This window comes from Aliivibrio sp. 1S128 (genome assembly GCF_001691065.1).
Classification (GTDB): domain Bacteria; phylum Pseudomonadota; class Gammaproteobacteria; order Enterobacterales; family Vibrionaceae; genus Aliivibrio.
Window position 1 is genome coordinate 1 of the sequence record NZ_MAJV01000101.1, and the last position, 57,671, is coordinate 57,671.

Below are 57,671 nucleotides of genomic sequence, written 5' to 3' on the forward strand. Positions count from 1 at the left end.
CCTTCTGGATCATCACCAGAAAGAGTGAATAAATCAGTGTGACATACGCCAGTAGCAACGATGCGAACTAATACTTCGCCCGCTTTAGGAAGTTGAACATCAACTTCTTCCATTTTAAGAGGTTCGCCAGCAGCCCAAGCTACCATTGCTTTAGATTTGATGTGTGTTTGATCAGGTTTAATATCAAGAGCCATTGGATTTTCCTTATTGGGATAATGTAATCGACGACATAAATAAGCGGTTTCATTTTAAGCGTAGTGCTATTTTTTGTTTGTGCTCGTCGTCTTGTTGTATGCCATTATAAGTATTTCTCCTTATTTGATAATACGCTAGAATGGTAAATAATCTTTACGTATACGTAATAATAGTAATGAGGAACATGTTGTGATTGATTGGGAAGGAGTAACTGAATTTGTTGCAGTTGCTGAAGCGCAAAGTTTTACCGGTGCTGCGAGAGCTCTTGAAACATCAGTGGCACAGATCAGTCGTAAAGTAGCCGCTTTAGAGGACCGTTTATCAATAAAATTATTGATCCGAACAACCAGAAAAGTATCGGTTACAGAGGCGGGTCAAACCTACTACCAACATTGTCGTCATTTGGTTGAAGGATTAAAGCAAGCAGATAGAGCAATCACTGAGCTTAACGCAACGCCTCAAGGTCGTTTAAAGATCACTTCGTCAGTGACTTATGGTGAGCAACTAATCGCGCCACTGCTTAGTGATTTTATGCTGATGTATCCTCAGCTTGAACTTGAACTGATACTATCAAATCAAACGTTCGATTTAATTGAGCAAGATTTTGATCTAGCGATTCGCTTAGGTCGTTTAACCGATTCAACTATGATGGCAAAACGTCTGTCTAGTCGACAAGTTAGAGTGTGTGCTTCCCCCGGTTATATTGAAAAATATGGTGAACCACATACCTTGTCTGAACTCTCTCAGCATAATTGTTTAGTTGGCAGTTTGCCTATTTGGCGATTCATTGAAAATAAAAAAGAAAAAAGTGTAAGAGTAAAGGGATCGGTTCATTGTAATAGTGGCGCAGCCCTAACGAATGCTGCTTTAAAAGGATTAGGCATTGTTCAGCTGCCTGATTTTTATGTTCAAGAATCAATGGATAAAGGGGAATTAGTCGAAATACTGGTTCCATATAGAGAGCCTAAAGAAGGTATTTGGGCGGTATATCCCAACAATCGACACCTTTCAACAAAAGTTCGTTTATTGGTTGAGTTCTTAGCAAAAGAGTTAGCAGAATAGAATGGTAGATTTAGACGAGAATAAGAACGCGACGTTCTATATGCAAAGAGCGATAGAGCTTGCCTCAATCGCAGAAGGTGAAGGTGAAGTTCCTGTTGGTGCCGTTATTGTGCTAGATGGCGAGATAATAGGAGAGGGCTGGAACCGTTCAATTGGAACTCATGATGCTACCGCTCACGCTGAGATGATGGCGATTAAGCAAGCAGGGCAAACCGTTAAGAACTATCGGCTGGTTAACGCGACGTTATATGTCACTCTTGAGCCTTGCCCAATGTGTGCTGGCGCCATCGTACAGAGTCGAATTAAACAGGTTGTTTTTGGTGCAGCGGATTTAAAAACAGGGGCATCAGGCAGTGTCATTAATTTGTTTACAGCAGCCACTGCTTTTCATTTTGTTGAGTGTGAATCAGGAGTAATGGCCGACGAGTGTCGAGAGCAACTGCAAGCTTTTTTTAGGCGTAGAAGAAAAGAGATAAAAGAACAACGAAAGTTACAGCGAGAAGAAGAATTGAAAAACCAATAGAATAAATTGGTTGATATGAAAAAGGCAAATTGAACGTTCATTTGCCTTTTTTAATGTGTGCACATAAAGATTAGCGTAGAAATGATTAACGACAAGAGAATGATTCACCTTCATCAAATAGAGACATAGAATACAGTCGTTGGCGATGAAGCACTTTTTTATGGTTGTTTAATAATTTACGTCGACGTTGAGTGCTTCCTTTTAAAGACGTTTGTGATTTAAGTTTTCTTTTATTAGAGATCATAGATCCTCTTTTTTAGTGTAATAAATAAAAAATAGGGCTAATTGCATTAGCCCTATTTGAAATAATGTTATGAGCGAACTATCTAGCATATTGATTCATTGTTACCGTTATATGAAAGCAATTTACTATTGTTCTACCTCTGTATGATCTCGATATTACTGGTTCGAAACCGCATTACTGATTGCCGGTGTTGCTGAAGATAAAGGGACATCTATTACAGTTAAATCTTCGACGGTAATTTCTTCTTGAATTAACTTGTTTGCCTGTTCTTGTTCGTAACCAATAATACTTTGGTAATAACGACGAATATTCTCAACATAGTTTTGAGCTTCATCACCGCGAGCAAAACCATAACGAAGATATTTGTAATAACGTTTTTGGCGTAATAAAGGTAAGTTATCTTTTACGTCAGTCCATGAGTCAGGGTCACCACCTAAACTTTGTGTTAAACGGCGCGCATCCATCATATGACCAAAACCAATGTTATATGAAGCCAAGGCAAACCAAATTTTTTCGTGTTCTGTAATTGAATCAGGAACACGTTTCACTATACGTCGTAAATATTCAGCCCCGCCGCGAATACTTTGTTCTGGGCTCAAGCGATTTTTAACGCCAACAGATTGAGCTGTTGGAAGCGTTAACATCATCATGCCACGAACCCCTGTCGGTGATTTTGCTAATGGGTTCCAATGCGATTCTTGGTATGACAATGCCGCTAAGAAACGCCAATCAAAGTCACCCGCGTACTTTTTAAATAGGGGTTCCCATTTAGGAAGTTTGCTTTCTAGTGCTCGAATAAAAGCACGAGTGTCAACATAATCAAACGATTCAACATGGCCAAAATACTTTTCTTCTAAAAGGGCCAGTTTGCCACTTTCTTTTAGTTCACCAAAAAATTCAATGACCAGAGCTTGTAAACTATCGTCTTCTGTTTTTTGTAAAAACCAAGCGACAGGCTGATCTTCGGTTAACTCAAAAGCAACCGCTAAATCAGGATGAATTCGTTGAGTTAGCGATAATTCAACAGAATCCGCTAAAGTGTAATGTATTTCGCCATTGGCTACTTTTTTTAATAATTCACTAACGTCAGTATCTGGTTCTGTTTGCCAATCGAGATTTGGGTGCTTCTCTTTTAACTTGATTAATGTTCCTTCAAAGCTCGAGTCTTTTACTATAGTTAAGTTCTCATCAAGCTCGGTAAGATTTTTTATATTACGAGGGCGCCAACTGCCTTTTTTATACACGACTTGTTGACTGACATAATAATACACAGGTCCAGGAATAAATTGCTGTAGACGTTCTGGAGTGATGGTCATATTAGCGGCAACGATATCGACTTCATTGCGATTAAGTGCAGGGAATAAACCAGAGTAAGTATACGCAGGTGTAATTTCTAATTTTACTTCTAGTTTTTCAGCAAAGGCTTTTGCTAGATCATAATCAAGCCCTGTAGGACCATCAGAACCAATATAATAAGACAGTTGGTTATTTAAAGTACTGACTCGTAAAATACCGCGTTCTCTTACTTGTTCTAGTTTATTTTTTGGTTCTGATTCTACTTGGCAGCCCGTTAGGGTAAAAGCCAAAGTAAAAACAACCAAGCAAGATGGTAAAAGGCGATAATATCGGATGCGGCTCAAGTCAGAATGCTCTTGTAAATAATTAAGGCGTAGTTATATCAAATGGGAGAAAAAGAGGCAAAAGCACGGTAACAAATTAGAACAATTTTTAGAGATCGAGACAGAATAAATATGATATCGTCTATTTTTCACTCAAAGCCACAAAAAATTAAGCCCATTTGATATTTTTTTAAAAAAAATACGCAAACGGTTGCTTTTGGTGTTACTTCACAAAACAAAATCCTTTATAATGCGCTCGCAATACCAGAGGTAACATCGGCATGGTTACTATGAGTTATCAATATTTAATAGAGTTAATTATTTATAACTACATGAAGCTATACCAATATTACCTTTAATTCATTGCCGAAGAGACCTAAGTACATGAGAATTTTGCGTGGTTCACCTGCTCTATCTGAATTTCGTGTTAATAAGCTGCTTGAGCTTTGTCGCGAGCTAAAATTACCTGTCACTGGTATTTATGCTGAGTTTGCCCACTTTGCAGACGTAACCTCAGATCTTGATGCATCTGAAATTGTAAAGCTAGAAAAACTACTAACTTACGGTCCAACAATTGAAGAACATAAACCAGAAGGTTTATTACTTCTGTCTTCCCCTCGTCCGGGTACTATCTCTCCTTGGTCTTCTAAATCTACTGATATCGCCCATAATTGTGGTTTAGCTAAAATCGCACGTTTAGAGCGTGGTACGGCTTATTACGTAGAAACGTCAGAAACACTTTCTGAACTTCAATTGGTTGAATTAAAAGCCATTCTTCATGATCGTATGATGGAAGTTGTCTTCACTGATTTTGAATCAGCGGCGGCATTATTTACGGTTGCAGAGCCTGCGCCATACGCAGAGGTCGATCTACTTTTAGGTGGTCGTAAAGCGCTAGAAAACGCAAACGTTACCCTAGGTCTTGCATTGGCAGAAGATGAGATTGATTACCTATTAGAAAGCTTTACTGAAAAGCTAGGTCGCAATCCTACTGATATTGAATTAATGATGTTTGCACAAGCGAACTCAGAGCATTGTCGTCACAAAATCTTCAATGCAGATTGGACTATCGATGGGGTTAAGCAAGATAAATCATTATTCAAAATGATCAAAAACACCTTTGAAGTCACTCCTGAAAACGTGCTGTCTGCTTACAAAGATAACGCCGCAGTAATGACGGGTTCTACCGTTGGCCGTTTCTTCCCTGATCCAGAAACGCGTGGTTATGGTTACCATCAAGAAAAAACACACATCTTGATGAAAGTAGAAACCCATAACCACCCAACGGCTATTTCTCCTTGGCCGGGCGCATCAACAGGTTCTGGCGGTGAAATCCGTGATGAAGGCGCAACAGGTATCGGTGGTAAACCAAAAGCGGGTTTAGTTGGTTTCTCCGTATCTAACTTAAAAATTCCTAATTTTGTTCAACCGTGGGAAACGGATTTTGGTAAGCCAAACCGTATCGTTACTGCGCTTGATATTATGCTTGAAGGCCCTCTAGGCGGCGCGGCATTTAACAATGAATTTGGTCGTCCAAACCTATTAGGTTACTTCCGTACTTATGAAGAAAAAGTAAACTCTCATAATGGTGAAGAAGTACGTGGTTACCACAAGCCAATCATGCTTGCGGGTGGTTTAGGTAATATTCGTGATGATCATGTTCAGAAGAAAGAGATCCCAGTAGGCGCAAGCTTAATCGTACTTGGTGGTCCAGCGATGAACATCGGCCTTGGCGGCGGTGCAGCATCTTCAATGGACTCAGGCTCTTCTTCTGAAGATCTAGATTTCGCTTCAGTACAACGTGAAAACCCAGAAATGGAGCGTCGTTGTCAGGAAGTTATCGACCGTTGTTGGCAGCTTGGTGATGCAAACCCAATCGCATTTATCCACGATGTAGGTGCAGGTGGTATTTCAAACGCATTACCTGAACTTGTTGATGATGGTGAGCGTGGCGGTATCTTTAACTTACGTGATGTACCCAATGATGAGCCGGGCATGAGCCCACTTGAAATTTGGTGTAATGAATCTCAAGAACGCTATGTTATGGCGGTTGCAGATAAAGACTTAGCGACATTTGAAGCGATTTGTAAGCGTGAACGTGCGCCATATGCGGTTGTTGGTAAAGCAACGGAAGAGCGTAACCTTAAGTTAGAAGATTCACATTTCGACAATACACCAATTGATATGCCAATGGACATCCTTCTAGGTAAAACGCCTAAGATGCACCGTGATGCAAAAACGCTAAAAGCGAATAACCCAGCGATTGATCGTTCAGGCATTGAAATGAATGATGCGATTGAGCGTGTTCTTCGTTTACCAACAGTGGCAGAGAAAACATTCTTAATCACGATTGGTGACCGTTCAGTGACTGGTCTTGTGGCTCGTGACCAAATGGTTGGCCCATGGCAGGTTCCTGTTGCTAACTGTGCGGTAACTGCGGCAAGTTATGATACTTACCACGGTGAAGCGATGTCTCTTGGTGAGCGTACACCCGTTGCTCTACTAGACTTTGGTGCATCAGCTCGTTTAGCGGTTGGTGAAGCCATTACCAACATTGCAGCGACAAATATTGGCGATATTAAGAATATTAAATTATCTGCAAACTGGATGTCTCCAGCGGGTCACCCAGGTGAAGATGCGGGTCTTTACGAAGCCGTTAAAGCCGTAGGTGAAGAACTTTGTCCGGCACTTGGTCTTACTATTCCAGTAGGCAAAGATTCAATGTCTATGAAGACTAAGTGGGAAGAGAATGGTGAGCAGAAAGAAGTTACTTCTCCTCTTTCTCTTGTGATTACCGCTTTTGCACGTATTGAAGATATTCGTAAGACAGTGACTCCACAATTACGCACTGACAAAGGTGAAACATCGCTAGTTCTTATTGACCTTGGGAACGGTAAAAACCGTATGGGTGCAACAGCACTAGCGCAAGTTTACAAGCAACTTGGTGATAAACCAGCAGACGTAGACAATGCAGCACAGCTAAAAGGCTTCTACGAAGGCATTCAAACATTAATCGCAAATGATCAAGTCGTGGCTTACCACGATAAAGGCGATGGTGGTTTATTCGTGACGCTTGCTGAAATGGCATTTGCTGGACATTGTGGTGTGAGTGCGAGCATTGAAGCATTAGGCGAAGATACATTAGCTGCATTATTTAACGAAGAGTTAGGTGCGGTAATCCAAGTTCGTAATGACGATTTAGATTCAGTGTTATCAACCTTAGCTGCAAATGAGTTAGGTGAATGTTCACACGTTATTGGTTCTGTTGAAGCGTCTGACGAAGTGGTTATTAAGTCTGGTGAAACCGTTATAGTAGAACGTAACCGTACTGAATTACGTACTATCTGGGCTGAAACTACGCATAAAATGCAAGGTTTACGTGATAATCCTGTATGTGCAGACCAAGAACATGAAGCGAAAAAAGACAACTCAGATCCAGGTCTAAACGTTAGCCTAAGCTTTGATGTAAACGAAGATATTGCCGCGCCTTATATCAACCTAGGTGCTAAACCTAAGATGGCAATTCTACGTGAGCAAGGTGTTAACTCTCACGTTGAAATGGCAGCAGCGTTTGACCGCGCAGGCTTTGAAGCAACAGATATTCACATGAGTGACATCCTTACTGGCTCTGCAGTACTGGAAGAGTACAACGGTCTTGTGGCGTGTGGTGGCTTCTCTTACGGTGACGTACTAGGCGCTGGTGAAGGTTGGGCTAAATCAGTTCTGTTTAATGAAGATGCTCGTAACCAGTTTGAAGGTTTCTTTAAGCGTGAAGATACCTTCTCCCTAGGCGTATGTAATGGCTGTCAAATGTTATCTAACCTACGTGAACTTATCCCTGGTGCAGAATACTGGCCTCGATTCGTGCGCAATGAATCAGAGCGTTTTGAAGCACGCTTTAGCCTAGTTGAAGTGCAGAAATCAGATTCTATTTTCCTTAATGGAATGGAAGGTTCTCGTATGCCAATCGCGGTTTCTCACGGTGAAGGTCGTGTAGAAGTTCGTAATGATGAACATCTAGCAGCGATTGAAAGCTCAGGCACTGTTGCTCTACGTTACGTTGATAATAACGGTAATCAAACGCAGCAATATCCAAATAACCCGAACGGTTCACCAAACGCCATTACCGGGTTAACAACGACGGATGGTCGAGTAACTATCATGATGCCTCACCCAGAGCGTGTTTTCCGTACGGTTGCTAACTCTTGGGCTCCAGAGACGTGGGGCGAGAATGGCGCTTGGATGCGTATGTTCCAAAATGCCCGTAAGAATATTGGCTAATTTAGAGCATATTTTGGTTGAGGCTTATTAAGTGTTAACCAATATCTTTAATTTAATAATCAATTATTTATTATGATTTTTTGAAAATGTGATAAAAATCTGAAAATTGAATTAACAGTCTGTTCTATAATAAATAAAAGAGTTGGGTAAAGACGGCTCTTTTCAAATAAAACCGTTGGAGTTTAGGCTTCAGCGGTTTTTTTGTTAGAATAGCGCTTTAATTTTATCTTTCGGAAAAAACAATGAAAAATACGCACGTCACAATTGGTTTAAGTAACCCTAAAAGCCCTACCAATGTTGGCGCAGTGATGCGTGCTGCTGGTTGTTATCAAGTTGATGATGTTCGTTATACTGGCGAGAGATACGATCGTGCCGTTAAATTTCAAACAGACACAAAGAAAGTAGCGAATAAAATTCCGCTGACCAGCGTAGATTGTTTATTAGATGGACTGCCAGAAGGCATGAAGGTGGTGTGTGTTGAACTTGCTGAGGGAGCAATATCTCTTCCTGAGTTTCAACATCCAGACAAGGCAATTTATGTTTTTGGCCCTGAAGATGGTTCAATTACCCAACAAGTTGCAGATAGAGCAGATTATGTCGTTTATGTTCCAACGGTTGGTTGCATGAATTTAGCAGCTACAGTGAATGTTCTTCTATACGATCGATTAGCAAAATCCGTTGATATTGTGAAAGGTGATGAGTTGATCCGCAGTAGCCGAGACAACCGCAATCATTTAGTTGTAAAAAAATAAGATCAACTTCTCCTTTAAAGCGCTTATAGATTGACATCTTTTTGATGCATTTTTGGCTAGATGTGTTCTAATAGCGGGCATTAAAGGGAATGCAGTTATTGTGCTGCAGTTATAGATGGATTTTTTAGTAATGATCTATCCCTTAACTATCGAATTCTAGGAAATAAAAATGGCAAAATTTGATTACCGTATTGTAGAAAAACGTAACGCTTGGGCTGCTGAAATTACGCGCCAAGTAACTTCTCGCAGAACGGTTGTATCTAAGCGTCAGCTTGGTTTTGAAAGCGAAGCTGAAGCAGTTGAATGGGCTCAAAAAGAGCTTGTTGAATTTGCAAAGACTCAAGCGGTTCGTAATGATCGTAAAGCTGATCAACGTACTGAAAAAGAAGAAATGATCGCTCGTAAGAAAGAGAAGTCAGCAGCACAAAAAGCGGAATATGAAGCCGCTCGTGATGCCGCTAATGAAGAAGACGATTACGATTACGACGAAGAGTAATCTTCTCGAATAATTCGAAATAAAAAAGGCGCTTATTTGAGCGCCTTTTTTTATATTTGATATTATGGATTGTTTTGATGATAGAAAAAGAAGCATTATTAGAATCAATTATCCAAGCGTTGCGTGATGTTCATCAAATGGCGGTTGAAGCAACGCAGCGAGCGATTGATCAAGCGACAGACAAAGAAGCAATAGCACGCAGTAAGTATGAAACCTTTGGTTTAGAGGCGTCTTATCTAGCTCATGGACAGGCATTGCGAGTTGCTGAATGTGAAGCGGATATATTAGCGTATCGAAAGTTACCGCGATTAGAATACACAGAAGACAGTGCGATTAACCAATGTGCTTTAGTGACGGTTGTAAATAAAGATGATGTCGAGAGTGTATTTTTTATAGGCCCATCAGCCGGTGGAGTAAAAGTAACTCATAATAAGATGACATTTTCACTAATAACGCCGTCAGCTCCGCTAGGAAAAGCCATGATAGGGCAACAACTTGGTGATGAATTTGAATTGAATTTAGCGGGTAAGACGCAGCAATACGAAATTATAGACGTGCAGTAATAACAGATAGTTAGATATAAAATAAGAGAGGTGAACCTCTCTTATTTTTAAATTACTTTAATAGAAATACTAAAGTGTAGATGTTGTGATTTGACCGTTAGTTAATTGGTCAGTATCCGCTTCGATAATTTCATCGATATACGTTTCAACCGTTTGACCCACCATCTCATCATCTTCGGTAAAATAAGCAAGATGGAAAATAGCATCTCCCTCATTAACCAAAGGTAAGGTTTGTTGGCCAATAACAATACCGCCTTTATGAGCGCGTAGTTCGATTTCACTGTGACCTAATGGTGCACTGATATAAGCCAAAACTTGGCCTTTATCAACTTGCTCACCAAGCGTTACAACCGTACGTAAAATACCGTCACTTTCTGCTCGTAACCAACTTGTTGATTTGGCTATGATGGCTTCAGGTAAGCGTTTTCTACTTGCCTTTAACATGCCGATGGCTTGCATTACACGTTGTACGCCAACATAACCCGCATTAATCGCGATAGGCTCAAAGCGTAAAGCTTCACCCGCTTCATACGTTAATACTGGAATATTACATTTTTCAGCTTCACTGCGAAGAGAACCATCTCGAAGAGGCGAATCTACAATCACTGGCGTACCGAATGCGTGTGCAATACGTAACGTTTCAGGATTGCTTAGATCAGCACGAATTTGAGGAAGATTCGTTCTGTGAATAGCACCAGTATGTAAGTCAACAATATAATCACAACGTTGCGCTATTTGGGTGAAAAAAGTATTTGCCATACGAGATGCCAAAGAGCCTTTTTCAGAGCCAGGGAAGCAACGGTTTAAATCACGGCGATCCGGAAGATAGCGTGATTTATGGATGAAACCAAAGACATTAACAATAGGTACTGCAATAAGAGTCCCTTTTAATGTCTTAGGATCAACGTTGTTAATTAACTGTCGAACAATTTCAACACCATTAAGTTCATCACCATGAATGGCAGCATTTACCATCAGGATTGGGCCAGCATGCTGGCCGTTAATGATCTCAACAGGGATCGATAGAGGTGAGTGCGTATAAAGCTTAGCGGCTTCAATCTCAATTACCTTTCTTTCACCAGGTGCAACCGAGTGCGTTAGTATTTCAAACGCTTGATTTTTTTTAGCCTTTGCCACGAGTTTTAGTCCTTTTAGTCGCTGCATTTTTCTCAATAAAATCAATAATTAGGCCAGCAACGTCTTTACCTGTCGCTGCTTCAATGCCTTCTAAGCCCGGAGATGAGTTCACTTCCATTACAAGTGGACCACGATCAGAGCGAAGTAAATCTACACCTGCTACATTTAAGCCCATGATATTTGCTGCAGCGACTGCTGTCTTACGCTCTTCAGGAGTTAATTTTACTAGTGACGCTGAGCCACCACGGTGTAAGTTAGAGCGGAATTCGCCTTCTGCACCTTGACGCTTCATTGCTGCGATCACTTTGCCACCAATAACGAAACAACGGATATCAGCACCGCCAGCTTCTTTGATGAACTCTTGAACCATAATGTTAGCTTTTAAGCCCATGAAAGCTTCAACAACACTTTCTGCTGCTTTTCGTGTTTCTGCAAGAACAACACCGATACCTTGAGTGCCTTCTAAGAGCTTGATCACAACTGGCGCACCGCCAACCATGTCTAATAGGTCTTTAACGTCATCAGGCTTGCTTGCAAAGCCCGTAATCGGCATACCAATACCTTTACGAGAAAGTAATTGCATTGAACGCAGTTTGTCACGAGAACGAGTAATCGCAACTGATTCATTTACAGGGTACACATTCATCATTTCAAATTGGCGTAATACCGCAGTACCATAAAAGGTAACTGATGCGCCAATACGAGGGATGATTGCATCGAAATTAATCAGTTCTTCACCTTTAAAGTGAATTTGAGGCTGCTCTGAATTGATATTCATATAACAACGTAATGCATCAATTACTTTCACTTCATGGCCACGACTTTCTGAAGCTTCGATTAAACGGCGAGTAGAGTAAAGGTCTTGGTTACGCGATAAAATACCGATTTTCATTATACATTTTCCTCAAAATCAACTAGGTAAGACGACGATGGATCAACAACAATGCGATCTTGCATTGATGATCTGCCAAGTAACATACGAAACACCATTGTTTCTCTGTTACTTAATGTTATTTCAGCTGGCCACTCTTGGCCTGATAAACGGATCATTGTTTTGATGACATAACGCATCTCTTCTTGACCACTTGAACTTTTTACTGAGCGGCGATCAACGATAGGTGCTTCACAAATTTGCACGAAATCGTTATTACGCTTTTCTGGATGAATCCAGAAACGGACCCAGTCTTCACCATCCTTTGTGAAGGGCTCTACTTTAAATGCATGTAAACAAGAAGTTTGGGCGCCAGTATCAACTTTTGCCTTAATTAATTTAATACCAAGTTCTGGAAGGCTAAGTGATTCGCGCCATCCGACTATGATTTTATCTGTCATTAATTTGTCTCAAATAGAAAAAATCCACAATTAAGTATAGTAAATACTTTGCGGATATCTAACCCATTTGGCTACCATCTAATTGTCTGAGTATATTACTCAGTAGTCTGGAGTTTGGTGGAGTATATAGAGAGGTGTTATAGGATGTGTACACCGTGACTCAATGAGGGCGAATTTATCAGTAGTTTTTAATTTCGTCAAATAAAAAATAGATTATAATTTTGACGCTTTTTGATTAGTTTTTCTAATGGGTGTATATGTTAACGAGTTATGACTACTTATGTATTTTGTTTAAAAAAAGAACACGGTGATAATCATTATTTTGATAATAAATGAATGAATATAATATTGTCGAATCCTTTTAATGTAGAGATAGCTGCTAAGTACTTATTAATTCATAAAATAAATGAATTAATTAGGAATTTATAACTGGTGTTTAATAATGAGTGAAGTTACTATACGTACATTGTACTAGTGTGGTGATACAAAGAATGACCAATAACAGAGAAAGTTTTAGTTCACGTATAGGATTCATTTTGGCAGCAGCAGGTGCGGCTGTTGGATTAGGAAATATTTGGGGATTCCCAACACAAGCCGCTAGTAACGGTGGTGGGGCTTTCTTATTGGTTTATCTTGTCATGATACTGGTGGTGGCTTTTCCAATGCTTGTTGTTGAAATGGCGATTGGTCGTCATGGACAGGCGAACCCAGTTGATAGTATGCGTTCACTAACATCAAACCCATTAGGCAAGCGTATTGGTGCTTTTGTTGGTTGGATAGGCTTGAGTGTTCCTAGTGTTGTTTTAATGTTTTATAGCATTGTGGGTGGCTGGTTAATCTGTTTTTTACTTGGTGCTATGGCGAATGTTATTGGATTACACGATGTTGCAGAATGGTTTAAAGGTTTTAGCATTGAGCGTAATTTACTAGGCACAATATTCTTTTATGTATTAACTATTCTAATCGTACAGGGTGGAATTAAAGACGGTATTGAGAAATGGTCTACTCGTTTAATGCCTGCTTTGTTTGTTTTATTTGGTTTATTGTTTGTTTACATCATGATGCAACATGGAGCCGTTGAGGGATTGAAGCATTATCTTATCCCTGATTTTGAAAAGGTAATGGATAAAAAACTGATCCTGGCTGCGATGGGGCAAGGCTTTTTTTCACTCACAATTGGTGGCTGTTCGATGCTTATTTATGGTTCATATTTAAGTAAAGAAGAGAACTTACCGAAAATGGCAATGAACGTAACTTTGGTTGATACCGCAGTTGCATTTATTGCAGGGCTAGTGGTAATGCCTGCAATGTTTGTAGCGATGGAAAAAGGCGTTCAAATTTATGCAGAAGATGGCTCATTAATCAGTTCTGATACCTTGGTATTTACTGTGTTACCAATGATGTTTGATAGTTTAGGTTTATTTGGTGACTTGTTTGCTATTGTTTTCTTCTTATTGTTAACGATTGCAGCATTAACCTCTTCAATTTCAATGCTTGAGTGTTCAGTTTCTTTAGTGAGCGAGCGATTTAAAACTAAAAGAACGCCAACAAGTTGGGTGCTAGGTGCTCTGATTGCTGTTTTCAGTGTGATAATCGTATTTAATTTTGGTGAGTTATTTGGTTTGGTTGCCATGATTGCGACTCAGTACTTGCAACCTGTTGCGGCATTATTGTTCTGTGTATTTGGTGGTTGGGTGTGGAGCCGTCATTCTAAAATTAAAGAACTTGAGCAAGGTTATCCAGAATTTCAACAAGGGTTCTTTGGTAAGGTTTGGCCTCTGTATGTGAAGTTTGTGTGTCCTATTTTAGTTATTACGGTTCTTTGGGCATCGTTCTAACATTCTCATCGTAAATACAAGGGCAGGACAATAATGATATTGTCCTGCCCTTTTTTATTTTTTAAGTAATCAGATAGTTATCTAAATTGTTTAGCATCGACTAAGTAATCAAAACCGGCATTAGCCAGTTTTGTGATTAGAGTTTCTTTATCTAATTCATAGAATTTTACATAGCTATCTAGATCACCAAATTCATCGCGGATCTTCATGTTAACGATGCTCATGAGCATAACAGGATCCATTGAAGCCATCTTTTCAGGTGTCATTACTCATCCTCAAAATCAGAAATTAATAAGTTTGCAGCGGCAAATGCGGCTCTTTCACGAGTTTCTTTTGGAAGGGCTTCGTCTGCTGCAATATCGTTTAATGATTTAACGGCACACGTAATCGCTTGAGGGATATAACCTTGATCACCACTGCCAATAAGTGAATAAAGTTCACGAACCATGTCACAACAATCATATACTTTCATAATATTTTCCATCTTAAAATGATAACTATTGTGAAGTTTACACTGAGCTATTTTGATTACCAATCATCAAATGTTTTAAATGACTAATTCATTGATTTAGATAAAACAAAGCCTCGATACACACGGTTATGGTGTGTATCGAGGCTTTAAGTTATCGAGGAGAACGTTATTTATGTTAACGAGGATTATTAATTTTCGTTTAACATACCGCGTTCAATAATGAATTCAACGATCTTTTCTAAGCCAACGCTTTTTTTCAAGTTAGCAAATACGTATGGTCGAGTTGGGCGCATACGAGCGGTGTCGGATTCCATCACTTCAAGAGAAGCACCAACATACGGGGCTAAGTCGATTTTGTTGATGATCAATAGATCTGACTTAGTAATGCCAGGTCCGCCTTTACGTGGTATTTTTTCACCTTCAGCAACGTCAATGACATAGATAGTTAAATCCGCTAATTCAGGGCTGAATGTAGCACTTAGGTTGTCACCGCCGCTTTCAATAAAAACAATATCTAGATTTTTATGACGTTGTGCTAATTCTTCAACGGCAGCTAAGTTCATTGATGCGTCTTCACGAATAGCAGTGTGAGGGCAACCGCCAGTTTCAACACCAATGATTCTGTCTGCTGCTAATGCTTCTGCTTGAGTTAGGATTTTTGCATCTTCTTGCGTGTAAATATCATTGGTTACTACTGCAATTTGGTACGTATCACGCAGTGTTTTACACAGGATTTCTAATAGTGCTGTTTTACCTGAGCCAACAGGGCCGCCAACACCAATACGTAAAGGTTGTTTGTAATCTTGCATTTACTTACTCTTATGATCTAAATAGTCGAGTGTATTGGCTCTCGTGTCGAGAGCTTGCCAATACTTGCGCTGGAGTGAAGCTACCAATGAGGTGTTCAGGCCAGTGCTCTGATTTATCTACTGCTTCTAAGATAACGTCTGCCATTTCTAACAGCAGTTGTTGTCCTGCACTTTGTCCTAGTGGAACCAGTTTTATGCCAACAATCGTGGCATTTTCAAGCCATCCCCAAGCATAGGCGACAGCTAACTTTCTTTCAGATAGTTGCCAGTGATTCGCTGCGAGTGCAAAAGCGGCAATTTGGGTTTGTTTTACCATTGGTTGGGTGGTTGAATTTAATTCAATACCTAATTTTGGTAATAACATTGAGAAAGCTAAGCCTTTCTGTCTTTCTTCAAGTCGTAATTCTTTTGTCTCACGATTGGCGATAACAAAATCACACCATTCTTGAGCTTCTTGCCATTGTTCATTTTTGAACAACTGGGTTACTTTCGCTAAAACTGGCAGCTCTAATGTAGCGATACTGTCCATTAATTGATTGCTTAACCAATGCTTTAACTCGGTAACGTTACTAACCCAACCTTTTTCAATCGCCCATTCTAATCCTTGTGAATAGGTGAAAGATCCTACCGGTAAAGAGGGGCTAATTAATTGATAGAGTCGTAGATCCTCTAACACTATGGCCTCGCTTAATGGTGATGACCATCGTATGAGCCAGCACTTGAACCACCATAGGCTCCTGGTTCAGGTTGATATTTGGCTTGTTCTACTTTTACGTTTAACCCTAAACGTTGCACCATGTCATCAAGTACATGATCGTGAAGATAACGACACCACCCAGCTTCAACTTGAAGGGGGACGTGGCGGTTGCCTAAGTGGTAGCACGCTTTTGCTAGTAATAATAAATCATCACTATAAACGGTTGATACAGTTTCTGCTGCTGCGGTAATGATGGCTTGAATGCCATCATCACTTTCTACTATGTCATGCTCTTTTAGTACGGTTCCGCGTGGTAAAAATAAACCCGCATCAGTACCATCACTAAGGGTTACTTTTAAACGACTTTTTGTACGTTCTAACATAGTTAAACATAACGTTAGTTCGACGGCGTTGTGTGAATGAACTTCGCCATGATGGTGGTCATGGTGGTGATGAACAAGGTGAGTAAATTTAATCATGATTATTCACTGTAAAAAGTGCCTCACCAGAAATAAGTACACTGGTAAGGCTAGGTTTAAGTTATTTAAAATAAGAAATAACGTTGTGCCATTGGTAACTCTGTTGCTGGCTCGCAAACAAGAGGGATCCCGTCAGCTTTTACGATGTAAGTTTGGCTGTCTAATTCAATGTGCGGTGTGTAGCTATTATGAATCATCGATTTTTTCGAGATGTTACGACAACCTTTCACTTCACCAATTTGGCTTTGTAAATTCAGTCGCTCAGGTACGCCTGCTTTAATGCCTGCTTGCGACATAAAGATCATTGATGTTTTGTATTTCGCTTTTCCATAACACGCGAACATTGGGCGATAATGAACAGGTTGTGGCGTTGGTATAGCGGCATTGATGTCGCCCATCGGAGCGTAAGCCACTAAACCACTTTTCATAACAAGCGCAGGTTTTACACCAAAGAACGCAGGGTTCCAAACGACTAAATCGGCTAATTTACCGACTTCAACAGAGCCTACTTCATGCGAAATACCATGAGCAATCGCTGGATTGATGGTGTATTTAGCAACATAGCGTTTGATGCGATTGTTATCACTTTCTTCTGTGTCACCTTCTAAGATCCCACGTTGAAGCTTCATTTTATTAGCGCACTGCCAAGTACGAATAATCACTTCACCCACACGGCCCATTGCTTGTGAATCAGATGACATCACAGAGATAGCACCAAGATCATGAAGAATGTCTTCTGCTGCAATCGTTTCACGACGAATACGTGATTCAGCAAAAGCCACGTCTTCAGGAATAGAAGGATCTAAGTGGTGGCATACCATTAACATATCTAAATGCTCATCTACGGTATTGATCGTATATGGCATCGTTGGGTTGGTTGATGCAGGCAGAATGTTTGGTTCACCTACCGATTTTATAACGTCTGGTGCGTGACCGCCGCCAGCGCCTTCGGTGTGAAATACGTGAATAACACGATCACCAATGGCTTTAACGGTTTCTTCGTAAAAACCGCCTTCGTTTAACGTATCTGAATGGATGGCTACTTGGATATCCATTTCATCAGCCACATTTAAACAGTTATGAATCGCGGCAGGAGTAGCGCCCCAGTCTTCATGAATTTTTAACCCAATAGCACCCGCTTCAATTTGTTCACGCAAAGCATCGGGTTTACTTACACAGCCCTTGCCGAATAAGCCAACATTGATAGGTAAATCATCCACCGCTTCTAGCATGCGATGCATATTCCAAATGCCAGGTGTTACAGTGGTTGCATTTGTACCAGCTACTGGGCCTGTACCACCACCGATGAAGGTAGTGACGCCAGAGGTTAAGCCTTCTTCTGCTTGTTGAGGGCAGATAAAGTGAATATGAGTATCGACACCGCCAGCAGTAATAATTTTACCTTCACCAGCAACGACTTCTGTCGCAGGACCAACGACGATATCCACATTGGGTTGAACATCAGGGTTACCTGCTTTACCAATCCCAAAGATACGACCGTCTTTAATGCCAATGTCTGCTTTTACAATACCCCAATGATCGAGAATTAAGGCGTTAGTAATAACGACATCAACACATTCGCTATTAACCACTTGGCTTTGACCCATCCCATCACGGATCACTTTTCCGCCACCGAATTTTATTTCTTCGCCGTAGGTCGTAAAATCATTTTCTATTTCTAAAAACAGCTCAGTATCGGCCAAACGAACGCGGTCACCGGTCGTTGGTCCAAACATGTTGGCATAAGCAGTACGAGAGATATGGGCCATTTAATTTGCCTCTTTTTCGTCAGTAGAGTTATCAATGCTGATCATGTCGTCAATCTTGCCCATGACGGAACCTTGGAAACCGTATATTTCTCGTTTACCGGCAAATTCGACGAGCTCAATAGTGCGACGTTGGCCCGGCTCAAAACGAATAGCCATACCCGCAGGAATGTTTAAACGAAAGCCTTTGGTTGGTTCTCTATCAAATTTTAGAGCCTCATTCACTTCGTAGAAATGATAATGAGAACCTACCTGAATAGGACGGTCACCATAATTTGCGACAGATAAGTTATATGTCTTACGGCCCACATTTAATTCAATTTGACCAAGAGCGTCATTTACTCTTATTTCTCCAGGGATCATCCTTAATTCCTTAAACGATAGGATCGTGAATTGATACTAACTTGGTGCCGTCGGGGAATGTACATTCAACCTGAACATCTGGGATCATTTCAGGAATACCTTCCATAACATCATCAGCCGTTAAAATGGTGCGGCCGTAGTTCATTAAATCAGCCACGGTTCGTCCATCACGAGCCCCTTCCATTATTTCAAAACAAATTAAGGCGATGGCTTCAGGGTAATTCAGTTTTAATCCACGCGCTTTACGTCTTTCAGCAATCATGCCCGCAGAAGCAAGCAGCAGTTTGTCTTTTTCTCTTGGTGTTAATTCCATTACTATTCCAACTAATTATGTTGCCCAGATGCGTGGGACTTCGGGTAATGTTCCTAACCAATGTTGGCGAGTGTGTTGCCATAGCGTACTAAAACACGCCATCATGGGTTCTGTTTGATAACCTAAATAACGGATAACCAATAAGCCATCAATGTGAGTAATTCCACAAATAGGATCGCTATTGCCAAATAACCCAGTTTGTTCATGGAAATATTCATTAATCAGTGTTCTTAATTTATCTTCTAATGTTTCAGAAGCAGGGTAGATATAAAGGTTGCCAAGCATTGGGTAATCGCGCATTCCCGCGGCGTGCTTTATCTCATTGATTGAGTCGATATACATAGATTCAGAAAGCAATAGTTTGCCTTCGACTTGAATGTTGGTTCGACCCGTAACCCTGCCTTTTTCAAACGTCTCATTAAGGACAGGACGCCCAAAGCAATTCATTTCCCAGCCGATAAAATGCGAATTTTTATGTAACGCGACTTGCGTATTTAAATGAGCTTGGCAGTTAGGGAAAAAAATATTTTCTTGGGGAAGCCATTCTAAGAAGCCGGTATCATCAACATTTAAGCGTTGCGTTTGAGTTGAAGTCGCCCCTGAGCTGCGATAAAACTTGGTTGCGCCAGGAGTTGTTATTAATGAATGCGCTTTTGGTGCAACGTGAATATTAATATTGAGTTGGTCGCCACCGACGACACCACCTGGAGGGTGAAGTAGATAAGTATGCGCAATGCCGATTTCTGGATAAAAAGGACGCTGAACCATGAGTGGGCCAACTTGTTCACGATGAACTAGCTTGGTATTTGAACCTCTTTTTTCATAGAAAAGAGATATGTCTGCTAACCAACCTGACGCTGATGTATTTATTTCAGGCATAATTAATCCTGCCAATATGGCATATTTTCTTAAAAAGAAATAATGAAAACAAATAGCAAACACCTCTAGTTTACACACTAGAGAAATAGGTATTTTAAATAAACTGTAATGGCTTAAATCTAAGCATGTGGGTGAATTCACCTCCCCAGCGTTACAGTAAAATTAATTTATTTTATGTGTACATGAATATGTAAAAATAGATTAATTTTAGATAAGGTTTTTAACGGTTTACGATCTGGATAGTAATCTTATATTTTAAAATTGGCAATAAAAAAGTAGTCAAAAAATAGAACTTTTTAATGGTTTTTTTATTGTTAAATATAAGTGGAAAAGAGATGTAATTATTTTGTAAATTCATTTAAATAAAGCGTCTATCTTAAGGTTATTATTTTTTCACAAATGGACTCGAGTAGGGCTTTTTCATGTGAAATGATTAAAAGACCAATATTTCTTTCTTTGCTTAATTTAAGCAGTTGAGCCCAAATAGATTGTTGTGTTATTGGGTCTAATTGGGCTGTTATTTCATCGCATAATAAATATTGAGTGGTGGGTAAAAGAGCTCGTAGTAAAGCAAGGCGTTGCAACTGCCCACCTGAAAGTTCTTTTGGGTAGCGCGGTAGCCACTCTTCTTTGAGATTAAAATTATGCAATAAGGGGATAAAATCTTGTTCACGAAAACTCTCTTTTAATGATTTTAACACTGTCCATTTAGGGTTAAATGAGAGTTCGGGATGCTGTCCTATCCACTGTACAGGGTTGGCTTTTTTATTATCATAGCTTGGTGTGCAGACATGACCAGAAGATGGAAATATAAAACCTGAAAGTAACATTGCAACCGTTGATTTACCTGAACCACTGACCCCATTCAAGCCTAAAATATCACCTTGTTCTAGTCTAATATTAGGTAACGATAGTTGTTCTTTTTGATAGCGAACCGTAGCATCAGTTAAATAAATCATATTTTAATTCCAGTGTTTAGGTAATGCGTGCCATAGGGCTTGGCTGTATGCGTTACTGTTGCCTTGTTTGATTTTTTCAGGTGTTGTGTATTCAATGGAGGAGATGTGGTCTCCATCATCTGTATTTTTTAAAACAACTATTTTATCCGCTATATCAAGAATATGTTTTATATCATGACTGACGATAATCACGACTTTGTTCTCTTTATGGGCGAGATATTTATAGTGTTGAAACAACGGTTCTAAGTATTCTTCATTGATACCACAACCGGGTTCATCAGCAATTATTACGTCTGGTTGTTGAATAAAAGCTAATGCAGATAGGGCTCGCTTAGCCATCCCTCCGGAGAGTTGATAAGGGTATAATTTAGCCACTGAAAGAGGTAACTGAGCCAAAATAAGTGCATTATGAATCGCCGTGTTATTTTTGCGCTGGTACCATTTTCTCTTTGGTTCAAATTGCGCTAACTGAGTGCCTATCTTTGCGGTAGGGTTTAACGCATTGATACTTTGTGGCACTAATGCAAGGCGTGCTGTTGGTTGAATTATAATCTCTCCGGTAACCGTAAAGTCAGGGGGGATTGAATTCATAATGACATTAATTAATGCACTTTTTCCGCAGCCACTGGCTCCGATGATAGCTAAAACTTCTCTCTTATTAATAGACAAAGAAAGGTTTGAGAATAAAGGGGCAGAATGACGGTTTTGTTTTATCGTTAACGACATAATCTGGATCATTGCTATTTTTACCTTCTCACTCTGGTGCCAATCAGCATCAATAATAATGAACTGGTGACTAAAACTATTCCTGGAAATAAAGCGAGCCACCACTGCCCGCTGAGTAAATATTGACTGGCTTCAGAGAGCATTCCGCCCATTGATGGCGTTGAAGGTTCAATTCCAAATCCTAAAAATGTTAATCCAGCGCCATGAACTAAGGCTTGAGGATAGAGAATAATCATCCCTGTCAGGATCTGAGGGAGTAGATGAGGTGTCAAATGTGTTATATAGCAGCGCAATGTAGAGTGACCAAAAGCCAATGAATGCAGCACATAAGGCTTATGTCGTAACTGTTCTATTTCAACTTTGAGTAAACGAGTTAATTTAGGCCAGTGACTGAAAGTGATGGCGATTACTAACCCTTCAAACCCACCACCAGCCAAAATGGATAGCACTATCATCACCAAAATATGTGGTAACGCGCTCCAAACATCAATAAGCGTATTTATGAGATAACTGCATGCTGAATTTACGTTTCCAATTAACGCTAAACACGTAGAAAGTAATGTGCAACATAATGAGGCGAGTCCCCCCATGGCAAGGCTGAATAAAAGTGCTTTTAATGTTCGACTAAATACATCTCTGCCTAACCAATCGGTGCCGAACCAATAATCAGAATTAGGCATGATGTTTTTATTAAATAAATCAATTGTTTCGCCATTCTTTTGCCAAGATATAGAGAGAAGCAATAAAAAACAAAACAAGATTAAAGGAAGGTGCTTTTTCAGCATGATACATAGTCTTTAAGATTAAAATGAAGTCGATAAGGAGAGGCGTTTGCTGAGTAATGACGCTAAAGCATTACCAACAAATACGAAAATAGCACAACAAAATGTGATCCCAAGAAGTAATGGAGTATCTCCACTTAACCCTGCTTTAACGAGTGTTTGTCCGATACCTGGGAAATTAAAAACAGTTTCGATAATCACAGATCCACTGAGTAATTCAGAGAACCCTGCCAATTGAATTACGAGTGCTGGGATCATGGTATTTCTTAATAAATGATACCGTACAATAGAGAATGTTGATTGGCCATGAAGGCGTGCATATTGAACATGTTGGCTATGGCAGACTGCAATTACTTTCTCTTTAGTATGTAAGATAATAGGGGCCATTAAACTGAAGCATAATGTAATTAAAGGCAGTGTAAAGTAAGGTATTTTTTCATAAATAGATAAGCTTTCTGGAGCAACACCTAAAGGGGCGATACCACCAATAGGAAACCAGACTAATTTGATAGAAAAAATAGTGATGAGTAATAACCCAACCCAAAAGTTAGGAATTGCATTCATCATTAAGGCAATATGAGAGAATATTTTGCTCCACTTTTTATTTGGAAATAAGCCAAGAATAAAACCTAAGGTATAACCAAAAATAAGAGAGAAGGCACTTGCACTCATCATCAGTATTATTGAATATCGACTGCGTTGCCAAATGATGTCACTAACGGGCTCTTGATAATGATAAGAGTAACCAAGGTTGCCGGAAAATAGAGAATGAACAAAACCTATCATGCGATCTAATGCGGTTTGGTTTAATCCTAATTGCTCGATAAGTTGTGTTTTTCTCTCTCCAAATACTGCTAATGCATTACCATCAAAATACGCACTTATTGGGTCAATAGGAGATAACGTCAATAGCAGCGTTATCATGATGAGCGCTAAGCACAACTGAAGTACAAGTCGAGTTAAACTTATGAATAAGGTATTGGAGTGATGGGTATTTATCGACACTTCCAACGCCACTCTTCAATGTTTGCGGTTAATGGCCAGCCATGATCATGAGGCTCTGTAATTGGTTTTCCTAAATCTAAACAGCTTTTCGCCATATACAGATGTTGGATGTTGACTAACCATGTCCATGGACGATCTTGTTGTATTTGTTTTTGTGCTTGTTGCCAAAAAGGTATGGAGTCTTTCCAAGATGCGGCTTTAAGCGCATTATCAATTGCAATATCGACGGTCTTGTTTTTATAACCACCAGAATTATAAAAATCAGTGTGGGCGTAACGTGAATGATAAACGTAACTTACTTCACTTGCAGAGTGACTACCAAATCCCATAAGTACTGGAGTTGTTGTCATCTGCAAAGCAATCGCATTCCACTCAAGACCTTTGACATCGACATTAATACCGACTTGTGCCGCCATTGCACTAATAGTAAGTGCAAGTTGTTCTCTAACACTGTCACCTGCTTTATAGAGTAGAGTAAACGAGGCTTCATGATTTTGTTTATCTATGATCCCGTTATTATCACTGTCTGCCCATCCTGCGTTTTTTAATAATCTATTCGCATGAATTAGATTGGTTTTTAATGGCGTAATGCCTGTCGTTTCTAATCCCCAAGGCATATTGTCAGCGATAGAGTAGGCAGGAGTTGCATAACCATCAAGTAACTTATCTACAATTAACTGTTTATCAATTAAGTAATCAAATACTTCACGAATCACCGGATCTGAGGTGACATAGGTCGTATTAATGCCTTGTTGATAAGTCATTGGCCAAACAATACCGCGATTATCTAAAGTGGGTACTGACCATAATTTATAACCTTCAATTTTTTGACTAGCGTAACGTTGTGGAACGACACTTAAATGAAGTTGTTGTGTTTTTAATTGAATAAACCGCGATTCTTCACTGCCAAAAACGGCGATGATATTACGAAATTTAGGGGCTTTATCATAATAAAGTGGATTTAAGCTCATGCTTACGTATTGGTTTTTTTTCCACTTAGTTAAGACGTAAGGACCAGAACCAATAGGCTGTTCACCATAACGAATACCATGGTTATCCTGTGGTTTATATCGATGTTTTGGAACGATACCAATAGAAGATAAACGATCTAAGAAAGTGATATCACTATGGGTTAAATGAAAAGCCACAGAGTAAGGCGTTAAAGGTTCAGCCATTTTTAATGCACTTAGATCATGGGTGCTACTTTGGGCTAAAATTTGATTGTAAGTAAAGGCGACATCATCTGCCGTTAGTGGTTTTCCATCACTAAATTGGACATCTTGTCTTAGGGTGATAATCCAAGTTAGCTTGTTATTTGTTAAGCGCCATTTTGTCGCTAAATCGCCAATAAAATTTAAGCTTTTATCTCTTTTTAATAACGTCGATTGAAATAGTGGACTTCCGTATTTTCCCCAACCTAAAATAGGGTCAAATCCTGTCATTGGCTCACTTCCCAATGCAACCTTGAGAGTGTCAGGTCGTTTGTTTTGATGTGCAGATGCTTGTGGGACAAAAGAAGTCATAAAGATTAGTAAGGTAATAATTACAAAACGAACAGGTATTAAGGGCATTTCAAATTTTTTTATTAATGTAAATAATGAATTCACAACATTTTCCAATATAAAGAAAGTGAGCACTGGTAAATGAAAGAACGCATTTACGATCTGCATTAGAAATTAAGTCATGATCTAATGGCATTACACAGAAGTAGTTACGGGGCTATTATGTTTTATGCAGCAGTAAGCACCTCAATAATGGGGCCATAAATAACTGAAGCTAAAATGTATAGACTTATCTGGTAAGTAAAATTAGATCGAATTTGATGGTTCTACAAATAGGTAAATAAGTAGATAGCATCAAGATAGAGCTAAAAAATGTATAAAACGTTAAGGTAGATAAAATCACAAAGCCGTAGAGTAACGGTAATAAAGACATTGATTTTATTGGCGTGGATTCTATCAGTAGGTGAGAAGTAAGCAAGTAATAAATAAGTCAAAAAATCATATTATTACGGGTATAAAAAAGCCAAGTCAGAGGACTTGGCTTTGTGTTTATTCATGGAAGCTGAAATTAGCTTAGTTGTGCTTTAATGTGCTCAACGATGTTTGCAATTTCGATTACTTCTTTGCTGTTTGCACGACGGTTCTTATATTCAAAGTTACCTTCGTCCATGCTACGGTCGCCAATAACAACGGTATGTGGAATACCGATAAGCTCGATGTCTTTGAACATAACACCTGGGCGCTCTTTACGATCATCAAATAGAACGTCGATGCCCATCGCTGTTAATTCTGCATACAGTTTTTCTGCCGCTTCTTTAACGCGATCAGATTTGTACATGTTCATTGGAACGATAGCAACCGTAAATGGTGCAAGCGCTTCTGGCCATACAATGCCGTATTCGTCATTGTTTTGCTCGATAGCTGATGCAACAACACGTGAAACACCGATACCGTAACAACCCATCTCAAGGATAGAGTTTTTACCGTTAGCATCAAGTACGCCACAGTTCATTGCTTCTGAGTAGGCTGTGCCTAATTGGAAGATGTGACCAACTTCGATACCGCGTTTCAGTTGTAGAGTACCTTGACCACATGGGCTTAGATCGCCTTCAACAACGTTACGTAGATCTTCAACTTGACCAAGCTGTACATCACGATCCCAGTTCACACCAAAGAAGTGCTTACCGTCGATGTTTGCGCCTGTACCAAAGTCACTCATTACAGCAACAGAGCGGTCAACGATGAATGGGAGTTCTAGGCCAACAGGACCAAGAGAACCAGCACCAGCGCCGATTAGGTCACGAAGTTGTGCTTCGTCAGCCATCTCTAGTGGAGATAAAACTTGTGAAAGGTTTTCAGCTTTAACTTCGTTAAGCTCGTGATCACCACGGATGATAAGTGCAATGATATCAGCATCAACTTCATCAGATGCTTTAACAAACAGTGTTTTCACTGTTTTTTCAATTGCGATACCGTGTTGCTCAACCAATTCTGCAATTGTTTTTGCGTTTGGTGTATCAACCGTTGTCATCTCTTGAGTAGGAGCTGCACGTTCAGTTGTTGGTGCTAGAGCTTCTGCTTTTTCGATGTTAGCTGCGTAATCAGATCCTGTTGAGAATGCGATCAAATCTTCGCCGCTTTCTGCAAGTACGTGGAACTCTTGAGAACCACTGCCGCCGATTGCGCCTGAGTCAGCCAATACTGGACGGTACTCAAGACCCATACGGTCGAATGCTCTACAGTAAGCATCGTGCATTGCATCGTAAGACTTTTGTAGACCGTCTTTATCGATGTCAAAGCTGTACGCATCCATCATGCAGAATTCACGTGCACGCATTACGCCAAAGCGTGGACGACGTTCATCACGGAATTTAGTTTGGATTTGGTACAGGTTTAGTGGAAGCTGCTTGTAAGAGTTAACTTCGTTACGAACAAGGCTCGTGATAACTTCTTCAGCAGTTGGGCTAAGTACAAACGGACGAACATGACGGTCAGTAAAGCGAAGAAGTTCAGGACCCATCTTTTCAGAACGGCCTGTCTCTTCCCAAAGCTCAAATGGTTGAACTACGGGCATCAACGTTTCGATTGCACCTGCATTGTCGATCTCTTGACGAACGATATTTTCGACTTTACGCAATACACGTAGACCTGTCGGTAGCCAAGTATATAAACCTGAAGCTAGACGGCGGATCATACCTGCACGTAGCATGAGCTGGTGGCTCACTACTTCTGCGTCGTTTGGAGTCTCCTTCAGTGTTGAAAGAAGGTATTTGCTAGTGCGCATGTTTTCATCCATTTGTTAGTTATGAATATTGGAATACCTCGATTTAAACAGTTAAATCGAGAGGTCAATTTTAGCCTGTGCCAATTCTTTAATCAGAATGGATTCAAATCTAAAATTAAGCCCTCTATGATATCAGCCTAAAAGCGATCTCAAAAGCGATCAATTGCAGTTACCGTAATGGAATTGCTATCAACAATGAATTTTACGTTCAAATCAAACAGATTTACCGCGTATTCCTTAGTATCTGCCTTTCCTTTTTTGTAAGCAGGACGAGGATCTTGCCCAAGCACTTCTTTTATCACCGCTTCAATATGTGTTTTTTGTGGGTGTGAACTAAGTGATTTTTGTGCCTCTATTGATAAATACACATCAAGAACATCGGGTTCCTTTTCGGCAAAACCACCTAAAGCATCAGGGATAGAATCGGAATAAGGGATGTAAGGTTTGATGTCGATAATCGGCGTGTTATCCACTAAATCAACACTGCCTAACTCTAAATACGTTTGATTACCTTCTTGAACTACACCTTTTAATTCGACCGCCGACATGCCAATACCATTAGGGCGAAAGGTCGCTCGTGAAGCAAATACGCCAATACGTTCGTTGCCACCTAAACGTGGCGGACGAACCGTTGGCCTCCATCCCGCCTCTAAGTTTTGGTCAAATAAGAATAACAGCCATAAGTGTGAAAATTGCTCAATAGCACGCACGGATTCAGGTGAGTTAGCATCCCCCACCAATTTTAGGCGAGATGTGGCACTAGGCGCTAAGCGAGGTTGACGAGGAACGGCAAATTTCTCTTTGTAAGGTGACTGGATAAAACCAACAGGATCGATGTGATAAGTCATTTATGTAAGCTCAACGGTGAAGATAAATGAATTTTATCATAACTAATGAACAGTCACTTTTTTACTTTATATGATAATAGTTCGCAATTACCAATTGTTATGTTATAACATAACAATTGATGACAACTTATTAGAGAGAGAAAAAGATGAAAGAAGGTATTCACCCAACATACAGAAAGGTTATTTTCCACGATACGAGTGTGAATAAATACTTCCTTATTGGATCTACATTGCAGACAGATAGAAAAATGACATGGGAAGATGGTAAGGAATACCCTTATATGACATTAGATATCTCTTCTGAATCACACCCATTTTATACCGGTGAGCAAAGAGTGGTATCCACTGAAGGTCGAGTTGCAAACTTCAATCGTCGATTTGGTGCATTAAAAGGGAAAGTATAATGAAAGTATTAAGCTCATTGAAAAGTGCTAAATCTAGACATAAAGATTGTCAAATCGTAAAGCGAAAAGGGCGAGTTTTTGTTATTTGTAAAACTAATCCTCGATTTAAAGCGGTTCAAGGGAAAAAGAAAAAGTAAGATATAAAAAAAGGTTGGCATCACTGCCAACCTTTTTAGGTTTGATTAAGTTAAAAGAGGAATTACCAACCTTTAACTACGCCGCCTTTAAATGTTTTTAGAGCAGCTTGGTAAACTTCGTCTGATTGGTACGCTTTAACAAACGTTTTTACGTTATCAGTATTTACGTTATCAGTACGGCCAACAATTAAGTTTACGTATGGAGATTCTTTATCTTCAACAAAGATGCCATCTTTCTCTGGTGTAAGGTTCAGACTACTTGCGTAAGTTGTGTTGATTACAGATAGAGCAACATCATCAAGAGAACGAGGAAGTTGCGCAGCATCTAACTCAACAATTGTGATGTTTTTAGGGTTAGCGGTAATATCACGAACCGTTGCAGCAAGACCAGAACCATCACGTAATGTGATTAGGCCTTGTTCTTGAAGCAGAAGAAGAGAGCGACCAAGGTTAGTTGGATCGTTTGGTACAGCAATACGCGCACCATCTTCAATTTGGTCAACCGACGTTACTTGCTTAGAGTAACCTGCAATTGGGTAAACAAATGAATTACCAGCAACTTCAATTTTGTAACCACGGTCAGCCACTTGTTGATCAAGGTATGGCTTGTGTTGGAATGCATTTAAGTCGATAGAACCATCATCCAACGCCGCGTTTGGTGTTACGTAATCGGTAAATGTGACTAGCTCAACATCGAGACCGTATTGTTCTTTTGCAACTTTAGCTGCTACTTCTGCAACTTGAGCTTCAGCACCCGCCATAACACCTACTTTAATTAGGTTTGTGTTTGTTTCTTCTTGGCCACAACCAGTTAGAATTAGTGTTGATGCTAGACCAGCAACCGCGGCCAGTGTTTTAATGTTAAATTTCATTATTTACTCCTTAAAAATGAATTCCATATATAAAAATTAGATTAACGATGATCAACTTTTTTAACTAAAGCATCACCTACAGATTGAATGATTTGCACCAAAACAATCAGCATAACAACGGTCACAGCCATGATGGTTAAATCATAACGGTGGAAACCATATCGAATAGCAACATCACCCAGACCACCACCGCCAACTGTACCTGCCATTGCAGAGTAGCTAACCAGCGTTACTAGTGTGATAGTTACCGCATTTAAGATTGTTGGTAGTGCTTCAGGAAGCAATACTTTAGTAATAATTTGTAGTGGTGTTGCACCCATTGATTGTGCTGCTTCAACTAAGCCACTTGGTACTTCAATTAATGCGCCTTCAATCAGACGAGCCACAAATGGGATCGCTCCAATCGTTAATGGAACAATCGCCGCAGTCGTACCAATAAAGCTACCAACAATCAATTTTGTTACTGGAATAATGGCAACCATTAGAACCAAGAAAGGCACTGAACGGCCCACGTTAACAACCGCGCCAAGTGCACTATTGAATGTGGTGTTTTCCATTAAGCCACCTTTTTTGGTGATATGTAAAATAACACCAAGAGGGATCCCAATAGCAAAGCCCACAATACCTGCAACAGTAACCATATAAAGCGTTTCGCCGGTTGCGTTTAATAGTAGCTTGCTGTTTAAATCAAGCCATGCAGAAATCACATCAAATGACATAACCTAACACCTCTACTTTTACATGATGATTACGTAAGAATTCAATCGCTTGATTGGTTGAGTCTTGATTACCAAATACTTCAGCAAGCATTAAGCCGAATTTAACGCCGCCTGCGTAGTCAATATCAGAACTTAGAATGCTAATATCAATATCAAATTCACGCGAGATCTGGCTGATAACAGGGGCATCAACGGTGGCGCCAGTAAACTCTAAACGCATAAGAGGATAGCTGCCTTCAACATAATTATCTTGCAAGCGAGCTTTGAAATCATCAGGAATCGATAAATCTAATGTCGCACGAATAAACTCTTGAGCCAGTTTGGTTTTAGGATGAGCAAAAATATCACTCACTATGCCTTTTTCTACTAACTCACCATCACCGATAATAGCCACTTCATGACAGATGTTTTTTACGACTTCCATTTCATGAGTGATGATTAAAATCGTGATGCTTAGTTTGCGATTTAGATCTTTGATTAGCTCTAAAATAGATTTTGTGGTCGCAGGATCAAGCGCACTGGTTGCTTCATCGCATAACAGCACTTTAGGGTCTGTAGACAGTGCGCGTGCAATAGCAACACGTTGTTTTTGACCACCGCTTAAATTAGCAGGGTAAGTGTGATGCTTATCAGTCAAGCCGACTAGCTCTAATAGCTCAGTCACTTTCTTGTTAATGTCTTGTTTTGATTTACCCGCCAACTCTAGGGGAAGAGCCACGTTATCAAATACAGTTCGTGAAGCTAAAAGATTAAAGTGTTGGAAGATCATCCCAATATTACGACGAGCTTTACTCAATTCGCTTGAAGACAGCTTAGTTAAATCAACACCATCAACAATAACTTCACCATTAGTTGGCTTCTCTAGCATGTTTACACAGCGTATCAGTGTACTTTTCCCTGCACCTGATGAGCCTATTACACCAAAGATGGTGCCTTGGGCAATGTGAAGGTTAATATCTTTAAGGGCATTAATTTCCTTTGCGCCTTGATAAAACACCTTATTAACGCGGTTTATTTCAATCATGATTCGCCTTGAACTGCATTTTTTGTAAAATAGGGAGCTAATGTAAATAGAAAGAGAGCAAAGGTTAAAAAATCTGAGCGATCTCTCATTTTTTATATCCTACTGATGCTATTTCGGATATTGATTTAAGTCAATAGATATTTTTACGTCTAGACGGCTAAACGTATAAATAAGATGCTAAGAAGCAAAAAGCGTGAGATAATTTTTTATTAACCGATTTGATTATATAGAGGGTTTCACCTTGTCTAAACCAGCAGTATTCCTTGATAGAGACGGCGTGATTAACGTTGATCGTGGCTATGTTCATAAACGTGATGACTTTGAATACATTGATGGTGTATTTAATGCTGTTAAAAAATGCAAAGACATGGGTTACCTACTTGTATTGGTAACAAACCAATCAGGCATTGCTCGTGGCATATTTACAGAAGAGCAATTTGAAACACTGACAGAGTGGATGGATTGGAACTTTGCAGAAAATGATATCGATTTTGATGGTATCTATTACTGCCCGCATCACCCAGAAGCAACGGTTGAAAGATACAAGGAAGAATGTGATTGCCGTAAACCAAATCCAGGTATGTTTATGTCTGCTCAAACGTTCTTAGACATCGACATGGAAAACTCTGTGATGATTGGTGATAAGAAAGAAGACATGATGGCTGCACAAGCGGCGGGTGTTGGTACTCGTATTCTTGTTCGTACTGGTAAGCCAGTAACAGAAGAAGGTGAAGCGTTAGCGACGACGGTACTTGATAGCATTGCTGATGTGCCTAAGTTTTTGTTTGCTTAATTAAATAAAGCACACGACTTCATTTTAGAAAGCCCACAGACTTTTAGTTTGTGGGCTTTTTTATTGATTATACTTCTTGATAATTTAAGTACTCAACGCACAGTTCGTAGAATTGCTGAGCTTGTGGTGAGATGGTTCTGCCTGCTAACTGAAATATTCCAATTTGTCGTTCTAGTGGGGGATCAATCAAAGGGATCCAGACTAAACGGGTTTCATTGGTTGGGAAGGCTAATTTAGGTAAGGTCGTAATTCCAATACCGAGTTCTAATATTGAAAACAATGAGGTGATATTCTCTACAGAGTAGAGGGCCTGTTCACTGAGTACGTGAGCAGGAGTGGAATTAAGTAAAGAACAAGTCCCGTTCTTAATAAAAGGGTATGAGAGTAATGCCTGCCATTCAACACCGTCGAGGTTATCGGCAATCGGATGATCTTTTAAGCACACCACACCAATAGGATCGGCGATAAGCGGAGTAAAGTGAATCGCTTCCTCTTCTAATTGTGAGTAATTCCCTAACGCTAAATCGACTTCGCCAGATAATAACCTTGCTTCAACAGCGGCGGCATTATCATCAATTAAACTGACTTCCACATTTGGGTACTTCTCACTAAACGCCCCCAGTACACTCGGGATTAATTTTGCAGCAACAGAAGGAACACTTGCGATACGGACCCGTCCTTGTTGGCCTGCCGCATCGGCTCGTAAATCGTTGGTTAGCTGTTCATAAACGCCTAAGAACTGTTTTATTTTAGGAAAGCAGATATCTCCAAAAGGGGTTAATTTAGATTTATTACCGGCTTCAAATAAAGGTTGCTCTAAAATACGTTCAAGTTCTTTAATTGAAGTTGATAACGCCGCTTGAGAACGATTTGCACGATTTGATGCAGCGCGAAAGCCTCCTTCTTCTACGACTAAAGTAAAGTGTTTCAATTGTTGTAGTTTGATACTCATTTATCCTCCCCCCTTGCCAGCCCTTTATTTATCGAATTCTTACTAAAGTGATTAGTTTTTCTTATCGAATGTAAAAAATTTACCGTTAGATTTATCATCTGTCAATGTGCATTATTTAACTATATTGAAACATTGTTATTACATGACGAATGAGAGAGTGACGACTAAAATGAAAAAGCATGCAGTAAAAACCGAGCTATTTGCGTCAAAAGCACCTCTTGAGTGGGCAATGGTAAATAACGGCACTTTATATACGGCTCAGATACCTATTGATCAATCAGGAGTCGTTGTTGAAGGGGGCATTGAAGCGCAAGCGCGTCAAACTCTAGATAATTTAGTTCATACATTAGAGTGTGCGGGAGAGTCATTAGATTCTGTTCTGCAAGTATTGATTTATGTCACTGACAGAGAGTATCTCGCCACCGTAAATAAAGTGTATGCAGAGTACTTTAATGCCCCTTATCCAAACCGTGCTGCAATGATTGTGGCAGGGTTAGCCCGTGAAGAAATGTTGGTTGAGTTTGTTGTTTATGCCGCAGTCGGATCAGAATAAGCCCAACGCTTTATCTTATTAAATATCAAAGAATTCGTTTTTTATTGTTTATTTTTAAAAGCAATAATCTTAGAACAAGGAAGATAGCATGACAGTTCAAGCACAAAATATTCAAGCAGAAAAATCACTATACATCGGCGGAGAATGGCAATCAGGCATCAGTACGATTGCGAACATTAATCCATCAGATATTACGCAGCATTTAGGTCATTTTGCTCAAGCCAGTGAAAGCCAAGTTCAAGATGCGATTTCAGCGGCCAAAAAAGCACAACCTGAGTGGGAAAGAACACCACTAGAGCGTAAGCAAGCCGTATTACAAGCGATTGGTGATGAGTTAATTGCACGTTGTGATGAATTAGGCCGTTTACTTTCGAGTGAAGAAGGTAAGCCTTTTATGGAAGGTCGTGGTGAGATTTATCGTGCGGGTCAGTTCTTCCAATATTTTGCTGCTGAAGTGTTACGTCAAATCGGAGACAGTGCTGATTCTGTAAGACCAGGTGTTTCTGTTGAAGTGACGCGTGAAGCCGTTGGGGTGATTGCGGTTATTTCGCCTTGGAATTTCCCAACAGCAACCGCAGCTTGGAAAATTGCACCAGCATTGGCGTTTGGTAATAGCGTCATTTGGAAGCCTGCAAATCTAACGCCTGCAAGTGCCGTGGCATTAACTGAAATTATTCACCGCCAAGGTTTACCAGAAGGGACGTTCAATCTGGTGCTAGGCAATGGTTCTCAAGTTGGTAATGCACTGATTAACTCAAAAGAGATAAACGGTGTGAGCTTTACAGGCTCTGTTGATACTGGTCGTAAAGTGGCAACAGCAACCGCTCCAAACTTTGTGCGTTGTCAGCTAGAAATGGGCAGTAAAAATGCACTCGTTATTGCAGATGATGCTGATATTAACATTGCGGTTGAAGCCACTATTGCGGGTTCATTCTCTGGTGCGGGTCAAAAATGTACCGCGTCATCTCGTTTGGTTGTTATGGATGGCATTCATGATGCGTACGTTGAAGCGTTAATCAAACGAATGAGCCAACTTAAAGTGGGGCATGCATTGGAAGAAGGCGTATTCATGGGACCGGTAGTTGATGGTAATCAACTGGATGCGAACTTTGGTTGGATGGAAAACGCACGTCAAAGTGGTGCGGAATTGGCCTTTGGTGGTGAGCGTTTAAATCTTGAGCATGAAGGTTATTACATGTCGCCAACGCTGTTTATTAATACCGATAATAAATGGGAAGTGAACCAAGAAGAAGTGTTTGCACCAATGGCGAGTGTGATCCGAGTGGCTGATTTAGAAGAAGCGATTGCGACCACCAATGATACTCGTTTTGGGTTAACCGGCGGCATTATTACGCAAAGTTTACGTACCAGTGCGTTATTCAAACAACAAGCTCAAACGGGCTGTGTCATGGTCAACTTACCAACCGCAGGTACGGATTATCATGTTCCATTTGGCGGTCGTAAAGAATCAAGCTTTGGTCCACGAGAGCAAGGCCAATACGCAAAAGAATTTTATACGGTAGTGAAAACGGCTTATCAACGTCCTTATTAAAATGGATGGAAAATCTACTCAACTAGATGAAACCGAAATGAAATAAGGAGCGTGTTATGTATCAACAACGGATTGTTATCGATGGTTTGCAATACTGCAATTGGGATAGAGAGTATTTTCAGACTCTAAAAGCCAGTGGCATTACAGCGGTTCATGCCACCATGGTGTACCACGAAAACGCACGAGAAACGTTGAGTCGTTTTGCTGAGTGGAACTTACGCTTTGAGCAAAATGCCGATCTTATAATGCCTGTCTATTCAATGGCGGATATTGAATTGGCGAAAGCGGAAGGCAAGGTGGGTATTTTCTTTGGTGCGCAAAACTGCTCTCCGATTGATGATGAAATTGGCTTAGTTGAAGTCATGCGTCAACAAGGGTTGCTCATCATGCAATTGACCTATAACAACCAAAGTCTACTCGCGACGGGATGTTATGAAAAAAATGATACTGGTATTACTCGTTTTGGTCAGCAAGTGATTGAAGAGATGAACCGCGTAGGGATGATCGTCGATATGTCTCACAGTGCAGAGCGTTCAACGCTTGAAGCAATTGATTTATCGTCACGCCCTATTTGTATTAGTCATGCCAATCCTTCTTTTGCTCATGATGCATTACGTAATAAATCAGACACGGTAATTAAAGCATTAGCAGAACGTGGTGGACTACTTGGTTTTAGTTTATATCCATTTCATTTGCCAAATGGCAGTCAATGTAGCCTAGATGATTTTTGCCAAATGGTAGCAACAACTGCCGATATGGTCGGAATAGAACATTTAGGTATTGGCAGTGATTTGTGCTTAAACCAACCACAAGAAGTGTTGGAATGGATGCGTAATGGTCGTTGGTCAAAAGCGATGAATTATGGAGAGGGGTCCGCCAGTAATTCAGGATGGCCCGATGCTCTCCCATGGTTTTGTGGCAGTGCAGGAATGGAAAATATCTACAACGGATTAATGCGTCATGGATTCAGTGAATCTGAGGCCGGAAAAGTACTGGGTGAAAACTGGTTTAACTTTTTAAAACAAGGACTAGAGCCTATTTCGTAAAACGAAACCCATACATGGAGCGCCTACTCAATACAACAATAATAGGGTAGGTAGCAAGCACACCTTTGCAGCTGCAAATTGAATACTGGAGTCAGAGTATGTCTGATGTAACCGATAACATGAAAAGTTCAAGCAAGAATTCGTCAATAAAAGAGAATGAATCCACGGCAGAAAAACTGGGGCTCGATAACCCCGCTTTATGGTATAGCGGTGGTTTTATCGCTTTATTTGTCTCACTTGCGTTAGTGAATGCTGAATTACTGTCGACCATTGTTAATAGTGGATTTGCATGGGCAGTGAGTGTCTTTGGTCCTTATTGGCAAATCTTATTATTACTGACATTCCTAATTGGTTTAGGGTTGGCAGCAGGACGTACTGGTCGAGTTATTTTGGGGGGAATAGATAAACCTGAAATGGACGGATTCCGTTGGATGGCGATCATCTTTTGTACTTTATTAGCGGGTGGAGGCGTGTTTTGGGCTGCGGCTGAGCCGATAGCTCATTTTGTTAGTGCACCACCATTATATGGCGCGCAAGAGAACGTACAACAAGCGGCAGTTAATGCGTTATCACAATCTTTTATGCATTGGGGATTCTTAGCATGGGCAATAGTGGGGAGCTTAACGTCCATTGTTGTTATGCATCTTCATTATGACAAAGGGTTACCGCTTAAACCGAGAATTTTACTTTATCCTCTCTTTGGTAAACGCGTACTGACTGGCCACACCGGTGCATTGATTGATGCGTGTTGTATTGTGGCGGTTGCGGCAGGGACAATTGGTCCGATTGGTTTCTTAGGTCTACAGGTGAGCTATGCGTTAAATGCTCTGTTTGATATACCAGATGGTTTTACCACACAGCTCATCATCATATTATTCGCTATCGCTCTATACACGATTTCTGCGTTAAGTGGTTTGAATCGTGGTATGCAAATGCTTAGCCGTTATAACGTTATTTTAGCGTCAGCATTGATGATTTATGTGCTTCTTTTTGGTCCAACTAACTTTATCGTCAATGGCTACATCCAAGGGGTGGGCAGCATGATTGATAATTTCATTCCTATGGCAACCTATCGTGGTGATGAAGGCTGGTTAAGTTGGTGGACGGTATTTTTCTGGGGATGGTTCTTAGGGTACGGACCAATGATGGCGATCTTTATTGCTCGCATATCACGCGGTCGCAGTATTCGCCAATTGATCTCTACCATTAGTATTATTGCACCGCTTGTGACGTGCTTTTGGTTCACGATAGTCGGTGGTTCAGGATTGGCTTTTGAAATTGCGAATCCAGGCAGTGTGAGTTCGGCTTTTGAAGGGTTTAACTTACCGGGGGCTTTATTGGCCGTGACCTCTCAATTGCCAATGCCAATGGTAACGTCAATCCTATTTCTAATTTTAACCACCATCTTTATTGTGACCACGGGTGACTCGATGACATACACCATCAGTGTGGTTATCAGTGGAGAAACAGAGCCAAATGCCATTATCAGAACCTTTTGGGGCGTGATGATGGGGGTAACGGCATTAATCCTTATCTCTCTTGGATCTGGTGGTATATCAGCATTGCAATCCTTCATTGTCATTACCGCTGTTCCTGTCTCTTTAATCTTGTTGCCCTCACTTTGGGATGCACCACGGATCGCCATTAAGATGGCAAAAGAACAAGGGTTGTAAACCCATCCAATAACGTGAAGCAAGAGCGGTGTTTGCCGCTCAACTTGGCTCTAATCATGAACTAAATTCTAATAAAAGAGCCCCTATTAATACACCTATAATTAGAAATGGTGGTGAGCAACATGGATGCACATCGTTCAACGTACGCTGAAACTCATTTGCGTAAACCTGAAATTGTAATGGCGCCAGAAAGACTGGGTGCAATGCACCAAAATAGAATCAGTTTTGTTCGTAGCTTAATACGCAAAATGGCACAGCAAGAGTGGCAAGTCACTAAGCATGAATGGCAATTATCACCACAAGGTTTTGGTTATGTTATTTATAAATTAGTGACACCGAATGATACGTATCATTTGGTTGTTTTTTGTGACGAAATTGCAGATGAAGAACGTAATGATCGTGTTATCGCCGAAAAATGGGATGTAACGTTTGCTTTGGTTCTTGGGGAAGTCAATGTCGATTTATTAAGTCGATTAAAAGCCAATGTGCCATTACAAGAAGCAGGAAGAAACCCTAATAATGTCTTGGTGTTAGCAAGAGCAAATAAAAGTGTACGAGTCTTTGAACATCTTGTTTCTCATCTAGCGAAAGGAGATCAACCTAACCAGAAAGAGTTGGCTGAAGTCGGTTATATTCTTAGAACTACCGCGGTGTATGGTAATGGAAAGTTTGGCATTGCCGATTTTAAATTATTGGAAAATAACGCTGACTTTAATCAGTCGTTTAGTGCGCAAATGTGTGCCGTTTATTTATTGCGTCAATTCAGCTTAGATTGGGTGCATTACTTAGCAACTGAACAAGGCGGAGAAGACGCCGTTTATTTAGATCGCCAATTGCAACGCTACCTTGGGGTAGGAAATGCCACAGGGTTAGGGATGGCTCCCTATTTAATTAACCATCCTTGTATTGTTGACCAATGGATGTTTGCTCGAGAAATGGCATTGGCTGAAGTTCTGCATAATAGGGTGTCGTTAAATAAGAAAGAACCTCTAAATTACTTGTTGAAAAAAGCAGTACTGCACCTAGAGCAGGTGATGACTATTAATGAAACTCAAGATAACCTTAATAATATCGCCGTTTCTGAATTAAAAGAATTAACGAACAATTTAGATAACGTATTTGGTCTGAGTTTAACGTGGAAAGATGTAGTCACTCAATCGCACAGTATGAGTTTAGAAGCCCAAGAGATCCTGTTGTCTTGCTTGATGGAAGTGAATCCAGAATTAGTTGATAGGTTTGAAGAACAGATGAACTGTAGTGAAACACTCTCCCTTCCAAGTGGAAAAAAAGTGCAAGACTTAAGGGTAACTATAGAGAATTGTTATCAATGGGCAATTAAAACGGACTTCACTAAACCAGAAAATAATTATTGGTTTTGGTATCGCTCACAAGATAAAGAAGAACCTCGATTAGGGATTAGAGGGAAAGAAAAGGGAGAAGATCGAGAGCTGCCATTAGACATAGGTCGACAAGTTTATCGTCTTTATCATTCGTTATTGAAATGTGATAAGACGTTATCATTGGCTGAATTTTTAGTTGAGCATCCAAAGTACCGCGCCATCGCACGAAGAGTCTGGACATTAGGGCATAAGGCCATGGGGGATATTCAAATGAATGTACTACATAAGTCGTCTTTACCTATGCATTTATTACGCTGTAAATTAGCGGTTTTTGGCGCAACAAAATTTGATCCACGATCAGACCGTTGGGTGAGAGTGACTTTTTTTCAAGGCGCGCCACTGTTAGATGAAGTTCATGATGGTGAATGGCTATTCCCATTATTGCCAGTCGAAGGAGAAAGCTAATGATCGTGTCACATAATGAATTAGTTGCAGTAACTAATAAGGCATTTCTGGGAATGAGACGCACGTGTGGTGAGGCTGATATCATTGCGAATATGGTAGCCGATCTGCAAATGGTTGGTTTAAACGGAGTAAAGCATTTTAATAATGCCAGTCGATTCCTAACTACAGAGGACGATTGTCCTGTAGATATAACCATTGCAACTTCTGGTGATTTAATCGTGGATTTACATGGTTGCAGTGTTGCGTGTCATTTACCCGTTATTGTCGATTATGCGATTGAAAAAATGGTAGGAAAAAAAGCATTAACAATTACGCTTAATAACTGCCATAACCGTTGGTTGGCGTACAGTGAATTAGTTAAATTAGCGGCAAAGGGCATTGCGTGTAAAGCGGAATGGGAAAATGGAACTAGCCCGAAAAGAACATGGTATATCCTAAATAGAGGTTGCGTTGCTCCAGACCTATTTTTATCTGATGAGGTAGCTTTAAATAGTCCTTACCTTAATGATATGACGATTGAATTAGCAGTAAAAGATTTCAATGTAGAGGAATATTCAAAAGGATACAGCATTCATATTGATTCAACTGAATTGAGCATGACTCAACAGGATTCATGGCGTAATGGGATTGATGTTGATGACATTGACTGGGAGATCTTAAAACAAACGGCAATGGCTATGTTAGTTGAAAATAGTGAGCTATCTCTTAACGGTGCGGGTGAGCTGGTTTAGTCATATAAATTTAATGAATATAAAAAGTACTCATGGTATAAATAATGAGTGCTTTTTTATGCTTGTCTCAAAATTAAGTCAAATTATTCGTATGTTTACATTACAAATGTACATAAGGTTACTTACACTTTACGTAGGTACTAAGGATGAGGTGGTTATATGAATTCGTTAGATACAAAGATCAATATGGTTGCAGATTTAGAACCAAGTAAAAAACTGCCTATTCAAAACGATCAACAGGATGATTCTGTGAATACGTGGGATCAACTTACCGAACAGCAGCAACAAGATATCTTAGCGCACTTAACGGCAATTCCTTTTGAGTAGTTTTTTGCGTTAAAGCACGCTTTATTTCCTATTCAGGATAATTTAATCCAATAGGGTCTACTTTATGGAACTTTTGTAACCATCCTCGTCGAAAAACAGCCTTTTCCTTTCCTATCCCTTCGCTATTCTGCAAACTGTTAACTCGATTACATTATCTAACCTTACCTTTGTAGTTATTTAATCATTGAGCTAAGTTAATAAAATTATTATAAAAAATAAGACTAAGCTGAAAATTTAATTTGGCTAGTACTAGCAGCGGAGTCTGCAATTGGATATGGAGCAATAGTCACGGATGATATCTTATCTACTCAGGCGACTTTTATTGGTTGTCCCAACATTTATCGGAATAACCTTACTTATTTTTGCCTTAACACGGTTTGTGCCTGGTGGCCCAGTAGAGCGAATGCTTTTGAGTTTGCAAATGCAAGGGAGCTCTGAAACGGGTGGAACCAGCAGTGTTACCGATGGTAATAATGCCCTATCTGAAGATCAAATCGCTGAGTTAAATGCTTTCTATGGTTTAGATAAACCGGTATTTGAAGCCTATTACGACTGGTTAACTAAATTAGTTGTTCTTGATTTAGGGGAATCAACTCGTTATTACGAACCCGTATGGGACATGATTGCTGAACGCTTACCTGTTTCTCTTTTTTATGGAGGGATGACCTTTCTACTTAGTTATATGATCTCTATTCCTCTTGGCTATTTAAAAGCGCTAAAACATGGTTCCATCCTTGATTCTACCTCCTCTATTGCTATTTTTGTCGGATTTGCCTTACCTGGTTATGTCATTGGTGTTTTCCTCATTAGTTTATTTAGCTATCAGCTAGAGTGGTTTCCAATGGGAGGCTTTGTCGGTGATGATTTTGATGACTTCGGTGCTTTTGAGCAAATAAAAGACATTATGTGGCATGCCGTGTTACCTCTATTTTGTTATCTCATTGGTGATTTCGCGTTACTTACCATGACAATGAAGAATAATTTGATGGAAAACTTAGCCGCTGATTATGTACGAACAGCCATTGCAAAAGGGTTGCCGTTTAAAAAAGCAGTGCGTAAACATGCATTACGAAATAGTTTAATTCCTGTCGCTAGTCACTTTGGTAATTCATTAATGTTTTTTATGACAGGGTCATTTCTGATAGAAGTTATTTTTAATATTGATGGGATTGGGTTGCTAGGTTATGAAGCGATAATGGAGCGTGATTACCCTGTGGTCATGGGCTTATTTGCCATTAATGCCACCATGCTGATGCTTGGTAATATTTTATCTGATATTTGTGTAGCAGCGGTTGATCCGCGCGTTAAATTTGGAGCTTAATTATGTCGTTTATTTTAAATTTAAGTCCATTAACGCAAAAGAAAGTTCAACGATTTAAAGGAATAAAACGCGGTTATTGGTCTTTCCTAATTTTATCTTTGTTATTGGTACTGTCTATTTTTGCTGAAGTTTTTGTTAATAGTAGAGCTTTGCTTGTTAGCTACCAAGGTCAGTGGCATTTCCCTACTTATGGTGATGTGAAATCAGGAGACACCTTTGGTTTAGGGTATGTACATGAAGCCAACTACAGAGAATTACAACTTAAGTTTGAACAAGAAAGTGAAGGTAACTTCGTCATTATGCCTATAGTACCTTGGAATCCTTACGAGCAAGATTTCTCTGGCGATTTTCCACCAACAGAACCAAGCATTGAAGACAAGCATTACCTAGGCACCGACACGATTGGTCGAGATATTTTATCGCGCTTGACCTATGGTTTTAGGATAGCGATGGGTTTTGCGCTTATTACGTTAGTCATCTCTTATGCGATAGGGGTTTCTGTTGGGTGTGCGATGGGCTTCTTTGGTGGAAAGTTCGATTTGTTCTTCCAACGCTTTATTGAAATTTGGTCTATGGTGCCGTTTTTATACGTCATCATGATATTAGTCTCAATCATGAAACCAAGCTTTATGCTCTTTACCTTAATTAATGTCATGTTTGGCTGGATGGGAATGACATGGTATATGAGAACCATGACCTATAAAGAAAAATCCAGAGAATATGTGATGGCAGCAAAAGCATTAGGGGCATCTAATTCACGCATATTATTTCATCATATTTTACCCAATACGATGGTCATGATTGTGACATTAGCCCCCTTCACTATTGTGGCCAATATCACCGCACTAACCGCTTTGGATTATTTAGGATTAGGACTTATGCCTCCAACCCCAAGTTGGGGAGAGTTGCTACAACAAGGTAAATCCAATTTAGATTCACCTTGGATAGCGACTTCTGTTGTGACTGCTATTGTTACGGTATTAATTATGGTGACTTTTATTGGTGAGGGGATACGTGAAGCTTTTGATCCCAAGAAACATACGCGATATGAGTAATTTCATTTAATCGTTTAATGGAATAAATAATAAATAGGAAGGGACTTATGACGATAAAAAAGAGGCTGATATTACTGTCAGTATCAACCGCGGCTTTGTTCAGTGTAAATGTATTTTCGGCTGATCTTCCTGCAAACTTACAGTGGCAGACGAACGATACAGCGCCAACATTTGCCTCTTCTCAAGCCGAGTTTGGTGGTACTTTTAGAACCTATACCTTGAGTTTTCCTCAAACGTTTCGGACGGTTGGGCCAGATTCTAATGGTTCATTCAGAGCATGGATCCTAGAAGCAAGTTTACCACCACTGATTAAACACCCTAATACTAATGAATGGTTACCGGGTTTGGCTCAATCATGGGCGTTTGGGGACGATAATAAAACCGTTTACTTTAAGTTAAATCCCAAAGCAACATGGAGTGATGGTAAACCAGTCACAGCGGATGATTATCAGTTTATGTTGAAGCTAATGCGTTCAACCGACATTGTTGCCCCTTGGTATAACGATTTTTTTACCAACGAAATTGATGAGATTATTACGTTTGATAAACACACGATTGGCGTTGTGTCAGCAAAAGCTCGTAACCGTGATGAGCTTATTGAATATGCCAACTTAATGCCGCGTCCTGAGCATTTTTATGGAACGCCAAAAGTGGATGACAATAACGATGGTATTGAAGATAAATTTGTTCGTAAATACAACTTTAAACCAGAACCGGTTACCGGGCCTTATTACATCGATAAAATCAAAAAAGGGAAGAGCATTACCTTTAAACACGTAGGTAAAGAGTGGTGGGGCTACGAGAATAAATACAATCAGAATCGTTATAACGTAGAGAAAATCAACATCAAGGTGATCCGTGATGCAGACATAGCGTTAAAACATTTTGAAAAAGGCAATTTAGATGCGTTTGATTTAGTTCGACCTGATTTATGGCATGAGAAATCAGAAGGGAAAAACTATCAAAATGGTTATATTCATAAAGCGTGGGTATATAACCAAGCTGCAGTTGGTGCTGGAGGTTTGTGGTTAAATACGTCAAAACCTATGTTAGATGATATCAATGTCCGTCAAGGTATTATGTATGCGACGGATTTTGACATGATGATAGAGAAGGTGTTGCGTGGGGATTATTCTCGTAAACCAAATGGCATGGGATTTGGTCATCCCGGTTATGATAATACAGAGTTAAAAGCACCTAAGTTTGATGCGAAGAAAGCGATTACATATTTTGAAAAAGCGGGTTTTACAACGGTAGGGTCTGATGGTATTCGTCTTAATGATAAAGGTGAACGTTTAAGCTTTGCTGTGACGTATTCTCAACAGTCCTTTACGCCACGTGTCGCAGTGTTAAGGGAGCAAGCAAAACAGGCGGGATTGGATCTCGAGCTTAATCTTATTGATGGGTCAAGTATGTTTAAATATGTACTTGAGAAAAAACACGATATCTCTTTCCATAATATGGGTACCAGTGACATTCCTGCATATTGGGAATACTTCCATTCAGATAATGCCAATAAACCCCAAACGAATCACTTCACTAATTTTTCGTCACTAGAATTAGATACCTTGATCGACTCATTTAAAAATGAATTTGATATAGATAAGAAGCGTGCGTTATCACGAGATATTCAACAAGTCATTGCTGATGCAAATGTCATCGTTCCCGGGTATATGGTGCCTTATGCGCGAGCTGGTTATTGGCGTTGGATGAAGTTGCCAGAAAAAATGGCGACTAAGCAAACGGGGTATTTGTTTCATGGTTGGGGGTTCTCTCAAACATTCAGTACGTTCTGGATTGATGCGGCTGTAAAAACAGAAACGAAAGCGGCTATGAAATCCGGCAAGGTGTTTGAGCCAGTTATTGTTATCGATGATACCTATAAACTGTAACGTTAAAATCAGTCTTTATAGAACGAGAAAAAGCGAGGAGAGGGATCTTCTCGCTCAAAATTATAATAATAAAAGTGAAGATGTATATGGAAAGGAAAATCGTATTATCTGTTGAAGATTTAGTGACAGAGTTTCAAACGGACGATGGAACAGTTCGAGTGCTTGATGGTGTTAGCTTTCAAGTACCTAAAGGAAAAACAATTGGTATTGTGGGTGAATCAGGCTGCGGAAAAAGTGTGACCGCCATGTCTATTATGGGACTACTTCCCAAGCCTTACGGAAATGTGGTTAGCGGGTGTATTTTCTATGATGAAACCGACTTAACCCAGTTAAGCACAGAGAAATTGTATGAAATGCGTGGTAATCGTATTTCAATGATATTCCAAGATCCAATGACAGCATTAAATCCAGTGCACACCATTGGGAAGCAAATTAATGAAGTATTAGAACTTCACCGATCTGATTTAGATAAAAAGCAGCGCTTGGCGTATTCCATCGAAATGCTTGAAAAAGTGGGGATGCCGTCTCCAGAAGCACGATTGCACGAATATCCACATAATTTATCCGGTGGTATGCGTCAACGAGTGATGATAGCTATTGCTCTCGCTTGTGAGCCTGATATTTTGATTTGTGATGAACCGACAACGGCATTAGATGTGACCATTCAAGCCCAGATTTTAGAGTTAATGAAAAACCTGCAGGATGAAACGGGCATGTCGATTATTTTTATTACTCATGATTTAGGTGTTGTCGCTGAAATATGTGATGAAGTGGTCGTGATGTATGCCGGAAGAGTGGCTGAACAAGCGGGTATTTTTGAGTTATTTGATAATCCAACTCACCCATATACAAAAGGCTTAATGTCTTCAATGCCAAGTTTGAGCCTTCAACCAAAAACAGAACTTGAAACGATCCAAGGTACGGTTCCCTCTTTAAGTGACATGCCAAGCGGTTGCCGTTTTTCTACTCGTTGTAAATATAAGCAAGATAAGTGCGAATCTGAAGTGCCAGTGATGAGTGAAGTTGGATTATTGCATCAAGTGAGTTGTCATTTTAGCAACGCATTAGTGACTAATAATGAGGTGATAAAATGAGTGAATTATTGAGAGTAGATGATCTCAAACAGTATTTTTACTCAGGTAAAGGGATCTTTAATAAGGGCTATGTCGTTCACGCGGTTGATGGTGTTTCTTTAAGCGTAAATAAAGGCGAAACACTGGGTTTAGTTGGTGAGTCTGGTTGTGGTAAAAGTACCCTTGGTCGCAGTTTATTAAAGTTATTTGAACCAACGGCGGGTCGTATTTTTTTTGAAGGACAAGATATTACTCATCTTGGAAATAAAGACATGCGATCACTTCGCCAAGAAATGCAGATTATCTTTCAAGATCCAACTGAATCATTAAATCCGAGACATACCGTTGAAATGATCTTGGAAGAGCCATTTGTTATTCATGGCGTCGGCTCAAAAGAAGAGCGTAAACAGTGGGTAGAAGAATTATTAATTAAAGTCGGTTTACCAGTAAGCGCTGTGACTCGTTATCCTCATGAGTTTTCAGGTGGCCAAAAACAACGTATTGGCATTGCAAGAGCGATAGCATTGAAACCAAAGTTGATTGTGTGTGATGAGTCGGTATCTGCATTAGATGTGTCTGTTCAAGCGCAAATTGTGAATCTATTATTGGATTTACAACGAGAGATGAATCTCGCACTGATTTTTATTGCCCATGATCTTTCCGTGGTTAAGCATATCTCAGATAAAGTGGCTGTAATGTATCTAGGGAAGATTGTTGAATATGGTAACGCTGAAACACTTTATCATGCGCCTAAGCACCCTTATACCGAGGCTCTATTATCCGCGATCCCTGTTTCTCATCCTAGATTGAGAGGAAAAGAACGAATTATTTTGATTGGGGATGTACCGTCACCAATCAATCCTCCAAAAGGATGTCGATTCTCAACAAGGTGTCCAAAAGCAGAAAAACAATGTTTTACCGATGAACCGAAAAGACAGATTTTAAATAATGCAGGCCATGAAGTTGCTTGCCATTTATATGAATAAATATCTTTTTTGGAACATCTGTTTTTACCTATTTTATTCTATAGTTAATAAAAAATAACTGAGGCTATTATGAAAAAATTACTCGTATTGATTGCTTTTGGGGTACTCGCGGGGTGTTCATCCCAGATGCCTGACATGGGAACTGCAAAACCTGTTCATTATCAGTGTGAAGAGGGACGAAGTTTTCGGATTACATTCAATGAAGATAATGCGTTATTGCAATTACCAAAAGAAGATTATGCATTGAAGCGAGCAGTGTCTGCATCTGGTATGAAGTACATTTCAGAGGATGGTATGCCGGATATGAGTACAGCAATTACCTTTCAAGGAAAAGGTGAAGAAGCCAGATTAGATCTTGGTCGAGTGGCATTGAAAAACTGTGCTGTAATTAAATGATAATGAATGAAAATGGCCACGTATCATCGCGATACATGGCCATTTTTTATGACAGCGTGTTATACCAATTCACATCAATATCAGAGTAACTATTTATGTGGATCAGTTTTATTAAAGTTATGAACCGTAAGTCACAATATAGCGATTTGGTTTATGATTCATAGCAAGCACAATATTTAATACAACGGCACCAAGCACAGAAATCGCCAATAGCCACGGCGTAATAAAAAAGAAAGAGGCACTTAAAATACAGAAGTCGATAACCATCTGAACTTTACCGACTGAAATACCAAACTTTTCTTGGATAAGTAGACATAAAACATTAAAGCCACCAAGGCTTGAACGGTGCCTAAATAAGATCAGCATACCTAAGCCCATTAATAACCCACCAGCAATAGCGCAGTAAATATCATTGATATGATCAACTGAAATCATCATATTTAAGTGGTCAGTCATAACAGAAACAAGACCGCCGGAAATTAAACTGGTTACTGCAAAACGTTTTCCAAATCGCTGCCAAGCTAAAGCGTAAAACGGCAAGTTACATACAAAATATAAAATACCAAAACTGATCCCACTCATTTGACTGATTAATAATGCCAGTCCAGTTGTGCCACCTGTAAGTAATTGAGCTGCTTGTAAAAAGAAAATACCTTGAGAAACTAAAAAGGTGCCAGTCAAAATGGCAATGACATCTTCCTTATGCGTGTGTTTTATTTTTTCCATAACAATTGAGTCTGTTTACTAATACCAATGAAATAATGCACGCAAGAATAGTGTGATTCTGAATTTAAGCAATTACTGGTAGGTAAATACAGTGTTGGTTTTGTAGTAAACGCTTTACATAGTGTAAAGCTAAAGATTGACACTTCTTGAGTATCTTTCATGTTGATAATGAGGAATCCTCAACAGAAATAACAAAGAAAAGTACTATTTAGGGTATCTGATCCAGATCAAATTATGTAGAATACGTTGCAGTTAAGACTAGTGACGTAATCGTTTGCGTCACTGGGCTATTTTTGGGTTTTATATTTATCTGAGTCAGGAGATACAGATGCTTAAGCGTGATATGAACATTGCAGATTACGATGCAGACTTGTTTGCAGCAATCCAGGAAGAGACAGTACGTCAAGAAGAGCATATCGAGCTGATTGCTTCTGAAAACTACACTAGCCCACGAGTGATGGAAGCTCAAGGTTCACAACTAACAAACAAATATGCAGAAGGTTACCCAGGTAAGCGTTACTACGGCGGCTGTGAGTTTGTTGATAAAGTAGAAACACTGGCTATTAACCGTGCATGTGAATTGTTTGGTGCTGAATACGCAAACGTACAGCCACACTCTGGTTCTCAAGCGAATAACGCAGTTTACATGGCACTACTAAACGCTGGCGATACAGTGTTAGGTATGAGCCTTGCTCACGGTGGTCACTTAACTCACGGTTCTCCAGTAAACTTCTCAGGTAAGCTTTATAACATCATTCCTTACGGTATTGATGAAGCGGGTCAAATTGACTACGAAGAAATGGAAGCGCTAGCAATAGAACATAAACCTAAGATGATCATCGGTGGTTTCTCTGCTTACTCTCAAATATGTGATTGGGCGCGTATGCGTGAAATCGCAGACAAAGTTGGTGCTTACTTCTTCGTAGATATGGCTCACGTAGCGGGTCTTATTGCTGCTGGTGTTTACCCTAACCCGGTGCCACACGCTCATGTAGTAACAACAACAACGCATAAAACATTGGCGGGTCCTCGTGGTGGTCTTATTCTTTCTAACGAAGGCGAAGATCTTTACAAGAAACTGAACTCAGCTGTATTCCCTGGTGGTCAAGGTGGCCCTCTAATGCACGTTATCGCTGGTAAAGCGGTGGCATTTAAAGAAGCACTAGAACCAGAATTTAAAGAATACCAAGTTCGTGTTGTTGCCAATGCAAAAGCAATGGTTGCTGAGTTTCTTGCTCGTGGTTACAACATCGTTTCAGGCTCTACTGAAAATCACCTATTCCTAGTTGATTTAATTGATAAAGACATCACTGGTAAAGAAGCAGATGCGGCACTAGGTTCAGCTAACATTACGGTTAACAAGAACTCAGTACCAAACGATCCACGTAGCCCATTTGTTACTTCTGGTATCCGTGTTGGTTCTCCTTCAATTACTCGTCGTGGCTTCTCTGAAGAAGATGCGAAAAACCTTGCTGGCTGGATGTGTGACATTCTAGACAACATGGGCGATGAGTCTGTTATTGAAGCAACAAAAGCGAAAGTATTAGAAATTTGTAAGCGTTTACCTGTATACGCTTAACACTTTTCGAACCATTAAATTTGAAAGGCTAGCCTGTTGTGGGCTAGCCTTTTTTATTGGTTATTTATATGACTTTCAAGTTAATAACGGTGAACTAAAGTACAGATAATTTATAATAAGTATGAGAAAAAATTCATGAATCATGATTTTTATTCTATTTCTGTATTTTTTTTGAGAATAAGTAAAAATAAGTGTGGTATGTTTCGATCTCAGTGAACTGAACGTTTAGTTTCAGTACTTCTAAAAGGTTGAATCATGAGTAAAAAATTATTATTAGCATCGTTGATATCAATGCTGCTTGTTGGCTGTAACCAAGAAAGTATAGAGGTTGGTGGGGGCAGTTCGACTAAACCTGAAACTATTCCGCCGACAGATATTATCCCACCGGAGCCTGAGCCAATCCCTCCTACGGATATTATTCCGCCAGTTACTTATACCGGAACGTTAGTCGCATCTGGAAAAGCAATTACAGGTGATGTTGAATGTAATGGCATTGAGTTAGGTACAAATTCGGGAACATTTTCTGTTAAACAAGGAGTTGAATTCTCTTGTTTATTGGATGATGTTATTTTAGGAACATTTAAAGCCCCTTTCCCATCAAAAGGAAAAACATCAGGAGAAGATTTCGTCCCTCATAGTTTCGATGTTATTGGCATTTATGGTAAAAATGCAACCAGTGTTCTTATATCAATTAGTGATTGTAAAAACACCGATAATATTTGTCTTTTCCGTGTTAGTAGTGATGAAATTAGAAATATTTATAATGAAACTAGTTTAAAAGACGAGGAAGTAGTTAAGATATTTGTGTCTGGTAAAGCTACGGATGAAATAGGTAAAGCTCCGTCATCTCATGTTGATAGTTTAATCGTTCCTGAAGTTACACCAGGTACAAGTAATGATTTAAATAGTGGCTTTGTTTCTGCTAGTGCAGAAAATAGCTATGCCTATAAACCAAGTGCTGAAGCGAAAGTATTAACTAAGAGCCAGTTAACGGATAATACAGGTACACCATTAGTTGGAGTTAATTTCTTCTCCGCTAATGCGGTAGGTATTACGGATGAAAATGGTAATTTTGAATACTTGTGGGGCGACAAGCTTACCTTTGGTATTGATACCTTTGAATTTGGCAGCGTAACTGGTAACCAAGTTAGTTATAAGATCACTGATGTTAGTGATAATGCAGTAGTTAAAGCGAATATCCAATCGTTAATTACACGATATGCAGAAAATAACAATAATGGATTACTTATCTCTGATAAAGTTCAAGAGACGTTTTCTCTTTACCCAAATGTAATCAACGAACTGATTAATTTAAGTTTACCTAATGGTGGTAAAATTGAAGGAACAGAGTTTTTATTACCGAATGAATTTGATTCACAATTCCAAAATGGGTTAACTGCTGCTATTGATGCCGAGTTACAACAGCAACCAGTCTCATTTTATTCTTCAGATATCTCTCATGTATTCTCACTAGATAATGGTACTTATGTAACCGATTCTCTAACTAAAATATTTAGTGGGGTAACTAGTTTTCATGTCTTCAATGATAACGGTAGCTTTTATGGTGCAACAGGCTATACAAGAGGAATGCGAGCGTTAAATTTATCTAACCAAGCATTTCCTATTATGATGCCTCGTGCGGATATCAATAAGGATATTCCTTTTGGAGAGCAGCAAGCGTGGACTCGTGAAGGTCGCCCTTATATTGCCGTTCATCCAACTATTGAGATGCCACAGATCCCTCTAGTTTCAAAAGATAACGCTACTTTTGGTTTTCCTTTTGTTACCGCTGGCGAAATTGGTTCTGGTAAAGTGGTATTTATGGGTAATAGCATGTACCCAAGCATTATTTCATGTCCAGATAACTATTGGGCTCATGAACTTGTGCGTATTGATAGTGAGGCACAAAAATGTACATCATCATTTTATTTATTAAATGATGTGCGTAATGATCAAGGAAGTATGGGGATTTTTTTCTCTAATCTATTTACTTGGTTAAATGGTGGTCACTCGATCAAAGATATTAATGTTGCTACAAATATTACTAAAGCAACACTACTTAAACCTGGCACATCACACGGTACAGAATATGACTTCTTTGTAAACCGATCTTTTGGTTTCTCACCATCTGTCAAAATGTTAACTAAGGATGGATTCTCTGGACGCTTATCAGCAAGTGAAACACCGTTATTAATTCTTCAGGCTTATCCGCCTAAGCCTCAAGGTGATGGTATGAGCCATCGTTTTATTGCTGATTTAGAAAATCCCAATCTAAGCCAAGATGATATTACTGCTTTAATTACTTACATTAATGAAGGCGGCAGTGTTGTATTTATGGATGCAATTGATAGGGTAACTAACCCTGAACCGATTGGGCGTTTAGCTGATTCTGCTGGTGTTTCATTAGGTGGGAGTAACGTTACACCAACGTCACAAGCATTTTGTGGTTCGTCATATTATTGTCAAGCACCATCTCCAAACCTTCATGTGAAGAGCCAATATGAAATGGTGGTTCTTGAACGCTTCCAAGATGTGGATGGACAACAACCGTATACAGTAAATCAAGATGGTTCGGTTGAATGGACTAAAGATGAAACTAAGATTAAGTTTGAAATTCCAACTTATGAAATGATCAAACGTGATGATAAAGGTGCCCCTTTATTAGATAAAGATGGCGTTCCTATAGTAGAGACTAAGTTTGCTCGTATTTTCGTTCAGAATGGTGAAGAGAGAGCAGCTGCTATATCTGAATTACAAGCAGCATTTAAAGGAACACCTTTATGTACTCATTCTTATGAGTATGAGTTTAACTGTATAGAAACTCGTCAAGGTGATGGTATTGAAACTCGTGGTGCTTATGGGCGTGCTGATTTTGACCGTTATCAGATGAGTCAATATATTGTAGAAAGCATGGTTAAAGCAGCAAACCTTGGTGATAACTTTAATGCACTAATGGAGCATGAGCTTTATTACCGCACCAAAGGTAAACAAGGAACGCGTTTATCTACGGTCGAGCTAAATCAGACCTACGATAATCTTTCGATTTGGATGTGGAACGATAACCCATACGCTTATGATTCTAATGTTCAAGATGAATTAGGATTTAAAACTGCGGTTGGTTTCCTTAACTGTTATACCAATAATGCGCATGGTAATGGATTAACTTGCCCTGATGATTTGGCTACTAAGTTAATTGGAAATGGGATGATCCATGGTGAGGGTGAACTTCTGGGACAAATGAATCCAAGCTACCCACTAAATTACATGGAAAAACCGTTAACTCGCATTATGTTAGGTCGTTCTTTCTGGGATCACGAAATAACGGTTGATACGACTAAATACCCAGGTCGAACCGTTGGTGCGACAACATCTGAAGCTGTTAATATTGAGACAGCAGGTAAAGCGGTAAGCTACTCTGCGGGAAATAATCAATCAACAGGCTTATGGGCTCCTCAATTAAGTGAGGTTACGGTTCGTGATGGTGTGACTGCAATGATTACCGTTATGATGGCGGATGATTTAACAGGTAAGCCACAACATGAGACAAGCTTAAACCGTCCTCCTAGAATGCAGATGAGCTTTGCTCACGATGGTTATACAACAACATTTAAAGTCCCTTATGGTGGTCTAATTTATATTAAACCTACAGAGACATTGAGTGGCACTTCAACAGTCGCTGAATTTAATTTGGACGGTGTTGAAAAATCGGCATGGTGGAAAAAAGATCCTGCGAGTAACCTTGGTGAGTGGGTAAATACACCTGATTCTTCAACTGCGCCAATCGCAGAAATTGATACGGGTTCATTTATTTACACCACTGCTCTTAATAATGTTAAGACAGTTGATCTTAATGAATTCAGTAAAAATATGAACCGCTTTGCTGATGCAGCAAGTGATTTTTACGGTCGTGATGAAGAGAGTGCTGATGGTCAACATCGTCGCTTTACTTATCCAGAGCTAAAAGAGTTCCGCCATCGTTTTGTGAATGATGTACAGATTTCGATTGGTGCGGCACATTCTGGTTATCCTGTGATGAGTAGTTCATTTAATGCTGACTCAAATAAAATACCAACAAATGCAATTGATGATTGGTTGGTCTGGCATGAAGTCGGTCATAATCTTGCTTCTGCACCATTCTCGGCGCCGGGTAGCACAGAAGTGACAAACAATCTTCTAGCTCTGTATATGCAAGAATTAGAAGGCCGCAATGCTAACCCAGAAATGGATCGTATTAGAACGAGTATTCAAAAAGCGCCAACTTGGTTAAGCTCTAATAATGGTCACGCATGGAGTCATGGTGATGCTGGACTTCGTTTAGTGATGTTTGGCCAACTGAAGATTTGGGCTGAAAGTAATTTCGACATTGATCGTTGGTATGCTGATGGCGAAACGAAACTAGCTATCTACAACCAAGATCAAGGTTGGAATATGATCAAGCTGATGCATCGTAAAGCTCGTGGTGATAAACAAGGTGATCAAGGCATTAACTATTGTAGTTCTCACGATACAGGCTTAAGCGCTGGTGATCTAATGATGGTATGTAGCTCTTATGTATCAGGCTATGATTTAAGAGATTTCTTCACTACATGGAATGTGGGAGAAACCTCTGTAACTAATGCCGATGGTACTAAAGTGTACTCGGGTGGAATTAGTGATGCAGGGTTAAATGAATTAACAAGATTACGCTTAGAAAAACCTGAAGTAAGCCCACTTAATATTAATTCGTTACCTAATTTAATATTAAGTAATTAAGCGATATTAACTAAAAAAGCCCCCGAACCATCAAGGCTCGGGGGCTTTTTACTATCAGTAAGTAAATTAAATAAAAACTTACTTATTAATATTAATCAACGCGCCAGATTTACATTGGAAAGTGTAGTAACGGCTTGTTTCATTAAATTTTCCTAGACCTTCACCAGTACAGTAATCAACGTTGATATCACGCATGATATCTAATGTCTTTTCATTGTTCAGTTGGAATTTAGAGCCATCGCTACATACGATACGAACACGGCCATCATCACTTACCGAATAAACTTTTACTTCTGTATTACATAGCTCAAAAGATGCATCTTGGTAATTATCTTGCTGTTTTGGAGCGCTGCTACAACCAGCTAAAACAAGGGCCAACACACACGCTAGACTGATCTTTTTCATTTTGATTATTCCTTTAAGCTAAATTATCTTTTAAATATATCTTGTAACTCTCTAGATTGCGAGTTTATGACAAATAAATCAGAGCGAGACCTTGATAGTATTCATCTGAATTGTTAATTCCGACATTGTTTGTTCAATGTTCAATGTTCAATGTTTATCACTTCATTTTCAAAATGACGAATATCACCAGTGAGTTCTTGGCGACGTTGAGTAATCTTTTTCTCCTCATCAGCTATAACGGCAAAGCCTCAGCCTTATTCGCCTGCACGAGTCGTTTCGATAGTGGCATGAGTAACCCTCTAATTAATGCGAGTATAAAGGGGCATTGATAAATCTAATTGATATTTTGATTAATAGTATTAAATTTACCTTACTCTAAACCTCTCTTCTTTAGCTTGAATGTAGGCACCGTTCCACTTTTCTTGTACACTAAATAAAAAATAATAGGAGACAAGAATGCATTGTCCATTTTGTAGTGCAACCGACACTAAAGTTATTGACTCTCGATTGGTTTCTGATGGTCACCAAGTTCGCCGTCGTCGACAATGTTTGGCGTGCAATGAACGTTTTACTACGTTTGAATCAGCCGAATTAGTCATGCCTAAAGTGATTAAATCCAACGGCAATCGAGAACCTTTTAATGAAGATAAGCTTTCTGGAGGCTTATACCGCTCGCTAGAAAAACGCCCAGTTAGTGCGGATTTAGTTGAATTAGCTCTGAATACTATAAAGTCAAAGCTACGAGCTACGGGTGAAAGAGAGGTTCCTTCGGACATGATAGGAAATCTTGTTATGGACCAATTGAAAGAGCTTGATAAAGTCGCTTATATTCGCTTTGCATCGGTTTATCGCAGTTTTGAAGATATAAAAGAGTTCGGCGAAGAAATCGCAAAGCTAGAGAAATAACATGAAATTTACCCTTCAAGATCACCAAATGATGCAGAAAGCCATTTTATTGGCAAAAAAAGGCATTTACACGACAGCGCCGAATCCAAATGTTGGCTGCGTGTTGGTTAAAAATGGACTGATTATTGGAGAGGGTGCGCACTTAAAAGCTGGAGAGCCGCACGCTGAAGTCTACGCGTTACGCCAAGCGGGTGAAAATGCAAAAGGCGCGACAGCGTATGTCACTTTAGAACCGTGTTCTCATTATGGCAGAACCCCACCTTGCGCTGAAGGTTTAATCAAAGCCGGCGTTGCTAAGGTTATTTGTGCCATGGTTGATCCTAATCCACAAGTGGCTGGTCGTGGTTTATTAATGTTAAATGACGCAGGTATTGAAACCGCATCAGGGTTGCTAGAAGCTGACTCTCGTGCTCTTAATCCTTACTTCTTAACTCGAATGGAAACTAAAAAGCCTTTCGTTCAATTAAAGATGGCTGCCAGTCTTGATGGTAAAACGGCATTAGAAAATGGCGAGAGCCAATGGATAACCTCTAAAGAAGCAAGGCAAGATGTTCAGCGTTACCGTGCTTTATCTGGTGCCATATTATCAACAGCAAAAACGGTAATAGAAGATAATGCTTCTTTAAATGTACGCTGGGGTGATCTTCCGTTATCAATTCAAAAAAGTTATCCAGAAAGAAAACTAAGACAACCATTACGCGTTATTTTAGATCGCCAACACGAACTCACTTCAGATCTTAAATTATTCAATGTTGAAGGTGACGTTACAACCATTTCTTCTCAGTTCTCTCACCCGATTAGTCTTCAAGATAGTCATCTGCATTGCAATGTTTGTGACGATGGTAAACTTATCTTATCTGAAGTTATCGATAAAATAGCGCAAGAATGCAATGTTAATCATATTTGGGTAGAAGCTGGGGCTACCTTAGCGGCTAGTATGATAGAAGCCAATTTAGTGGATGAATTAATTATTTATTTAGCGGCTAAATTGATGGGTGCTGATGGGCGCAGTTTATTAAATATTGTCGGATTAACCGCCATGTCTGAAGCTATCGATCTAAACATTACAGATGTTCGAATGGTAGGTAAAGATATTCGAATTACAGCAACAATAGTAAGGTAACGTATGTTTACAGGAATTATCGAATCAATCGGTACACTTCAAGCCATCACGCCTAAAGGTGAAGATGTTAGTGTGACAGTTAATGTTGGCAAATTAGACATGGGTGATGTGAAATTAGGCGACAGTATTGCGACTAACGGCGTTTGTCTAACTGTCGTTGCCATGACCAAAAATAGCTACACTGCAGATTTGTCTTTAGAGACATTAAAGCGTACTGGTTTTGTTCATTATAAAGCGGGCGATAAAGTTAATCTTGAAAAAGCGATGTTGCCGACCACTCGTTTTGGTGGACACATCGTCTCTGGCCATGTTGATGCGGTGGGGGAAATAATTGAACGTCACCAAACAGGCAGAGCGGTCGAATTTTGGATTCAATTACCACAAGATTTAGCTAAATATGTGGTGGAAAAAGGCTCAATAACGATCGATGGTATCAGTTTGACCGTGAACGATTTACGTAAAAATGCATTTAAACTTACTATTGTGCCCCACACAGCATCGGAAACGACGATGGATACATTCACTGTTGGAAAAAAAGTGAATTTAGAAGTGGACTTAATTGCACGATATTTAGAAAGACTTGTGATCGGACAGAAAGAAGAGCAACCTCAGTCTTCTGTTACGATGGATCTTTTGGCAAAATCAGGTTTCTTAAATTAACCATTTAACCTAACTAATATATTAAAGGTATTTCACATGGCAATTAGCTCAGCAAAAGACATTATTGAAGATATTCGCTTAGGTAAGATGGTTATCCTGATGGATGACGAAGATCGTGAAAATGAAGGCGATTTAATCATTGCAGCAGAAAAAATTACACCAGAAGCGATCAATTTCATGGCAACACATGGCCGTGGTTTAATTTGTTTAACAATGACAAAAGATCGCTGTGAAAAGTTAGGTCTGCCACCAATGGTGCAAGACAATAACGCACAATTTACAA

The 57,671-nt window shown here is 39.7% G+C and carries 57 protein-coding genes (1 of these 57 running past the window's edge); 29 read left to right on the forward strand and 28 right to left on the reverse strand.

Annotated elements, in window-relative coordinates; genetic code table 11:
• On the reverse strand, positions 1-194 hold a 194-nt coding region (locus tag A6E03_RS11280), incomplete at its 3' end, for an alcohol dehydrogenase catalytic domain-containing protein (RefSeq protein WP_176703471.1).
• A gap of 190 nt (positions 195-384) precedes the next feature.
• On the opposite strand from A6E03_RS11280, the gene A6E03_RS11285 reads away from it, so the two are divergent.
• Positions 385-1,257, forward strand: coding sequence for a LysR substrate-binding domain-containing protein (locus tag A6E03_RS11285; protein WP_065600885.1), 873 nt, complete (start codon positions 385-387; stop codon positions 1,255-1,257).
• A gap of 1 nt (position 1,258) precedes the next feature.
• Complete coding sequence (tadA, locus tag A6E03_RS11290; protein WP_065600886.1) at positions 1,259-1,780, forward strand: tRNA adenosine(34) deaminase TadA; 522 nt, start codon at positions 1,259-1,261, stop codon at positions 1,778-1,780.
• 85 nt (positions 1,781-1,865) lie between these two features.
• On the opposite strand, the gene A6E03_RS20270 is transcribed toward tadA, so the two are convergent.
• Together A6E03_RS20270 and mltF are read right to left on the reverse strand one after the other, a co-directional pair.
• A complete protein-coding gene (locus tag A6E03_RS20270; protein ID WP_176703472.1) occupies positions 1,866-2,024 on the reverse strand; it encodes a hypothetical protein in 159 nt (52 codons plus the stop codon).
• 155 nt (positions 2,025-2,179) lie between these two features.
• Positions 2,180-3,664, reverse strand: coding sequence for a membrane-bound lytic murein transglycosylase MltF (mltF, locus tag A6E03_RS11295; RefSeq protein WP_065600887.1), 1,485 nt, complete (start codon positions 3,662-3,664; stop codon positions 2,180-2,182).
• Positions 3,665-4,027: 363 nt separating this feature from the next.
• Between mltF and purL the strand changes: the two genes are divergently transcribed.
• From purL to A6E03_RS11315, 4 genes are all read left to right on the forward strand, one after another.
• Positions 4,028-7,924, forward strand: coding sequence for a phosphoribosylformylglycinamidine synthase (gene purL, locus A6E03_RS11300; protein ID WP_065592059.1), 3,897 nt, complete (start codon positions 4,028-4,030; stop codon positions 7,922-7,924).
• Positions 7,925-8,166: 242 nt separating this feature from the next.
• On the forward strand, positions 8,167-8,676 hold the full coding sequence (locus tag A6E03_RS11305; protein WP_065592060.1) for an RNA methyltransferase: 510 nt from the start codon (positions 8,167-8,169) through the stop codon (positions 8,674-8,676).
• Positions 8,677-8,845: 169 nt separating this feature from the next.
• The gene (locus A6E03_RS11310; protein WP_065592061.1) at positions 8,846-9,172 is read left to right on the forward strand and encodes a DUF3622 domain-containing protein; all 327 of its coding nucleotides are present in this window, start codon (positions 8,846-8,848) and stop codon (positions 9,170-9,172) included.
• 77 nt (positions 9,173-9,249) lie between these two features.
• Positions 9,250-9,735, forward strand: a complete 486-nt coding sequence (locus tag A6E03_RS11315) for a GreA/GreB family elongation factor (RefSeq protein ID WP_065592062.1) — start codon at positions 9,250-9,252, stop codon at positions 9,733-9,735.
• A 69-nt stretch (positions 9,736-9,804) separates the two neighbouring features.
• Here A6E03_RS11315 and A6E03_RS11320 read toward each other — a convergent pair whose 3' ends face one another.
• The 3 genes from A6E03_RS11320 to A6E03_RS11330 are packed head-to-tail and all read right to left on the reverse strand — an operon-like array spanning position 9,805 to position 12,204.
• Entirely contained in the window at positions 9,805-10,899 is a 1,095-nt protein-coding gene (locus A6E03_RS11320; protein WP_065592063.1) for a succinylglutamate desuccinylase/aspartoacylase family protein, read from the reverse strand.
• The gene (rimK, locus tag A6E03_RS11325) at positions 10,859-11,764 is read right to left on the reverse strand and encodes a 30S ribosomal protein S6--L-glutamate ligase (RefSeq protein WP_065592064.1); all 906 of its coding nucleotides are present in this window, start codon (positions 11,762-11,764) and stop codon (positions 10,859-10,861) included. The genes A6E03_RS11320 and rimK overlap by 41 nt, the downstream gene beginning before the upstream one ends.
• Positions 11,764-12,204 carry an ATP-dependent zinc protease gene (locus tag A6E03_RS11330; RefSeq protein WP_065592065.1) on the reverse strand — a complete coding sequence of 147 codons (441 nt, stop codon included), beginning with the start codon at positions 12,202-12,204 and terminating at the stop codon, positions 11,764-11,766. Before A6E03_RS11330 ends, rimK begins: the two co-directional genes overlap by 1 nt.
• A gap of 479 nt (positions 12,205-12,683) precedes the next feature.
• Here A6E03_RS11330 and A6E03_RS11335 point away from each other — a divergent pair, with 479 nt between their 5' ends.
• On the forward strand, positions 12,684-14,042 hold the full coding sequence (locus tag A6E03_RS11335) for a sodium-dependent transporter (RefSeq protein WP_176703474.1): 1,359 nt from the start codon (positions 12,684-12,686) through the stop codon (positions 14,040-14,042).
• 77 nt (positions 14,043-14,119) lie between these two features.
• Here the strand turns inward: A6E03_RS11335 and A6E03_RS11340 are convergent, their stop codons facing one another.
• The 16 genes from A6E03_RS11340 to tsaA form a co-directional block, all read right to left on the reverse strand.
• On the reverse strand, positions 14,120-14,308 hold the full coding sequence (locus A6E03_RS11340; RefSeq protein ID WP_065592067.1) for a DUF4250 domain-containing protein: 189 nt from the start codon (positions 14,306-14,308) through the stop codon (positions 14,120-14,122).
• A complete protein-coding gene (locus A6E03_RS11345) occupies positions 14,308-14,514 on the reverse strand; it encodes a YaeP family protein (protein WP_065592068.1) in 207 nt (68 codons plus the stop codon). Before A6E03_RS11345 ends, A6E03_RS11340 begins: the two co-directional genes overlap by 1 nt.
• A gap of 188 nt (positions 14,515-14,702) precedes the next feature.
• Positions 14,703-15,323: an urease accessory protein UreG gene (ureG, locus tag A6E03_RS11350; protein WP_065592069.1), complete on the reverse strand. Its 621-nt coding sequence runs from the start codon at positions 15,321-15,323 to the stop codon at positions 14,703-14,705.
• 10 nt (positions 15,324-15,333) lie between these two features.
• Entirely contained in the window at positions 15,334-15,999 is a 666-nt protein-coding gene (locus A6E03_RS11355; RefSeq protein WP_065592070.1) for an urease accessory protein UreF, read from the reverse strand.
• Between the two features lie 11 nt (positions 16,000-16,010).
• On the reverse strand, positions 16,011-16,499 hold the full coding sequence (gene ureE, locus A6E03_RS11360; RefSeq protein WP_065592071.1) for an urease accessory protein UreE: 489 nt from the start codon (positions 16,497-16,499) through the stop codon (positions 16,011-16,013).
• 65 nt (positions 16,500-16,564) lie between these two features.
• The gene (ureC, locus tag A6E03_RS11365) at positions 16,565-18,268 is read right to left on the reverse strand and encodes an urease subunit alpha (RefSeq protein WP_065592072.1); all 1,704 of its coding nucleotides are present in this window, start codon (positions 18,266-18,268) and stop codon (positions 16,565-16,567) included.
• Entirely contained in the window at positions 18,269-18,628 is a 360-nt protein-coding gene (locus A6E03_RS11370; protein WP_065600889.1) for an urease subunit beta, read from the reverse strand.
• Between the two features lie 10 nt (positions 18,629-18,638).
• Entirely contained in the window at positions 18,639-18,941 is a 303-nt protein-coding gene (locus tag A6E03_RS11375) for an urease subunit gamma (RefSeq protein ID WP_060993604.1), read from the reverse strand.
• A 15-nt stretch (positions 18,942-18,956) separates the two neighbouring features.
• Entirely contained in the window at positions 18,957-19,820 is an 864-nt protein-coding gene (locus A6E03_RS11380; RefSeq protein WP_065600890.1) for an urease accessory protein UreD, read from the reverse strand.
• A gap of 371 nt (positions 19,821-20,191) precedes the next feature.
• Positions 20,192-20,779, reverse strand: a complete 588-nt coding sequence (locus A6E03_RS11385) for an ATP-binding cassette domain-containing protein (protein WP_065600891.1) — start codon at positions 20,777-20,779, stop codon at positions 20,192-20,194.
• A 3-nt stretch (positions 20,780-20,782) separates the two neighbouring features.
• Complete coding sequence (locus A6E03_RS11390) at positions 20,783-21,517, reverse strand: ATP-binding cassette domain-containing protein (RefSeq protein WP_065600892.1); 735 nt, start codon at positions 21,515-21,517, stop codon at positions 20,783-20,785.
• A gap of 8 nt (positions 21,518-21,525) precedes the next feature.
• On the reverse strand, positions 21,526-22,290 hold the full coding sequence (locus A6E03_RS11395; RefSeq protein ID WP_065600893.1) for an ABC transporter permease: 765 nt from the start codon (positions 22,288-22,290) through the stop codon (positions 21,526-21,528).
• Between the two features lie 18 nt (positions 22,291-22,308).
• Entirely contained in the window at positions 22,309-23,211 is a 903-nt protein-coding gene (locus tag A6E03_RS11400) for an ABC transporter permease (protein ID WP_255310631.1), read from the reverse strand.
• A gap of 71 nt (positions 23,212-23,282) precedes the next feature.
• Positions 23,283-24,899, reverse strand: a complete 1,617-nt coding sequence (locus tag A6E03_RS11405; RefSeq protein ID WP_255310632.1) for an ABC transporter substrate-binding protein — start codon at positions 24,897-24,899, stop codon at positions 23,283-23,285.
• Positions 24,900-25,362: 463 nt separating this feature from the next.
• Positions 25,363-27,078, reverse strand: a complete 1,716-nt coding sequence (locus tag A6E03_RS11410) for a proline--tRNA ligase (RefSeq protein WP_065600896.1) — start codon at positions 27,076-27,078, stop codon at positions 25,363-25,365.
• A gap of 149 nt (positions 27,079-27,227) precedes the next feature.
• Positions 27,228-27,926 (reverse strand): tRNA (N6-threonylcarbamoyladenosine(37)-N6)-methyltransferase TrmO, encoded by a 699-nt coding sequence (gene tsaA, locus A6E03_RS11415; RefSeq protein ID WP_065600897.1) that lies wholly within the window; start codon positions 27,924-27,926, stop codon positions 27,228-27,230.
• Positions 27,927-28,072: 146 nt separating this feature from the next.
• Here tsaA and A6E03_RS11420 point away from each other — a divergent pair, with 146 nt between their 5' ends.
• A complete protein-coding gene (locus A6E03_RS11420) occupies positions 28,073-28,330 on the forward strand; it encodes a type B 50S ribosomal protein L31 (protein ID WP_065600898.1) in 258 nt (85 codons plus the stop codon).
• A complete protein-coding gene (ykgO, locus tag A6E03_RS11425; protein WP_012549672.1) occupies positions 28,330-28,467 on the forward strand; it encodes a type B 50S ribosomal protein L36 in 138 nt (45 codons plus the stop codon). Before A6E03_RS11420 ends, ykgO begins: the two co-directional genes overlap by 1 nt.
• A gap of 62 nt (positions 28,468-28,529) precedes the next feature.
• On the opposite strand, the gene A6E03_RS11430 is transcribed toward ykgO, so the two are convergent.
• The 3 genes from A6E03_RS11430 to metN are packed head-to-tail and all read right to left on the reverse strand — an operon-like array spanning position 28,530 to position 31,082.
• The gene (locus A6E03_RS11430) at positions 28,530-29,339 is read right to left on the reverse strand and encodes a MetQ/NlpA family lipoprotein (RefSeq protein WP_065592082.1); all 810 of its coding nucleotides are present in this window, start codon (positions 29,337-29,339) and stop codon (positions 28,530-28,532) included.
• A 41-nt stretch (positions 29,340-29,380) separates the two neighbouring features.
• Complete coding sequence (locus A6E03_RS11435) at positions 29,381-30,058, reverse strand: methionine ABC transporter permease (RefSeq protein ID WP_065592083.1); 678 nt, start codon at positions 30,056-30,058, stop codon at positions 29,381-29,383.
• Positions 30,048-31,082, reverse strand: coding sequence for a methionine ABC transporter ATP-binding protein MetN (gene metN / locus A6E03_RS11440; RefSeq protein WP_065600899.1), 1,035 nt, complete (start codon positions 31,080-31,082; stop codon positions 30,048-30,050). Before metN ends, A6E03_RS11435 begins: the two co-directional genes overlap by 11 nt.
• Positions 31,083-31,323: 241 nt before the next feature.
• Between metN and gmhB the strand changes: the two genes are divergently transcribed.
• Positions 31,324-31,875 (forward strand): D-glycero-beta-D-manno-heptose 1,7-bisphosphate 7-phosphatase, encoded by a 552-nt coding sequence (gene gmhB, locus A6E03_RS11445; protein ID WP_065600900.1) that lies wholly within the window; start codon positions 31,324-31,326, stop codon positions 31,873-31,875.
• Between the two features lie 67 nt (positions 31,876-31,942).
• Here gmhB and A6E03_RS11450 read toward each other — a convergent pair whose 3' ends face one another.
• Entirely contained in the window at positions 31,943-32,827 is an 885-nt protein-coding gene (locus tag A6E03_RS11450; RefSeq protein ID WP_065600901.1) for a LysR family transcriptional regulator, read from the reverse strand.
• A 157-nt stretch (positions 32,828-32,984) separates the two neighbouring features.
• Between A6E03_RS11450 and A6E03_RS11455 the strand changes: the two genes are divergently transcribed.
• From A6E03_RS11455 to A6E03_RS11510, 13 genes are all read left to right on the forward strand, one after another.
• The gene (locus A6E03_RS11455; RefSeq protein WP_218060167.1) at positions 32,985-33,380 is read left to right on the forward strand and encodes a RidA family protein; all 396 of its coding nucleotides are present in this window, start codon (positions 32,985-32,987) and stop codon (positions 33,378-33,380) included.
• Positions 33,381-33,468: 88 nt separating this feature from the next.
• Positions 33,469-34,932, forward strand: a complete 1,464-nt coding sequence (locus A6E03_RS11460; RefSeq protein ID WP_065600903.1) for an aldehyde dehydrogenase family protein — start codon at positions 33,469-33,471, stop codon at positions 34,930-34,932.
• Between the two features lie 56 nt (positions 34,933-34,988).
• Entirely contained in the window at positions 34,989-35,978 is a 990-nt protein-coding gene (locus A6E03_RS11465) for a membrane dipeptidase (RefSeq protein ID WP_012549659.1), read from the forward strand.
• A 98-nt stretch (positions 35,979-36,076) separates the two neighbouring features.
• On the forward strand, positions 36,077-37,651 hold the full coding sequence (locus tag A6E03_RS11470) for a BCCT family transporter (RefSeq protein ID WP_065592090.1): 1,575 nt from the start codon (positions 36,077-36,079) through the stop codon (positions 37,649-37,651).
• A gap of 122 nt (positions 37,652-37,773) precedes the next feature.
• A complete protein-coding gene (locus A6E03_RS11475; RefSeq protein ID WP_255310633.1) occupies positions 37,774-39,456 on the forward strand; it encodes a hypothetical protein in 1,683 nt (560 codons plus the stop codon).
• A complete protein-coding gene (locus A6E03_RS11480; RefSeq protein ID WP_065600905.1) occupies positions 39,456-40,187 on the forward strand; it encodes a DUF3726 domain-containing protein in 732 nt (243 codons plus the stop codon). The genes A6E03_RS11475 and A6E03_RS11480 overlap by 1 nt, the downstream gene beginning before the upstream one ends.
• Before the next feature lie 159 nt (positions 40,188-40,346).
• Positions 40,347-40,514, forward strand: a complete 168-nt coding sequence (locus A6E03_RS20275; protein ID WP_176703473.1) for a hypothetical protein — start codon at positions 40,347-40,349, stop codon at positions 40,512-40,514.
• Positions 40,515-40,806: 292 nt separating this feature from the next.
• A complete protein-coding gene (locus tag A6E03_RS11485; RefSeq protein ID WP_065592093.1) occupies positions 40,807-41,835 on the forward strand; it encodes an ABC transporter permease subunit in 1,029 nt (342 codons plus the stop codon).
• A gap of 11 nt (positions 41,836-41,846) precedes the next feature.
• Positions 41,847-42,890, forward strand: a complete 1,044-nt coding sequence (locus A6E03_RS11490; protein WP_176703475.1) for an ABC transporter permease — start codon at positions 41,847-41,849, stop codon at positions 42,888-42,890.
• Positions 42,891-42,937: 47 nt separating this feature from the next.
• Entirely contained in the window at positions 42,938-44,782 is a 1,845-nt protein-coding gene (locus A6E03_RS11495; RefSeq protein WP_141677269.1) for an extracellular solute-binding protein, read from the forward strand.
• A gap of 86 nt (positions 44,783-44,868) precedes the next feature.
• A complete protein-coding gene (locus A6E03_RS11500) occupies positions 44,869-45,876 on the forward strand; it encodes an ABC transporter ATP-binding protein (protein WP_065600906.1) in 1,008 nt (335 codons plus the stop codon).
• The gene (locus tag A6E03_RS11505) at positions 45,873-46,841 is read left to right on the forward strand and encodes an ABC transporter ATP-binding protein (protein WP_065600907.1); all 969 of its coding nucleotides are present in this window, start codon (positions 45,873-45,875) and stop codon (positions 46,839-46,841) included. The genes A6E03_RS11500 and A6E03_RS11505 overlap by 4 nt, the downstream gene beginning before the upstream one ends.
• A 69-nt stretch (positions 46,842-46,910) precedes the next feature.
• On the forward strand, positions 46,911-47,237 hold the full coding sequence (locus A6E03_RS11510; RefSeq protein ID WP_065592097.1) for an MliC family protein: 327 nt from the start codon (positions 46,911-46,913) through the stop codon (positions 47,235-47,237).
• A 117-nt stretch (positions 47,238-47,354) separates the two neighbouring features.
• Here the strand turns inward: A6E03_RS11510 and A6E03_RS11515 are convergent, their stop codons facing one another.
• Positions 47,355-47,963, reverse strand: coding sequence for a YitT family protein (locus tag A6E03_RS11515; protein WP_065600908.1), 609 nt, complete (start codon positions 47,961-47,963; stop codon positions 47,355-47,357).
• A gap of 328 nt (positions 47,964-48,291) precedes the next feature.
• Here A6E03_RS11515 and glyA point away from each other — a divergent pair, with 328 nt between their 5' ends.
• Both glyA and A6E03_RS11525 read left to right on the forward strand, forming a co-directional pair.
• Positions 48,292-49,542, forward strand: coding sequence for a serine hydroxymethyltransferase (glyA, locus tag A6E03_RS11520; RefSeq protein ID WP_012549648.1), 1,251 nt, complete (start codon positions 48,292-48,294; stop codon positions 49,540-49,542).
• A 255-nt stretch (positions 49,543-49,797) separates the two neighbouring features.
• Complete coding sequence (locus tag A6E03_RS11525; protein WP_065600909.1) at positions 49,798-54,294, forward strand: SslE/AcfD family lipoprotein zinc metalloprotease; 4,497 nt, start codon at positions 49,798-49,800, stop codon at positions 54,292-54,294.
• 78 nt (positions 54,295-54,372) lie between these two features.
• Here A6E03_RS11525 and A6E03_RS11530 read toward each other — a convergent pair whose 3' ends face one another.
• Positions 54,373-54,699: a hypothetical protein gene (locus tag A6E03_RS11530; protein ID WP_065592100.1), complete on the reverse strand. Its 327-nt coding sequence runs from the start codon at positions 54,697-54,699 to the stop codon at positions 54,373-54,375.
• A gap of 456 nt (positions 54,700-55,155) precedes the next feature.
• Here A6E03_RS11530 and nrdR point away from each other — a divergent pair, with 456 nt between their 5' ends.
• The 4 genes in view from nrdR to ribBA are tightly spaced (at most 36 nt apart) and all read left to right on the forward strand, a layout consistent with a single transcriptional unit that may run on beyond the window.
• Complete coding sequence (gene nrdR, locus A6E03_RS11535) at positions 55,156-55,605, forward strand: transcriptional regulator NrdR (protein WP_065592101.1); 450 nt, start codon at positions 55,156-55,158, stop codon at positions 55,603-55,605.
• A 1-nt stretch (position 55,606) separates the two neighbouring features.
• A complete protein-coding gene (gene ribD, locus A6E03_RS11540; protein WP_065600910.1) occupies positions 55,607-56,728 on the forward strand; it encodes a bifunctional diaminohydroxyphosphoribosylaminopyrimidine deaminase/5-amino-6-(5-phosphoribosylamino)uracil reductase RibD in 1,122 nt (373 codons plus the stop codon).
• A 3-nt stretch (positions 56,729-56,731) separates the two neighbouring features.
• Positions 56,732-57,388, forward strand: a complete 657-nt coding sequence (locus tag A6E03_RS11545; protein WP_017023076.1) for a riboflavin synthase — start codon at positions 56,732-56,734, stop codon at positions 57,386-57,388.
• Positions 57,389-57,424: 36 nt separating this feature from the next.
• Positions 57,425-57,671 carry the start of a bifunctional 3,4-dihydroxy-2-butanone-4-phosphate synthase/GTP cyclohydrolase II gene (gene ribBA, locus A6E03_RS11550; protein ID WP_065592103.1) on the forward strand. 863 nt of this gene lie beyond the right edge of the window, so only the first 247 of its 1,110 coding nucleotides appear in the window; its start codon is at positions 57,425-57,427; its stop codon lies off the right edge, out of view.

Excerpts from the sequence above, each read along its gene's own strand:
- A6E03_RS11470 (WP_065592090.1), top strand. The coding sequence starts at position 36,077 with ATGTCTGATGTAACCGATAACATGAAAAGTTCAAGCAAGAATTCGTCA.
- A6E03_RS11510 (WP_065592097.1), top strand. The coding sequence starts at position 46,911 with ATGAAAAAATTACTCGTATTGATTGCTTTTGGGGTACTCGCGGGGTGT.
- A6E03_RS11330 (WP_065592065.1), bottom strand. The coding sequence starts at position 12,204 with ATGACAGATAAAATCATAGTCGGATGGCGCGAATCACTTAGCCTTCCA.
- A6E03_RS11500 (WP_065600906.1), top strand. The coding sequence starts at position 44,869 with ATGGAAAGGAAAATCGTATTATCTGTTGAAGATTTAGTGACAGAGTTT.
- A6E03_RS11305 (WP_065592060.1), top strand. The coding sequence starts at position 8,167 with ATGAAAAATACGCACGTCACAATTGGTTTAAGTAACCCTAAAAGCCCT.
- A6E03_RS11515 (WP_065600908.1), bottom strand. The coding sequence starts at position 47,963 with ATGGAAAAAATAAAACACACGCATAAGGAAGATGTCATTGCCATTTTG.
- nrdR (WP_065592101.1), top strand. The coding sequence starts at position 55,156 with ATGCATTGTCCATTTTGTAGTGCAACCGACACTAAAGTTATTGACTCT.
- A6E03_RS11390 (WP_065600892.1), bottom strand. The coding sequence starts at position 21,517 with ATGATCCAGATTATGTCGTTAACGATAAAACAAAACCGTCATTCTGCC.
- A6E03_RS20270 (WP_176703472.1), bottom strand. The coding sequence starts at position 2,024 with ATGATCTCTAATAAAAGAAAACTTAAATCACAAACGTCTTTAAAAGGA.
- A6E03_RS11485 (WP_065592093.1), top strand. The coding sequence starts at position 40,807 with ATGATATCTTATCTACTCAGGCGACTTTTATTGGTTGTCCCAACATTT.
- A6E03_RS11400 (WP_255310631.1), bottom strand. The coding sequence starts at position 23,211 with ATGATAACGCTGCTATTGACGTTATCTCCTATTGACCCAATAAGTGCG.
- A6E03_RS11340 (WP_065592067.1), bottom strand. The coding sequence starts at position 14,308 with ATGACACCTGAAAAGATGGCTTCAATGGATCCTGTTATGCTCATGAGC.
- A6E03_RS20275 (WP_176703473.1), top strand. The coding sequence starts at position 40,347 with ATGAATTCGTTAGATACAAAGATCAATATGGTTGCAGATTTAGAACCA.
- A6E03_RS11475 (WP_255310633.1), top strand. The coding sequence starts at position 37,774 with ATGGATGCACATCGTTCAACGTACGCTGAAACTCATTTGCGTAAACCT.
- metN (WP_065600899.1), bottom strand. The coding sequence starts at position 31,082 with ATGATTGAAATAAACCGCGTTAATAAGGTGTTTTATCAAGGCGCAAAG.
- tadA (WP_065600886.1), top strand. The coding sequence starts at position 1,259 with ATGGTAGATTTAGACGAGAATAAGAACGCGACGTTCTATATGCAAAGA.
- A6E03_RS11435 (WP_065592083.1), bottom strand. The coding sequence starts at position 30,058 with ATGTCATTTGATGTGATTTCTGCATGGCTTGATTTAAACAGCAAGCTA.
- A6E03_RS11545 (WP_017023076.1), top strand. The coding sequence starts at position 56,732 with ATGTTTACAGGAATTATCGAATCAATCGGTACACTTCAAGCCATCACG.
- A6E03_RS11430 (WP_065592082.1), bottom strand. The coding sequence starts at position 29,339 with ATGAAATTTAACATTAAAACACTGGCCGCGGTTGCTGGTCTAGCATCA.
- A6E03_RS11495 (WP_141677269.1), top strand. The coding sequence starts at position 42,938 with ATGACGATAAAAAAGAGGCTGATATTACTGTCAGTATCAACCGCGGCT.
- ykgO (WP_012549672.1), top strand. The coding sequence starts at position 28,330 with ATGAAAGTATTAAGCTCATTGAAAAGTGCTAAATCTAGACATAAAGAT.
- A6E03_RS11410 (WP_065600896.1), bottom strand. The coding sequence starts at position 27,078 with ATGCGCACTAGCAAATACCTTCTTTCAACACTGAAGGAGACTCCAAAC.
- A6E03_RS11385 (WP_065600891.1), bottom strand. The coding sequence starts at position 20,779 with ATGATTTATTTAACTGATGCTACGGTTCGCTATCAAAAAGAACAACTA.
- A6E03_RS11310 (WP_065592061.1), top strand. The coding sequence starts at position 8,846 with ATGGCAAAATTTGATTACCGTATTGTAGAAAAACGTAACGCTTGGGCT.
- ribD (WP_065600910.1), top strand. The coding sequence starts at position 55,607 with ATGAAATTTACCCTTCAAGATCACCAAATGATGCAGAAAGCCATTTTA.
- A6E03_RS11450 (WP_065600901.1), bottom strand. The coding sequence starts at position 32,827 with ATGAGTATCAAACTACAACAATTGAAACACTTTACTTTAGTCGTAGAA.
- A6E03_RS11465 (WP_012549659.1), top strand. The coding sequence starts at position 34,989 with ATGTATCAACAACGGATTGTTATCGATGGTTTGCAATACTGCAATTGG.
- A6E03_RS11320 (WP_065592063.1), bottom strand. The coding sequence starts at position 10,899 with ATGCAGCGACTAAAAGGACTAAAACTCGTGGCAAAGGCTAAAAAAAAT.
- A6E03_RS11525 (WP_065600909.1), top strand. The coding sequence starts at position 49,798 with ATGAGTAAAAAATTATTATTAGCATCGTTGATATCAATGCTGCTTGTT.
- A6E03_RS11460 (WP_065600903.1), top strand. The coding sequence starts at position 33,469 with ATGACAGTTCAAGCACAAAATATTCAAGCAGAAAAATCACTATACATC.
- A6E03_RS11370 (WP_065600889.1), bottom strand. The coding sequence starts at position 18,628 with ATGATCCCTGGAGAAATAAGAGTAAATGACGCTCTTGGTCAAATTGAA.
- A6E03_RS11505 (WP_065600907.1), top strand. The coding sequence starts at position 45,873 with ATGAGTGAATTATTGAGAGTAGATGATCTCAAACAGTATTTTTACTCA.
- rimK (WP_065592064.1), bottom strand. The coding sequence starts at position 11,764 with ATGAAAATCGGTATTTTATCGCGTAACCAAGACCTTTACTCTACTCGC.
- A6E03_RS11420 (WP_065600898.1), top strand. The coding sequence starts at position 28,073 with ATGAAAGAAGGTATTCACCCAACATACAGAAAGGTTATTTTCCACGAT.
- purL (WP_065592059.1), top strand. The coding sequence starts at position 4,028 with ATGAGAATTTTGCGTGGTTCACCTGCTCTATCTGAATTTCGTGTTAAT.
- A6E03_RS11315 (WP_065592062.1), top strand. The coding sequence starts at position 9,250 with ATGATAGAAAAAGAAGCATTATTAGAATCAATTATCCAAGCGTTGCGT.
- A6E03_RS11380 (WP_065600890.1), bottom strand. The coding sequence starts at position 19,820 with ATGCCTGAAATAAATACATCAGCGTCAGGTTGGTTAGCAGACATATCT.
- A6E03_RS11375 (WP_060993604.1), bottom strand. The coding sequence starts at position 18,941 with ATGGAATTAACACCAAGAGAAAAAGACAAACTGCTGCTTGCTTCTGCG.
- ureE (WP_065592071.1), bottom strand. The coding sequence starts at position 16,499 with ATGATTAAATTTACTCACCTTGTTCATCACCACCATGACCACCATCAT.
- A6E03_RS11480 (WP_065600905.1), top strand. The coding sequence starts at position 39,456 with ATGATCGTGTCACATAATGAATTAGTTGCAGTAACTAATAAGGCATTT.
- ureG (WP_065592069.1), bottom strand. The coding sequence starts at position 15,323 with ATGCAAGATTACAAACAACCTTTACGTATTGGTGTTGGCGGCCCTGTT.
- A6E03_RS11530 (WP_065592100.1), bottom strand. The coding sequence starts at position 54,699 with ATGAAAAAGATCAGTCTAGCGTGTGTGTTGGCCCTTGTTTTAGCTGGT.
- tsaA (WP_065600897.1), bottom strand. The coding sequence starts at position 27,926 with ATGACTTATCACATCGATCCTGTTGGTTTTATCCAGTCACCTTACAAA.
- ureC (WP_065592072.1), bottom strand. The coding sequence starts at position 18,268 with ATGGCCCATATCTCTCGTACTGCTTATGCCAACATGTTTGGACCAACG.
- A6E03_RS11395 (WP_065600893.1), bottom strand. The coding sequence starts at position 22,290 with ATGCTGAAAAAGCACCTTCCTTTAATCTTGTTTTGTTTTTTATTGCTT.
- A6E03_RS11345 (WP_065592068.1), bottom strand. The coding sequence starts at position 14,514 with ATGAAAGTATATGATTGTTGTGACATGGTTCGTGAACTTTATTCACTT.
- glyA (WP_012549648.1), top strand. The coding sequence starts at position 48,292 with ATGCTTAAGCGTGATATGAACATTGCAGATTACGATGCAGACTTGTTT.